Genomic DNA, 57,671 nt, shown 5'->3' on the forward strand with positions numbered 1-57,671 from the left:
CGCCAAGGCCGGACTGACCATCGACGACATCGACCTCGTCGAGATCAACGAGGCCTTCGCCGCGGTCGTGCTGCGCTTCGTCAAGGACATGGGCCTGAGCCTGGACAAGGTCAATGTCAACGGCGGCGCCATCGCCCTGGGCCACCCCCTCGGCGCCACCGGCGCAATGATCCTCGGCACCCTCATCGACGAGCTGGAGCGGCAGGACAAGCGCTACGGCCTGGCCACCCTCTGCGTCGGCGGCGGCATGGGCATCGCCACCGTCATCGAGCGCCTCTGACCCTCGTCCCACCCCACTACGGAGTACGCACCCATGAGTGAATCCGCTGCTGTGTCGACCATCCGCTGGGAACAGGACGAGACCGGCATCGTCACCCTGGTCCTGGACGACCCGGACCAGTCCGCCAACACCATGAACAACGCCTTCAAGGCCTCCCTCACCGCGGTCGCCGACCGCCTGGAGGCCGAGAAGGACAGCATCCGCGGCATCATCTTCACCTCCGCCAAGAAGACCTTCTTCGCCGGCGGTGACCTGCGCGACCTGATCGCCGTCACCCCCGCCCAGGCCCAGCAGGCCTTCGAGGCGGGCAACGGCATCAAGCGCGACCTGCGCCGGATCGAGACCCTCGGCAAGCCCGTCGTCGCCGCCATCAACGGCGCGGCGCTGGGCGGCGGTTACGAGATTGCGCTGGCCTGCCACCACCGCGTCGCCCTCGACACCCCCGGCACCAAGATCGGCCTGCCCGAGGTCACCCTCGGCCTGCTCCCCGCGGGCGGCGGCGTCACCCGCACGGTCCGCCTCCTCGGCATCACCGACGCGCTGCTGAAGGTGCTGCTCCAGGGCACCCAGTACAACGCCACCCGGGCCAAGGACAACGGGCTGATCCACGAGGTCGCGGCCACCTCCGAGGAACTGCTCGCCAAGGCCCGCGCCTTCGTCGACGAGCACCCCGAGTCCCAGCAGCCCTGGGACGTCAAGGGTTACAAGATCCCCGGCGGTACCCCCGCCCACCCGAAGTTCGCGGCCAACCTCCCGGCGTTCCCCGCGAACCTCAAGAAGCAGGTCAACGGCGCCCCCTACCCCGCGCCGCGCAATATCCTCGCGGCCGCCGTCGAGGGTTCCCAGGTCGACTTCGAGACCGCCCAGACCATCGAGGCGCGCTACTTCGTCGAGCTGGTCACCGGCCAGATCTCCAAGAACATGATCCAGGCCTTCTTCTTCGACCTCCAGGCCGTCAACTCCGGCGCCAACCGGCCCAAGGACATCGCGCCCCGCAAGGTCGAGAAGGTCGCCGTCCTCGGCGCCGGCATGATGGGCGCGGGCATCGCGTACTCCTGCGCCAGGGCCGGAATGCAGGTCGTCCTCAAGGACGTCACCCTCGATGCGGCCGAGAAGGGCAAGGCGTACTCCGAGGGCCTGCTGGCCAAGGCGCTGTCGCGGGGCCGTACGACCGAGGCCCAGCGCGACGAGCTGCTGGCGCGCATCACACCCACCGCCGACCCGCAGGACCTCGCGGGGTGTGACGCCGTCATCGAGGCCGTCTTCGAGGACGTCGCCCTCAAGCACAAGGTGTTCAAGGAGATCCAGCACATCGTCGCCCCCGACGCGCTGCTGTGCTCCAACACCTCCACCCTGCCCATCACGCTGCTGTCCGAGGGCGTCGAGCGCGACCGTGACTTCATCGGGCTGCACTTCTTCTCGCCCGTCGACAAGATGCCGCTGGTGGAGATCATCAAGGGTGAGCGGACCGGCGACGAGGCGCTGGCCCGCGCCTTTGACCTCGTCCGCCAGATCAAGAAGACCCCGATCGTCGTCAATGACTCGCGCGGCTTCTTCACCTCGCGCGTCATCGGCCACTTCATCAACGAAGGCGTCGCGATGATCGGCGAGGGCCTCGACCCGGTCTCCGTCGAACAGGCCGCCGCCCAAGCCGGCTACCCGGCCAAGGTGCTGTCCCTGATGGACGAGCTGACGCTCACCCTGCCGCGCAAGATCCGTAACGAGACCAGGCGGGCGGTCGAGGAGGCCGGCGGCACCTGGCGGCCGCACCCGGCGGACGCCGTCATCGACCGCATGGTGGACGAGTTCGAGCGGCCCGGCCGCAGCGGCGGCGCGGGCTTCTACGAGTACGGCGAGGACGGTAAGCGGGCCGGCCTGTGGCCGGGGCTGCGCGACCACTTCGCCAAGGAGGGCGCCGCCATTCCGTTCGTCGACATGCAGGAGCGGATGCTGTTCTCCGAAGCGCTGGACACCGTCCGCTGCTTCGAGGAAGGCGTGCTGACCTCGGTCGCCGACGCCAACATCGGCTCCATCTTCGGCATCGGGTTCCCCGGCTGGACCGGCGGCGTGATCCAGTACATCAACGGATACCAGGGCGGGCCAGGGCGGGAGGAACACATCGGTCTGCCCGGCTTCGTGGCGCGCGCCCGCGAGCTGGCGGCGGCCTACGGCGAGCGCTTCGCGCCGTCCCCGCTGCTGGTCGAGAAGGCCGAGAAGGGCGAGAAGTTCAGCGACTGACCGACGTGGGGGCGGGCCCCGGCGGCCCGCCCTCACCCCTCGCCCTGGCCGCGCACCCCGTTCTCACCCTTCTCCCCGTCCTTCTCGCCCCTCTCGCCCCTCTCATCCCTCTCATCCCTCTCGTTCTTGCCGAACCACTCCCGCAGTTCCTGCTTCATCGACCGCTGGAAGGCGGTGACCAGTGCCTGCACCACCATCGGCTGCATATGGGCGGACAGCGACTTCATCCGCGCCATGTCCGCCGCGTCCGGCCCGCCGTCCCGGTACGGCTCCCATACCTCGTCCTTGAAGAGCCGGCTCAGCTCGCGCGCCGCCGAGCGGGTGTGCTCGATGACGACGGTGCGCGCCGCCAGGATCGTCTCCAGCGCGATCGGTACGTCGAGCAGCCGCGTGCCCAGATGCAGCAGGCCCGGATCGACCTGGAAGACCCGCGGGTCATCGGTCCGTACGAGCACACTCATCGCGGCCAGCCGGTCCAGGTCCTCCTCGGTCAGCGCCCGGCCGACCCGCCGCTCCAGCTGTTCCCGGGTCGCGTCCTCCGCCTTGTCCGGCACCCAGCTCGCCACCAGCGCCCGGTGGATGGCCAGATCCTGGGCGCTCAGATCGGGCGGCAGCTGCGCCAGATAGCGCTCGATCGCGGACAACGTCAGGCCCTGATGCTGGAGTTCCTCGATCAGCGCGAGCCGCGAGAGATGGTCCGGTCCGTAGCGGCCGACCCGGCGCGGGCCGATGTCGGGCGGCGGCAGCAGCCCGCGGGTGCTGTAGAAGCGGATCGTGCGGACCGTGACGCCGGCGCGGGCGGCCAGTTCGTCGACCGTGAGGTCGGTGGCGGACTCCATCATGTTCAACAGTATTGCTGTCTCACCACTCTTGTGAAACCTTCTGAACCCGTCCATCCCCCTTTGCGGGGGCGCAAGCACGGCAGCCAGACCCCGTTCGGACCGCAGAGCAGGCTCCCACTCCCCAGGAGGCCGCCTTGACCACGATCCTGCGCATGCCCGGCGAACCGGGCGAACTCACCCTCCCCGCCCTGCTGTTGCGCAACGCCGAGGACCACGGGGAGCTGCCCGCGCTCTCCTGGCGTACTGACGACGGGCCCGGCGGCTGGCACACGCTGAGCTGGGCCGAGGTCCGCCGCCGGGTCGCGGAGCTGGCCGCCGGGTACCGCGCGCTCGGCGTACGGCGTGGGGAGATCGTCCTCATCATGATGAGCAACCGCCCCGAACACTGGCTCACCGACCTCGCCCTGGTGCACCTCGGCGCAGTCCCGGTAACGGTGTACGGCACCGCCGCACCCGGACAGACAGCGCATATCGTCCGGCACAGCGGGGCGCGCTTCGCCGTCCTGGAGGGCGTGCGCGAGCTCGGGCGCTGGGAGCCGCTGCTCGACGATGAGGCCGCCCGGCTCGAACAGCTGGTGATCGTCGAGCCGGACAGCATCGGCGTCGGCGGCCCTGGCATCGAGGTCGGTGTCGGCGTCGGCGTCGGCGAGAAGAGCCCGTACGAGACCTATGCCGCGCTGGCCGCCAGAGGTGCCGAGCTGCACGACCCCGAGGAGTTCGAGGCGGTGTGGCGGGAGGCGGACGCGGCCGACACCCTCACCGTCGTCTACACCTCCGGCACCACCGGCGACCCCAAGGGCGTCGTGGTCAGTCACCGCAATGTGCTGCTCAACGCGACGGCCCTGGATGGCGCCGTCGAGCTGCCCGATCATGTCGAGCACCTCTGCTATCTCCCCTTCGCGCATATCGCCGAGCGGATGCTGGGCATCTATCTGCCGGTCTTCCGTGCCTCGCACGTCTACCTCTGCGCGGATCCGGCGGCGGTCGCCGCGACGGCGCGCGCACTGCATCCGGCGCAGTTCTTCGGCGTACCGAGGGTCTGGGAGAAGCTGGCGGCGGTCGTACGGGCGGCGCTCGCGCTGCTCCCGGAGGAGCGGCGGGCGGCCATCGAGGCGGCGGGGGAGACGGCGCGCGCATATGTGGCCTGCCAAGAGCGCGGCGAGCGGCCCTCCGAGGCGCTGGCGGACGCGTATGCGCAGGTCAAGGCCGAGGTTCTGGATCCGCTGCTGGCGCTGGCCGGCTTCGACCGGCTGGTGTGGACCGCGAGCGCATCCGCCCCGATGCCGCCGGACGTGGTCCGTTTCTGGGCCGGTCTGGGCGTGGTGATCATGGACGCCTGGGGGCTGACCGAGACCGTGGGCGTGTCCACGACGAACAGTCCTGGCGCCTTTCGGCTGGGCTCGGTCGGCCGCCCGATTGGCGGCCTCGAGGTGCGCACGGCAGCGGACGGAGAGATCGAGGTCCGCGGGCGCACCGTATGCGACGGCTATCTGCGGGCGGACGGATCCGTGGAGTCGGCGACCGACGCCGACGGCTGGTTCGCCACCGGGGACATCGGCCGGCTGGACGAGGACGGCTTCCTTTGGCTGACCGATCGCAAGAAGGAAATGATCGTGACGTCCACGGGCAAGAACGTCTCGCCCGCGCTGGTCGAGAACACCCTCAAGGAGCATCCGCTCATCGGGCAGGCGCTGGCGTACGGCGACGGCCGCTCGTATCTGGTCGCGCTGCTGGTGCTGGATACGGAGCTGGCGCCCGCCTGGGCGGCGCAGCGGGGCATCGAGGGGACGCTGCACGAACTGGCGGGGCATCCGGCCGTCCGGGAAGAGGTCGAGCGGGCCGTTGCGGCCGCCAATGCGCGGCTGAATCGCACCGAGCAGATCAAGAGGTTTCGGCTACTGAGCGAGGAGTGGAGTCCGGAAAGTGGCGAATTGACCCCCTCGCTGAAGCTCCGCCGGCGGGTAATCGAGGAAAAATACCGTCACTTCCTACAAGGTTTTTACGCCATGTGACCTCGCCCACAGACGGGGGAGCGGTCTTCGTGGAAGGTGTGCCGTCGGCCGACTTCGCGCGATCCGCGGAGCCCGGTCCCGGCGCAATGCCTGCCTGAAAGCGAGATTCACGAGCAGTGAGCACTGAAACCGTCACCGAGACAGCCCACAGGTCATCTGACGGGGGGAGCGGCGCGCAGCAGGATGCGGGCGACGCGGGCTACAGCAAGGCCCTCAAGGGCCGCCACATCAACATGATCGCCATCGGCGGAGCGATCGGCACCGGCCTGTTCCTCGGCGCCGGTGGCCGTCTCCACTCCGCCGGTCCCGGGCTGGCCGTCGCCTACGCGGTCTGCGGCCTCTTCGCCTTCTTCGTCGTCCGGGCCCTCGGCGAGCTGGTCCTGCACCGGCCGTCCTCCGGCTCCTTCGTCTCCTACGCCCGCGAATTCCTGGGCGAGAAGGGCGCCTACGTCGCCGGCTGGATGTATGTCGTGAACTGGTCCACGACCGGTATCGCCGACATCACGGCCATCGCGCTCTACACGCACTACTGGAGCCTGTTCACCAGCGTCCCGCAATGGGTGATGGCCCTGATCGCGCTGGCCGTCGTCCTGTCGGTGAACCTGATCTCGGTGAAGATCTTCGGTGAGCTGGAGTTCTGGTTCGCGATCATCAAGGTCGCCGCGCTGGTCGCCTTCATGTTCATCGGCATCTTCCTGCTGGCCTCCCAGCACCCGGTCGACGGACACACACCGGGGCTCCAACTGATCACGGACCACGGCGGTCTCTTCCCGACCGGCCTGCTCCCCGTCGTGATCGTGCTCCAGGGTGTGGTCTTCGCCTACTCCGCCGTCGAGCTGGTCGGCGTCACCGCGGGCGAGACCAGCGAGCCGGCGAAGGTCGTACCGAAGGCCGTCAACTCCATCATGTGGCGGGTCGGCATCTTCTACGTCGGTTCGGTCGTGCTGCTCGCGATGCTGCTGCCGTGGAACAAGTTCACCGGCGACGAGAGCCCCTTCGTGACCGTGCTGTCCAACGTCGGTGTGCCGTACGCGGGCGATGTCATGAACCTCGTCGTGATGACCGCGGCCATGTCCAGCCTGAACTCCGGCCTCTACTCGACCGGCCGGATTCTGCGCTCGATGTCGATGGCCGGTTCGGCGCCGAAGTTTGTTGGCCTGATGAACCGCAACCAGGTGCCCTACGGCGGCATCATGCTCACCTCCGCGGTGTGTGTGCTCGGCGTCGGGCTCAACTACTTCCTGCCGGGCCAGGCGTTCGAGATTGTGATCAATATTGCGGCGCTGGGTGTCATCAGTACCTGGGTCACGATCATGCTCTGCCACATGGTGTTCGTGCGCCGCTCCCGTGAGGGGCTCGTCGAGCGACCGAAGTTCCGGCTCCCCGGCACGCCGATCACCGATATCGTCACCATCGTCTTCCTGCTCGGCGTCATCGTGCTGATGTGGTTCGACGACGGTGTCGGCCGGCAGACCGTGTTGCTGATCCCGGTCATCGCCGCCGCGCTGGTCGTCGGCTGGTACGCGGTACGCGGCAAGGTGGCGCGGATCGCCAAGGAGCGCGAACTGCAGAAGTAGCCGCACACCAGCGGACGCCTGCGGAGTTCCGGGGCGGTCGCGGAGGCCGAGAGGCGTCCGCGACCGCCCTTGCGCTTGGTGGCCCCGGCCTCGCCGGCCGATTGTCAGTGGTCGCCCTTACCGTGGGTGCATGACTGAGAACACGGGGATCTCGTACGTGAAGGGGGACGCCACCGCGCCGCAGGGCAAGGGCGTCAAGATCATCACGCACGTCTGCAACGACCTCGGCGGCTGGGGCAAGGGGTTCGTCCTGGCCCTCTCCCGCCGCTGGCCGGAGCCGGAGGCCGCCTACCGGAAGTGGCACCGCGAGCGCGCGCGGAACGACTTCGGGCTCGGCGCGGCCCAGTTCATCCAGGTCGGAGAGCGCCTGTGGGTGGCCAATCTCGTCGGCCAGCGGGGGATCCGGACCGGCAGCAAGGGCGTCCCGGTGCGGTACGAGGCCATCGACGCGGGCCTCGTCCGGGTGGCGGCCAAGGCCCGGGAGCTGGGGGCGTCGGTCCATATGCCGCGGATCGGCTGCGGGCTGGCGGGCGGCAAGTGGTCCCGGGTGGAGCCGCTGATATCCGAGCGCCTCACCCGGCAGGGCATACCGGTGACGGTCTACGAGCACTGAGCACCCGCCGGACGCGGTGCCCCTGGCTCGGCCGCCGGGCACCGGACGGTGATCGGACGACCGTCACCGAAAGTGGCCAGGGGTGTATCTGGGTACACCCCAGCCCGGTATCCAGACGCAATGGCTGCGGGCCCGCCGGGCGGCATCGTCGATGCCATGCGAAAGAAACCCGTCGACATCAGGGCGATGGCCCTGTTCCTCGCCGTTGCCTTTCTGGCGGCCGGAGCGCTGGGCGCGCTCCAGCCCGCGACCCGGATACCCGGTGAGGTCATCCAGCTGACACAGTTCGGACCCGCACTCGGGGTGGGAGCTGCCGCGCTGCTGTGGCCGGGGCGGGTACGGGAACTGCTCGCCGGCCCCGTGCCGGGCCGCAGCGGACAGGGGATGCTCCTGCTCGTCACGGCGCCTCTGATCATCGCGCTGAGCGCAGGGGCGTACGCGGCGCTCACCGGGGACGCGCGCCCTACGCGGCCGGGTGCCCCGTTCGTGGTGATCGCCGTGGCGCAGCTGATCGGCGCGTGCGGCGAGGAGATCGGGTGGCGCTGTTTCCTGCAGCCGCTGGTGCGCACCCGCTTCGGCCCTCTCGCGGCATCGGTCGCGGTGGGCGCGGCGTGGGGCGTCTGGCACGTCCAGGTTTTCGCGCAACACCCGGTGTACGCGGGGGCGTTCGTGATGGCGGCGGTGTCCATGTCGGTCGTGATGGGGTGCGCCCTTGACGGGGTGCGGGCTTCCAGACTGCCGCTCGCAGCGGGCTTTCACGCTCTGATCAACCTCGGCATGCTGCTGTTCATGGATGAGGAGTCCGGCGCGGTGCTCCCCATGGTGCTGTTCGGCGCCTCGTGTCTGGCAGCGGCAGGAGTGTGGACGTGGACGAGCGTCGGCAGGCCGCGGACGGCGGGTTCGGCACCGGCTAGGATCCCCCCGATCATGGACGATGTTCGATAAGCCACGTGCGGTCGCCTCCCGCGCCTGTGTTGCCCTCGGCCGGTGCCAGTTGGCGAGCCTGCATGCCCTCGCGGTGTCAGCGGTGGGCTCGTTGGTGGTTCTCGCCCTGCTGCTGGTGCCCGTGGGCGTGGGCTTCCGGCTGCTGCCGTCCGCCGCGCGGGCTCTGCGCGTACTGTCCGATCGTTCCCGTTCACGCGCCGACCGCTGGACGGGCGTCCGTATCGGTCCACCGGAGCCCCTGCGCGTGGACGGTGCCCTCAACGCCCGCAAGAGGTCGGGCGCGATCATCGCCGATGAGGGGTTCTGGCGCGACCTGGCGTGGGCCTGGCTGGAGCCGGTGGCCGGCGGGCTCCTCGTCGCCGTTCCCCTCGCCCTGGTCGAGTACGGGGCGTTCGGCGCGCTGGTGCAGCCGTTCATCTGGCGGCTCATCGACGACGGCAACTGGTATGCGTTCGTCCCCGTGCACAGCACCGCGACCATGTGCGCCGCGCTGGTGCTGGGCCTCGCTTTCATGGCCGTCGGGCTGCTGGCCGCCCCCGCCACGCTCCGGCTGCACACCCGGGTGAGCCGGCCGCTGCTTTCCGCGCCGCGCAGCAGCCGGCTCGCCCGGCGGGTCGAGCGGCTCACCGACACCCGTACCAGGGCCCTGGACGCGCAGGCCGCCGAACTGCGGCGCATCGAGCGGAATCTGCACGACGGGGCGCAGGCCCGGCTGGTCGCCCTGGGGATGACACTGGACCGTGCCACCTGCCTGATGGAGACGGACCCGGCGGCCGCGCGCGAGCTCCTGCTGGATGTCCGTCGAACATCCGAGGGGGCCTTGCAGGACCTGCGCGACCTGGTGCACGGCATCCACCCGCCGGTCCTCGCCGACCGGGGCCTGGGCGACGCCGTCCGGTCGCTGGCGCTCGACAGCTTCCTCGACGTCCACGTCGAGACCCGGCTGCCGGGCCGGCTCCCGGCGCCGGTCGAATCCGCCGCCTACTTCGCGGTGAGCGAGGCGCTGGCGAACGCGGCGAAGCACTCCGGGGCCCGCGAGGTCGGCGTCGCCCTGGCCTACGAGAACGGCCTGTTGCGCGCAACCGTCACCGACGACGGTCACGGCGGCGCCGACCCCTCACGGGGCACCGGACTGGCCGGCGTGCGACAGCGGTTGGATACCTTCGACGGCACCCTCGACCTGCACAGTCCGCAGGGCGGGCCGACCACCGTGACGATGGAGATTCCATGCGCGTTGTCCTCGCCGAAGACCTCTTCCTCCTGAGAGACGGGCTGATACGCACACTCCAGGAACACGGCTGCGAGGTCGTCGCGGTGGACAACGGTCCGTCGCTGCTGCGCGCGCTCCTCGAGGAGGGGGACACGGCACCGGATGTCGCCGTGGTCGATGTGCGGCTGCCGCCGACCTTCACCGACGAGGGCCTGCAGGCCGCACTCGAGGCCCGTCGCCGGCGGCCCGGACTGCCCGTCCTCATCCTCTCCCAGTACGTCGACCAGCTGTACGCGAACGAGCTGCTGGCCGGGGGCGAGGGCGCCGTCGGGTATCTGCTCAAGGACCGGGTCACCCACACCGAGCAGTTCATCGACGCGGTCCGCCGCGTGGCGGCCGGAGGCACAGTGATGGACCCTCAGGTCATCTCCAAACTGCTGTTGCGCAGCGACGCCCGTGGCACGATCGGCGCCCTGACACAGCGCGAGCGGGACGTCCTCGAGCTGATGGCGGAGGGCAGGTCCAACGCCGCCATCGCCGGCGGCCTGCACATCAGCGAGAGTGCTGTCGCCAAGCACACCGCGAGCATTTTCACCAAGCTGCGGATCAACCCATCGGCGGACGACAACCGCAGGGTGCTGGCCGTTCTGGCCTATCTCAAGCGCTGAGACGCTTCGGCGTGGAGCCGGCGGGACAGGTTCACCGGACAGCGCGCCGAGCCGCAGAAGAAACTCGACGCGCTGCCGGACAGCGAACGGCTGCCGCCCGGCCCGGTGCGGGCCGCAAGGTCAACTGCTGTACTGACCGGAGACGTTGATTGAAAGCACGGCGCTCCGATCAGCAGTTACGAGGTGGGGGCCGAGTGGCGTTCAAGCAGGTCTCTGGCGAGCTGACTGATGCGTTCGCGGGCCCTCTCTGGGGCGAGCACCTCGATATGGTCACCGAATTGGAGGAGCTGGCGCACTGACTCGATGTTGGGATAGCGCACGACGACGGTGCAACAACCATCTTCTGGGTCGGAAACTTCGTGGATGCGGTTGCCGAGTATGCGCCGCGCCAGGTCGATGCCAGTTTCTGGCAGGCGGATGGTCACGCTCACGCGGCCTTGCGCCTCGGTGCGTGCCTTCAACGCGGCCCACCTGGTGTGAAGGGTCTCACCAGGTCGAAGAACAGCCGGCGCGTTGAGCTGTTCGTAGGCCGAGAGTCGTTCCAGAGCGAACAGCCGACCGTCCCCCTGGTCGTCGGCGATGAGATACCAGCGGCCTGACTTCGCCACGATCCCGTACGGGTCGACCACTCGCGTCGAGGCCCGACTCTCGGCGCTGCGCCGGTACCGGATGCGCAGCCGACGGCGGTGCCGCAGTGCCGTAGCCAGATCCGCTACGTCGATCGCCGCCTCTGAGCCAGCGAACCACGAGGTGCTTTCCACCAGCACCAGGTCCGCCAATCGCAGCAAGTTCGGTGGCTCAGGTGATCCAGCCTGGCGGGCAGCGATCTTGCGCGCGGCCGATTCCCACACCCCAGACAGGCCCATGCCCTCAAGCTGCGCGCTGTCCAAGCCAGCCACGGAGAGCGCCTCCAGCTCTGGTGGGTCCAGGTGGGATGCGTTGAGCCGCGCACCGGGGAGCAAGATGATCCCGCCGTTCCGCCCCCGTTCTGCATAAACAGGCACACCCGCAGTTGAGAGTGCCTCCACATCCCGCAGCACAGTCCGCCGAGACACCTCCAGCCGCTTGGCGAGCTCGCTGGTGGTGATGCGCTGACGGGTCTGCAGGAGCAGCAGTAGGTGCAAGAGCCGCGAAGCCTTCATGCTCGCCAATGTTCGCAGAAAAGGTGACAGGTTCTGTCGCGATCAGACGATCCGCTGGAGCAGTACCAAGAAATCAACTAGTTGAGGAGCGCTCCATGGCCGCACCGAACCTGTTCCTGATCGGCGTTCGCGACGCCCAGGCCGCTTCCGCCTTCTACAGCGACCTGTTCGAGCTCGAACCGACCTTCACCAGTCCCCACTACGTGGCCTTCGAGGTTGCCCCCGGCGTCCTGTTCGCGCTGTGGACGGGATACAGCGAGCACGCTGTCCCGAGCACTCCTCGCACGAGCGAAGTCGGACTGATGATGCCGGGACCATCGTCCGCAGTTGACGAGGTCTTCACGAGTTGGGTCTCGAAGGGGGTCCATGTCGTCGAGGAGCCGCACGACGCTGTCTTCGGCCGCACGTTCGTGATCACTGACCCCGATGGAAACCTCATCCGGGTCTCCCCGGTCGACTGAGCTGTACGTCCCCTCTCCACACCTCAAGTTGTCGAAGGGTCGGCCACACACGATGGCCGGCCCTTCAGCCTGTCCAGGAGCGCAGAAATGTCCCATCCGAACGCCGTCCTCACCCCGCGCCACCGTCTGAAAGTCGCTCGACTCGTCGTCGACGACGGCTGGCCAATCAGCGAAGTCGCGGCCCGGTTCCAGGTCTCCTGGCCGACCGTAAAGCGCTGGGTCGACCGCTACCTTGCAGGCGAGTCCATGCAGGACCGAACCTCACGGCCGCGAAGGTCTCCAAACAGGGCTCCCAAGGCCGTGACGAAGCGGTGCGTCAGCCTACGCCAACGTCTACGAGAAGGACCGGTCCAGCTCGCCGCGAGACTCGGCATCGCCCCGTCGACAGTGCACCGGATCCTGCGATCGGCCCGACTGAACCGCCTCGCCTACGTTGATCGCGCGACCGGTGAACCCATCCGACGCTACGAGCACGACCACCCGGGATCGCTGGTTCACGTGGACGTGAAAAAGCTCGGCAACATCCCCGATGGCGGCGGCTGGCGCTACGTCGGTCGTCGTCAAGGCGAGAAGCACCGTGTCGCGACACCGGGCAAGTCCCGCAATGCCTACGGCAGCCCGAAGCTCGGTTATGCGTTCGTGCACACGGTCATCGACGACCACTCCCGCGTCGCCTTCACCGAGGTCCACGATGACGAAACTGCCGTGACCGCAGTCGGCGTACTGCATCGCGCGGCGGAGTGGTTCGCCGAGCGCGGCGTCGTCATCGCGAGGGTGCTCTCGGACAATGGAGGCGCCTATCGCTCCTATCTGTGGCGCGACACGTGCGACGCCCTCTCGATCACGCCGAAGTACACCCGCCCTTACCGTCCGCAGACCAACGGGAAGGTCGAACGCTTCCACCGCACCATGGCAGACGGCTGGGCCTACGCCCGCTGCTACGCCTCCGAGGCCGAACGCCGAAGTGAGTTGGAAAGCTGGTTGCACTACTACAACCACCACAGACCCCATACGGCATGCGGGAGCCTGCCGCCGTTCTCACGATTGATCAACGTGCCCGGTCAGTACAACTAGCCGCCGATGACCGGGTAATGGTCCGAGAGATTGGTGTAGGTGTAGTCCTTGCCCCAGCTGGAGACCGTCCAGGGCGCCGACTCCTCCTTGACCACCTCGTTGTGCCATCCGGCGGGCCGGGCGTGGCCGTTGCGGTAGAGGACATAGTCCAGGTCCTCGCGGGGGTCGTCCGGGTAGCGGTCCTTCGCGATGGAGTTCTCCTGAGTGTCGAAGGAGTACGGGTGGCCGGTGCGGCCGTCGGCCGGGGCGAGGTCGGCGTTGGCGAGCAGGGCGTTGTACTCGTCGCCGTGGGAGTCGATGTTGAGGTCGCCGGCGACCATGACCTCCTCGTCCGCCGGGATCTTCTTGGCGTCCAGGAAGGCGTCGATCTCCTTGAGCTGCTTGGCGCGGTCGGCGGCCGCCTCGCCCGCCTTGCAGCCCGAGTCGGTGGACTGGGTATGGGTGCCGACCACATGCACCTTGGTGCCGTTCACGTCCAGCACCGCATAGACGAAGCCCTTGTTGGAGTAGGAGTCCGAACCACAGGCGTCCTGGAAGATGTACTGCTCCTTGCGCACGACCGGCCACTTGCTCAGCAGCGTCACCCCGCCGTCCTCGGGCGTGGCGGCGGAATAGGCGCCGCCGGTGGCGTCCCAGCCGTCCTTGCTGCGGCCGACCACCGGGGTCTGGTGCGGGTACTGCGCCGCGGCGTGGGACTTCAGGGCGTCGGAGGAGGAGTTGTCGAAGGCTTCCTGGAGGACGACGACGTCGTTGCCCTGGAAGAAGTCCGCGTCCGGAATCGCCTGCGCGCGGTGGTCCTGACCCCAGTTGGGATAGAGGTTCTTGCTCATGAGGAAGGCGTTGTAGGTGAGCACCTTCAGATGGGGGGTGTCGGCGGCCGAGGCCGTGGGGGCCGCGGCGGTGACGGTGACGGCGGCCAGGGCTACGGCTGTTGCGGCGGCCCGGGCGGTGCGCAGCGCTGCGTGCGACACGGGAACTCCCTGTGGGGTGGGGGCGTGATCCGGCGACGCTCATCCAATCAGGTGGGGTTACTTCTAGGTAACCACCTGGGGGGAAGGAGATGGAGGCGAGGAGACGTGCCCGCTACGGGCCATGAAGGCCCCCGCTACAGCCCGTAGCTCCTGCCGATGATGTCGCGCTGGATCTCGCTGGTGCCGCCGTAGACGGTGGAGACCACGGCGGTGCGGAGGTGGCGTTCCATGTCGTACTCCGTCGCATAGCCGTAGCCGCCCATCATCTGCATGCCCTCCAGGGCGGCGTGTTTGGCGGTCTCGGTGGCCTTGAGCTTGGCCATGGAAGCCTCGCGCGGGAAGAGCCGCTCCGGTTCGGCGTCGCAGCGGGCCGCCACGTCGCGAACGAGCAGGCCGGCGCACTCGATCTCGGTGGCCAGGTCGGCGAGACGGTGGCGCAGTGCCTGGAACGAGCCGACCGGGCGGCCGAATTGCTCGCGCTCGCGGACGTAGGCGAGGGTGTCGTCGAGAATCCGGCGGGACAGGCCGAGCATGTGGGCGGCGAGAAAGAGGCGTTCGGCGTTCAGGCCTGCCATCAGCTGGGTCCAGGCGTGGTCGGCGCGTCCGACCACCGCGTCGGCGGGCAGCCGGGCGTCCGTGAGGAAGACATCGTTGACCTCGCGGCCGCCCATGGTGTCGATGCCGCGGATCTCCACGCCGGGAGTGGCGGCCGGCAGATGGAACATCGTCAGCCCCTCGTGCTTGCCGCCTGCGGTGCTCGTCCTGGCCACCAGGAGGATGTGCTCGGCGAGATGGGCGTTGGAGATCCAGGTCTTGTGGCCGTTGATCAGCCAGCCGCCGTCCTGGGTGCGTTCGGCGCGGCAGCGCAGTGCGGCGACGTCCGACCCCGCGCCCGGTTCGGACATGGCGATGGACAGCACCTGCCCGGCGACGGCGCCGCCGATCGCGGCCTTCTTCTGGGCCGGGCTGCCGAATTTCTCGTACGTCTTCGCGGTGATCACCGAGGTGATGAAGCCGCCGGCCGGGACGATTCCATGGGCGCATTCCTCCAGGAAGAGGCAGGCATCGGTCATGCCGCCACCGGAGCCGCCGTACTCTTCGGGAAGGCATACACCGAGCCAGCCCAGGGCCGCCAGCCGTGCGTAGAGGGACGGGCTGTGCGGGCCGCCGGCCTCGGCGGTCAGGGCATCGCGCTGGGCGCGGGTGCCGCACTCGCGGTGGGCGAAGGCGCGCAGCGCGGTGACGAAGTCCCGCTGTTCCGGGGTGAGCGGCGTGGTCATGGAATGCCTCCTGGACAGGGCGTAGTGACAAAGTTATTCAGTTAGTGTCTTTGTTACGAGGACCGTGAGGACGGGGTGGGACGATGGGCGTGCGGAGCACGGGTGCGGTGCCAAGTGCCGGAGCGGACGCCGTGGATGACGGGTCGCTGCTCGCGCGGGCGATGGCGAGTGCGCCCGCCGCGGATGCGCTGACCGAGAAGATTCTCGATGCGGCCCGGGAACAGTTCATGACGTTCGGGCTGCGGCGGTCCACCGTCGACGATGTGGCGAAGCGGGCGAAGGTTTCGCGGGTCACGGTGTACCGGCGGGTGGGGAACAAGGACGAGCTGGTGCAGCAGGTGCTGCTGCGGGAGTACCGGCTGTTCGTGGCCGAGGTGGATGCGGCGGTCGCGGAGCTGCCCACGATGGAGGAGCGGATGGTGGAGGGGTTTGCCGCCATCCTCCGGCTGATCCGGGGGCATCCGCTGATCGGGGGGCTGATGCGGCTGGAGCCGGAGACGATGCTTCCGTATCTGACGCTGGAGAGCGGGCCGTCCTTTCTTGCCATGCGGGGGTATCTGGCCGGGCATCTGCGGCGGGCGCGGCGGGCGGAGGGGCGGGGGGAGAGCGATCCGACGGCGGTGGCCGAGCTGATGGTGCGGATCACGGTGTCCTTTCTGCTCAATCCGGTGAGCTGCTTTGCGCTGGATGACGATGAGCAGGCGCGGCAGTTTGCGCGCAGGTACTTGATGCCGTTGCTGGATCGCTGAGGGAGCGGGTGGGGCTGCGGGCCAGCACCGCTTGGGCCCTGCTAGATACGGGCGTGCAGCCGCCGGCCCAGCTCGATCGCCCGCTCCGCGCGACGTCGCGGCCCCGCGAAAGACGTCAGATCGACCGGCGGCCGGAAGCGCCGCACGGTGACCGACCGGGGTGCGGCGAACGACCGGAGCCCCTCGGCGCCGTGGATGCGGCCGTAGCCCGAGTCGCCCGAGCCGCCGAAGGGGAGGGCGGGGACCGCCGCGAAGCCGAGGACCGAATTGACCGACACCGCACCGCAGTCGAGGCGTTCGGCGACGGCCAGGCCGGTTCGGCGGCCGGCCGTGAAGACAGCCGCGCCCAGGGCGTAGGCGCCGGCGTTGGCGCGGGCCACCGCCTCGTCGAGGTCGCGGACGGCGTTGACGGTGACGAGCGGGCCGAAGGTCTCCTCGCGCATGACGGGGGAGTCCTCCGGGACGTCCACCAGGACGACGGGGTGCACATACGGGGGACGGAGGGACTCGGGGCCGCCGTACAGGGCGTGCGCGCCCGATGCCAGGGCCTCCTTCATATGCCGTTCCACGGTGGTGAGTTGGGCCGGGAGGGTGAGCGGGCCGTAGGCCGCGTCCGCAGTCGGGCCGGGGCGCAGCGCCCGTACCCGGTGCACAATGCGTGTGCACAGGTCGGCGTGGACCGACGCGACGGCGTAGACGCGTTCCACGCCGGCGCAGGTCTGGCCGGCGTTGGCCATTGCACCCCAGACGATTGCGTCGGCCGCCTCGTCCAGATCCGCCGAAGCGTCCACCAGGACGGCATCCTTACCACCGCATTCGGCGAGCAGTGGGGTGAGCCGATCGGCGCAGACGGCGGCCACCTTGCGGGCGGTGCCCGGCGAGCCGGTGAAGGCGACCTTGTCGACACCGGAGCGGGCCAGCGCCTCGCCGGTGGGGCCGTGCCCGGTCACGGTCTGCAGCAGACCGGCGTGGTCGGGGACCGCGTCGGCAAGGCTCTGCGCCAGCAACTCGCCCACACCAGGCGTGAGTTCGGAAGGCTTGAAGACCACCGCGTTGCCCGCCGCCAGCGCGTAGCCGATGGAGCCCATGGGGGTGTAGAGGGGGTAGTTCCACGGGCCGATCACGCCGATGACGCCCAGCGGGCGGTAGGCGAGCAGCGCGCGCTGGTGGACGGAGAGGAGACCGGCCGGGACGCGCCGGCGGCCCAGTACGCGGCGGGCGTTGCGGGCCGCCCAGTCCAGGTGGACGAGGGTCAGCAGGACCTCGGCCCGCGCGTCATGCACCGGCTTGCCGGTCTCGGCGGAGATCAGCGAGGCGAACGCGTCCGTCCGCCGGGCCAGCGACCGCTTCCAGGCCAGCAGCCGCGCCCGGCGGCCCGCCCAGCCGCACGCCGCCCAGTGGCCGGCCGCCGTACCGGCACGGTCGACGGCGGCGCGCACCTCCTCGGGGCCGTGTACCGGATGCTCGCCGACGGGTTCGCCGGTGACGGGGGAGCGGGAGGTGAACCGGGTCGTCAAGACGCGTCCTCGCGGGGGAGCGGCCGGAGCGGCCGGAGCGGACGGTGCTGGGCCCAGGCGGGCCCGAGGTCGTCGAGGGTGTAGCCGAAGGGGTACGAGCGGGGCGCGGCGAGGCCGGGACGGGACGCGGGGCGGGCAGGGGTGAGCCGTACGAAAGTGGCGCGGGCCCGCAGGGCACGCGTTGTCAATGTCCGTATCCAGGGCGGTTGTTGGGGGAATCCCAGGGCGCGCAGCAGCGGCTCGTCGAGCAGGGCGAGGGAGAAGCGGGCGATGGCGGGGCGGAGTGCGGCCGGGTACCAAGCGGACATGATGCGGAAGGTGGCGTTGGCCACCCGGTGATTGGCCGGGTCGTAGGCGAACTGCTCGGCCTCGTAGTCATCGAGCAGCTTCTCGTACCCGGTCATGGTGCGCGGCGCGTCCTCGATGCCCATCATCGCGGCCATTTTGTGGCCGACCAACGCGAGGGCCTGGCATTCGTTGGAGCACAGCGGCCGCCAGCCGAAGCGGTCGATCCAGCGCCGGGGGCCGACGACGGTGGTGGCCAGGACGAAGCGGTAATCCTCGTTGGCGATCTTGTACTTGCCGTGGATGCGGTTGAGGTGCCGGGCGGCGGCGCGGCCCCGCTCGGAGTCGAAGCCCTCGGCGGCCATCTCGTAGCCGAAGAGCACGGTGTCGTCGTAGCGCTTCTGTCCGGCGCGTTCGAACTCCTGGGTGCGGTCAAGGAGTTGGGAGATACGGGGGACGCCGTAGTCGCGCAGGAAGGCGAGGGAGACGCCCTGTGCGTAGTCCCACGGGAACTCGTACTGGGTGATCCAGCGGAAGATCTGCTCGTAGTCGCGCTCGGGGTCCATCCGGCGGATCTCGCGCAGCCGGCTGTAGCGGCCCATGGGCGGGTACCTCCTGGGACGGGGGACGTGGGATGTGTGGCCGTGAGGGGGGCTAGCCCTTGGGGCGGCTGCCGAGGACCGTGTAGCGCACCTCGGCGGCGTCGACGAGGACCTGGCCCGCGGTGACCGGTTCCATGGTCAGTTCGGGAAGCCGGACGGCGATGGGCAGATTGGCCGGCACGATGTCCGCGCCGACGCAGATCTGCGGGGTGTTGACCTTCAGTCCGGGGATCTCGATCGAGCCCTTGAGGTAGGTGGCGTAGACGTCGACGTTCCGGATGTCGAGCTGGACATCCAGGATGTGGGTGGTTCCGCTCCGCTTCGCTCCGCCTCTGCTCGTTGTGGAACCTTCGGAAGCAGAGCCCGGCCCCTTCACCTCGAAGTGGTAGTTGTCGGCGACAATCCGCGCGGCATGCACCCACAGGACCTTGATCCGGCCGCCGCCCACGGTGGGCAGATACGTCGCGCCGTGGATGATCGCGTCGGTGGCTGCCAGGCGGGTGGCCTTGACGGTGGGGTAGTACGGGCTGACGGGGTAGGTCGCGCGGCCGGGGCCCGGCTGGTCGCCGAGGACCAGCGGGGGCTTGAGGGCGGTGAGGTCGTCGGGGGCGCCGACCTCACCCGGCTTCGCGGTCCTGGTGGGGCGGCCGTCCCGGGAGGGGGGCGGTCGGAGCGGGTCGGGGTTGTCGGCGCCGCCGGTGTCCACGCCGGTCAGGCAGGGGAGGGAGACCCGGGCGGCGGCGTCCCGGGGATCGTCGGTGGGACGGGCGGCCGCCGAGGGGGCGGCCGTGACCAGCCCGGCCGCCAGCGCGACCGGCAGCGTCAGGGCGAGGGCGGACGTGCGCGGCAGCCGCGGGCGCCCCGCGTCGGGGCGGGCCGGGGCAGGAGCCGTTGTCGGTTGCTGTTTGCGTTGTGGTTGCGGTGGTCGTTCGGTGTGTTGGACGGTCCGGCCCTCACGCGCTTTTGGGTGGGCGGTCACCGCCTCCGGGCCGGCCGCGGCGGGCCGATGCGGCAGCCAGCCGAAGGCCATCGACGAGCCGAGCAGCCCCAGCCCGCAGCCGATCCCGAAGCCGCCGAGATTGGTGGTGGCCAGCGAGACGAGCGAGGCGATGGCGGTGACGACCGAGACGAACATCCGCTGCGCGGGCGCAAAGACGAAGAACAGACCGCCGGCGATGAGAACCAGGCCGACGCCGATCGCGGACATCGCGCCGATGCCGACCTTGAGCATCAGCGGCAGCGGCGCAAGCGGCAGGACGATCATCTCGAGGCCGCCGGCCACTGCCCACACCCCCGCCCAGAACGGGCGTCGTCGGCGCCAGGACCGCAGCGGCCGGCGCAGCCCGGGGGCGGGCAGTATCCGGTCGAGCCAGCTGCCGAACTCCTTGGCGAGCTCGGCGAGAAAGCCCAGGACAAAGGTGATCACAGCTCCGCCCTCCCGGCTAGAAGCACTCTTTGCCGGTGTGGCTGAGCTCGATCTCGACCTTCTCGAGGGTGAGTGAGCCGCCGTTCGAGGCCCAGGCCGTGCTCCGCACATCGCGGGCGAGCGCGGTGTCCGCCTGGACGCCGAACAGCCCCTGCGGACCGCTGACGCCCGGCGCCGCGCTGAGAGTTGACGCGTCCCGGCCCGCCTGCACCCCGGTCACCCTGCCGCCACTGCTGGTCAGAGCGTCGGCGTTGACGACGAGATCCTCGCCCTTGACGGGGCGTTCGCCGCCCGACCGGACGAGCAGCGACACCTCGCCGACCAACGGCAGCTTCTGCTTCATCGACAGGCAGACCCCCTTTGCCGTACCGGATCTGATGCCCGCCAGGAGTACGGCGTGCCCCTTGCCGTCCTTGCTGCCGAGGGACGAGGGGAAGCTGGAGATGCCCCGGCCGGTGATCTCGTCGGCCGAGACCTTGAAGTTCTTGCCGGAGACGGCGAACGACGCGGCCATCGCGCCCTGGGCCAGGGCGATGACGACCGCTCCCACACAGGCGACGCCCGGCACCAGCATCACGGCGGTCCGCTTCCAGTGGGTGCGTCCCTCGGGGCTCAACTCACGTGCTCTCGCTGCGATTTCGGGGCCCATGTCAAGGTCCTCCCGACGGGGGGTGAGTCAATGTTACAAAGACTATTGACTTGTTTCATGGGCCGCGTCAACACTGCTGACACGGATTCAGTTCCGCCGTGTCCGGACGCGTACCCCAGGAGGCCGGATGAGCACCGCGACATCAGCCCACACCCCTTCCGAACCGGCACCCGGACCCGCCTCGCAGGTGCGGTCGCCACGCCGCGGCGGCATGGCCTGGCGCTATTTCGGCGACACCCGCGCCTTTCTGACGTCGCCTCAGCTGCTCCTGCTCCAGGTCGCCCACCCCGTGGTCGGCGCCGGCGTCGAGGACCACTCGGACTTCCGCGCCGAACCCTGGCAGCGGCTGATCCGTACCGTCGGCTCCCTCGGCACCGTCATCTACGGAGGCCAGTCCGCCGCCACGGCGGAGGCCCGGCGGCTGCTCGACGTCCACCGCGAGATGAAGGGCGTCGACGCGCAGGGCCGCCGCTACCACGCACTGCACCCCGAGGCGTACCACTGGGTGCACGCCACCCTCGTCCGCGGCCCCGTCGATGCCCTGAAGCTCTTCGGCAAAGGCATGACGGAGGAGCACGTCGCCGAGTACTACCGCGAGATGAGGGACGTGGGGCGGGTCTGGGGGCTGAAGAATCACCATCTGCCGCCCGACTGGGAATCGTTCTGCGCCTACTACGACGCCATGGTCGAAGAGCGCCTCGAGATGAACCGGTCCGTCCGGGACGTCCTGGACGAGCTGGCCCGTCCGCAGAAGCCGCCGGTGTGGTGGGTGCCCGCCCTGCTGTGGCGGCCGTTCGCCGCCGTTGCCGCGCGCTACGCGCTGCTGGTCACCATCGGCGTCCTGCCGCCCGTGCTGCGCGAGCGCCTCGGTCTGACCTGGACGGCGAAGCAGGAGCGGCGGCTGCGGCGGTTCGCCCGGCTGGTGCGCTGCCTGATGGCACTGGTGCCGCCGCCGCTGCGGATCGCCCCGGCCATGTTCCTGGCGTACTGGCACACCCACCGGCCGGGCACGGATCCCCGTACCCGCCGCCCCCTGGGGGAGTCGTATGATGAGTAATGGGATGAAATCGTCAGGATCGGCGCGAAAAGACCCGGTGCCCCCGGCGCCAGGAGGCGTCCTCTGGTCGCTGGTCGGGGACATCCGCATGCTGCTGACCCTCCCCGCCGCGCTGACGATGCAGGTCGCACACCCAGCGGTGGGCGCGGGCGTGGACGACCACTCCGTCTTCCGTACGGACCCCTGGGGCCGCGGCGAGCGCTCGCTGGTCTCGCTCCAGATGTGGGTGTACGGGGGCGAGGAGGCCGCCGCGGAGGGGCGCCGGCTGCGGCAGCTGCACAAGACCATCCAGGGCACCGACGCACACGGCCGGAAGTACCACGCGCTCAGCCCCGCCTACTACGCCTGGGTGCACGCCACCGGCTACCCCGTCTTCCAGCACGCACAGCGCTATCTCGGCCGCCCCTTCACCGAGGCACAGGAGCGGCAGCTGTACGCGGAGTGGCTCCAGGTCGGCCGGATCCTGGGCATCCACGACCGCGATATGCCGCAGACGATCGAGGAGTTCTGGCCGTACTACCGCAAGGTCCTCGACAACGAACTCGAAGAGACCGAAGTGGTACGGGAGTTGCTCGCGCCCACACGGCCGGTGCCGGTGCCCGACCGCGGCCCGCGCCCCCTGCCGGCGCTGCTCCGGCTGACCTGGCCGTGGGTCTGTCCGCGCTTCGCCCGGCTGCGGCGCTTCGTCACCGTCGGGCTGATGCCGCCGGACGCCCGGCGCGCCATCGGTCTGGAGTGGACCGAGGAGCAGGAGCGTGCGCTGCGCCGCTTCGGGCGGGTGGTACGCGTCGTCGTCCCCCTGCTGCCGGAGCGGCTGCGCTATCTGCCTGTCGCGCGCCGGGCCCGCCGGGCGGCACGCGGCCGGGTGGCACGCGGCTGACACGGCGAAGGGAGCCGGGGGGACGACACCCCCGGCTCCCCTCACCCGGCCCTCACGCAGTCCTCATGCAACGGACCGCACTCAGTGCCCGTGCGCCTTGTGCACCCCATTCGTGGCCGCGATCGACTTCCACGACTTCGGCTGCGCCACCGGCGCCTTCCGTGCATCGATCGTGACGCCCTTGGCCGCGCCCGCGGACGGCTTCGCGGGCTGGAACAGCCAGGTGTCGAAGAAGGCGCCGAGCTGCTTCCCGGACTTCTTCTCCGCGAACTTCACGAAGTCGGCCACCGAACCGTTGCCGTACCTGTTCTCGGTCGGCCAGGCCTTGAGGATCTTGAAGAAGACCTTGTCGCCGACCTTGTTGCGCAGCGCCTGGAGGGCCAGTGCGCCCCGGTCGTAGACCGCGATGTCGAACTGGTTCTCCGCTCCGGGGTCGCCGGGCTTGACCTTCCAGAACGGGTCATCGGCCGGGTGCTGCTTGTAGACATAGTCCGCGAGCTCCTGCGCGGTGCCCTCACCCTCCTTCTCCGACCACAGCCACTGGCTGTAGCGGGCAAAGCCCTCGTGGACCCAGATGTCCTTCCAGTCCTTGAGGGACACGCTGTCGCCATACCACTGGTGTGCCAGCTCGTGGACGACCACGGACACGTTGGCGCCCTTGTCGAACGCCTGCGCGCCGTAGAACGGACGGGTCTGGGTCTCCAGCGCGTACCCGGCCGGCACGTTCGGCACATACCCGCCCAGCGCGTTGAAGGGGTACCGGCCGAAGATGCCCTCCTCCCACTCCACGACCTCGGCGGTGCGCGCGATGCTGGCCTTTGCCGCGTCCGTGTTGCTGCCCAGGTCCTTGCTGACGGCGTTGATGACCGGCAGGCCGTTCGCGGTGGTGTCCTTGGTGATGTCGAACTTGCCGACCGCGAGCGTGGTCAGATACGTCGACTGCGGCTTGTCCGAGCGCCAGTTGTAGCGCGTCCAGCCGAGCTTGGAGGTCTCCGACAGCAGCACGCCGTTGCTCAGCGCCTGGGTGCCGTCCGGGACCGCCACCGAGATGTCGTACGTCGCCTTGTCGGTGGGGTGGTCGTTGCTCGGGTACCACCACACGGCGGCGTCCGGCTCCTGCGCCACCACGCCGCCGTCGGGCGTACGGGCCCAGCCGGAGTAGCCGTCGATCTTCACCTCCGACGGCTTGCCCGCATAGCGGACCACGACGCTGATCTGCTTGCCCTTCTCCAGCGGTGCGGCCGGGGTGACCTCCAGCTCATGCTTGCCGGACGTGGCGTAGGACGCCTTCTTGCCGTTGACCTGGATCTCGCTGACCTTGAGGCCGAAGTCCAGGTTGAACCGGGCGAGATCCTCGGTGGTGGTGGCGAGCAGCGTCGCCGTCCCCTCCAGCAGGTCCGTCTTCGGCTGGTACTTGAGCCGCAGGTCGTAGTGGGAGACGTCGTATCCGCCGTTCCCGCTCTCCGGGTAGTAGGTGTCGCCCACGCCCGGCGCCCCCGGGTGAAAGGCGGCCGCGGAAGCCGGGATCGCCAGCAGCATGCTGAGTACGGCCGCACCCGGGACGATAAGTCTGTGACGCACGAGTCCTCCAACTCGTAGGGGAGATGGATCTCTTCGGACCCTATGTACTCATCGCCGTCACCGTCATGTCCATGGTCACATTCGACACATGATCGACATCTCCTCGTCACGGACCCCCGAACGCCCCCTTCTGTACGGGAGTTGACCCGCGCTACCGTCCGCCCGTGACGATACGTGCGCGGACACCCCGCATCCTTTGGAAAGCGCTCGTGACGGCGGCCACCGTCGCCCTGTTGTCCCTGCTCATCGGACCCAACGGCGCGGCGGCAACCCCCGCCTCCGCCGCCTCCGGCGAGAGCAGACCCGTGTACTCCTACGACCACGCGATACGCGAGTCGGTCTGGGTGGACACACGGCTGGACGGCGATGCGGACGGGAAGACCGACCGGGTCGCCGTCGACATTGTGCGGCCCCGCGAACCCGCCCAGCAGGGCCGCCGGATCCCGGTGATCATGGACGCCAGTCCCTACTACTCCTGCTGCGGACGCGGTAACGAGAGCCAGAAGAAGACCTATGACGACCAGGGCCGGCCGGTCCAGTTCCCCCTTTTCTACGACAACTACTTCGTGCCGCGCGGCTATGCGACAGTCCTGGTCGACCTGGCGGGCACCAACCGCTCCGACGGCTGCATCGATATCGGCGGACGCTCCGACATCGGGTCGGCGAAGGCCGTGGTCGACTGGCTGGGCGGCCGGGGGCGCGCCTATTCCGCCCGTACGGGAGGCAGACCCGTCACCGCCGACTGGTCCAACGGCAGCACCGGCATGATCGGCAAGAGCTGGGACGCCACCATCGCCAACGGCGTCGCGGCCACCGGGGTCAAGGGCCTGAAGACCATCGTCCCGATAGCCGGCATCTCCTCCTGGTACGACTACTACTTCGCCAAGGGCGCCCCGCTCTACGACTCCGGCCCCGACGCGCTGGCGACGGCGGTCGAGAGCCCCGAGGCACAGAAACGCTGTGCCGCCGTACAGCAGAAGCTGGTCGAGGGCGCGCCACGGACCGGTGACTGGACCGGGCTGTGGACTGAGCGGGACTACGTACGCCACGCGGGCAAGGTCCGGGCCAGCGTCTTCATGGTGCACGGCATGCAGGACCTCAACGTCCGTACCCGGCACGCCGGTCGCTGGTGGGACGCGCTCGCCCGGCACGGCGTCGAGCGCAAGGTGTGGCTGTCACAGACCGGGCATGTGGACCCCTTCGACTTCCGCCGCGGAGCCTGGGTCACGACCCTTCACCGGTGGTTCGACCACTATCTGATGGGCTACGACAACGGCATCGAGCGCGAGCCGATGGCGGACATCGAGCGCGCCCCGGACACGTGGTCCACCGATGCGCAGTGGCCCGGGGCCGGTACGGCGGCCACCACCCTGCGGCCCCGCAACGGCAGCACACCGGGCGTCGGCGTCCTGGGCACCGAGCCCGCACCGCAGGGCGCGACCGCGTCCTTCACCGATGACCCGAAGCTGAGCGAGGCCGACTGGGCGGCGCATATCGACCAAGCGACGCCGGACAAGGCCGGGTTCACCACGGCACCGCTGAAGGCACCCCTGCGGCTGTCCGGCTCCGGCAAGGTCACCGTCACCGCCACCCCGAGCACCTCCACCGCCCATCTCTCCGCCGTCCTGGTGGACCTCGGCCCGGACACCATCCGCAATTACGGGGCCGAGGGCGAGGGCATCACCACCCTCACCAAGCGCACCTGCTGGGGCGCCGGCACCAAGGGCGATTCCGGCTGCTTCAAGGAGACCGCCGCCGACACCCAGAAGGTCGCGCACACCGTCTTCAGCCGCGGCTGGGCCGACCTCGGCACTTACGCGGACGAGCACAAGGGCCGCCCGCTCACCCCGGGCAAGCCGTACACGATCACGCTGGACCTGGCCGCGAGCGATCACGTCGTCCCCGCCGGCCACCGCCTGGCGCTGATCGTCGCCGGAACCGACGCGGGTCTGATCGACCCGCCGTCGTCCCGGCCGAAGCTGACCCTGGACCTGGCCCGTACCGCCGCCGAACTGCCGGTGACCGGTGGCGCCGCGGCGTTCGCCCGGGCCACGGCGGGCACCGCGCGCCAGACCGGCACGGCGGACGCGCCGCTGGACGGGATCGCCCCGCCGCGCTCGATCAGCCGCATGCCGTCCGCGGGCTGACCCGCTGAAGGGGCCGCCCCCACCCCGGGCGGCCCCTTCCCCGTATCTCCTCGACCCAAGGGAGGCACCCCTCGTGAGACCCCGCTCCCGCAGCCTCGCCCGCGGTGCGCTGGCCGTCGGTCTGATGGCCACGCTCGCCGCGACCCTGCCCGCCGCCTCCGCCGGCGCGGCCGGACCGCACCTGCCCCGTACCGGCTTCGAGACCAGCCACGGCGCCCGATGGACCACCCAGCCCGAGGAACAGGCCTTCCTCGCCGCCGTCGACCGCGCCTCGGACCGGGTACGCATCGACCGCATCGGCGTCACCGAACAGGGCCGTCCCCTCCAGCTCGTACGGATCGGTGCCCCGGCCCCCGAGCGCCCCCAGGACGTCCGCCGCGGCGCTTCCGTCCTCCTGATCTGTTCCCAGCACGGCGACGAACCCTCGGGACGCGAGGCGTGCCTCACCACCGTCCGCGACCTCGCCTACGCCCAGGACGAGCCGACCCGGCGCTTCCTCGCGCACACCAGCGTGCTGGTCGTCCCGACCGCCAACCCCGACGGCCGGGCGGCGGACACCCGCGGCAACTCCGACGGCACCGACATCAACCGCGACCACCTCGCCCTGCAGACCCCCGAGGCCCGCGCAATGGCCGCCGTGATCCGCGACTACCGCCCCGACACCCTCTACGACCTCCACGAATACGGTCCCACCGCCCCGTACTACAGCAAGGACGTGCTGTCCCTGTGGCCGCGCAACCTCAACACGGCGGATGTGGTGCACCGCGAAGCCACCGCCCTCTCCCGGGACTTCGTCGAACCCGCCGTCCAGAAGGCGGGCTTCAGCACCGGCGTCTACGGCATCTGGACCGACCCGGTGACCGGTGACCCCGTCAAGCAGGTGGCGGGCGACGGGCAGGAGCGGATTCTGCGCAACACGGCGGGAGTGAAGGGCTCGGTCGGACTGCTCGTCGAGACCCGGGTCGATGCGCTGACGGACGCCGAAAAGGCCGATCCCGCGCTCAACAACCGACGCCGTGTCGTCTCCCAACGCGCCGCACTGAAGGGGGCGTTCGCCTTCCTCGACCGTCGCCGCACACGTATCGAAGCGGCCACCACCGCTGCCCGGACCGCCGGATATGCCGACCGGGGACCGGTCTATCTCGGGGGCGCGGACAACGACCCTGCGGCGGATGACGAGGTGCTGGCCGACCCGCCGTGTGCATACCGCCTGGGTGCGGAGCAGTTCGGGCAGGTCAGGGAGGAGCTGAAGCTGCACGGCGTCCATTGGCTGCGGGACGCCGCCGGGGGCGCGGTCGTCCCGCTCCGCCAGCCGCTGCGGAAACTCGTCCCGCTGCTGTTGGACCGACAGGCCCTTTATCACCTTACGGTCGCTACGCCGGTGCGGTACTGCGCCGGTGTGGTAGGGGGTAACAGGTAAGAAAAATATGGCCGATTGAAAGGTCAACAGTGACGGACAGAGGCAACGAAAAGAAAGACGGAGGCGTTCCGCCAACGGTCGCGGAGCCGCCCGACGGCCCGCACCGGACGGCGCCCCCACAGACCGACCGCGTGGTCTTCGGTGTCACCGCCCTGCTCACCCTGGCGTTCATCGCCTGGGGAGCGTGGTCCACCGAATCGCTCAAGAACGTCTCGACGACGATGCTGCACTGGGTCATCGACAACGGAGGCTGGGCCTTTGTGCTCGCCGCCTCCGGGTTCGTGATCTTCGCGATCTGGCTGGCCGTCAGCAAGTACGGCCGGATCACGCTCGGCAAGGAGGGCGAGGAGCCCGAGTTCCGTACGGTGTCGTGGGTCGCGATGATGTTCAGCGCGGGTATGGGCATCGGCCTGATGTTCTACGGCGTCAGCGAGCCGCTGGGCCACTTCATGAAGCCGCCGCCGGGCACCGACCCCAAGGACGCCGCGCAGGCGATGGACACGGCGATGGCCACCACGCTGTTCCACTGGACACTGCACCCCTGGGCGATCTACGCGGTCGTGGGGCTGGCCATCGCGTACAGCTGCTTCCGGCGGGGGAGACGGCAGACGATCAGCGCGGTGTTCACGCCCCTCATCGGCAAGCGGCGGGCGAACGGCTGGGGCGGCCAGGTCATCGACATCCTGGCCATCTTCGCCACCCTCTTCGGCTCCGCGGCCTCACTCGGCCTCGGCGCCCTGCAGATCGGCAGCGGCATCAAGGTGCTGGGCTGGATGGACAGCGTCAGCACCACACTTCTGGTCGGCATCATCACCGTCCTGACCATCGCCTTCATCCTGTCCGCGGTCTCCGGCATCGCCAAGGGCGTCCAGATCCTGTCCAACATCAACATGGTGCTGGCGCTGATCCTGGCCGTCTTCGTCTTCGTCGTCGGACCGACCATCCTCATCCTCAACCTGCTGCCCACCTCCCTCGGTTCCTTCCTCGGCGAGCTCCCGCAGCTGGCGGGCCGTACGGAGGCGAGCAGCGGCAGCGATGTGGGCGGCTGGCTGCGCAGCTGGACCGTCTTCTACTGGGCGTGGTGGATCTCCTGGACGCCCTTCGTGGGCATGTTCATCGCCCGGATCAGCCGCGGCCGGACGATCCGTCAGTTCATCGGTGGCGTGATCCTCGTCCCCAGCGTGGTCAGCCTGGTCTGGTTCGCGGTCTTCGGCGGCACGGCCATGAAGCTGCAGCAGGACAAGCAGCTGAGCGGCTCGTCCACCCCGGAGGGCCAGCTCTTCGATGTGCTGCACCAGTACCCGGTCGCGACGCTCACCAGCCTCCTGGTGATGATCCTTGTCGGCATCTTCTTCGTCTCCGGCGCCGATGCCGCCTCCATCGTCATGGGCACCCTCTCCCAGCGGGGAACCTTCGAACCGTCCCGGTTCGTTGTGGTGTTCTGGGGGGTGGTGACCGGCGCGGTCGCCGCGGTCATGCTGCTCATCGGCGGCGGCTCGGGCGATGCCCTGACCGGACTGCAGAATCTGACGATCCTGGTCGCGGTGCCGTTCATGGTCGTGATGATCGCCATGTGCTGGGCGCTGATGCGGGACCTGCGCACCGATCCGCTGATCGTGCGCGGGCAGAAGGGCGAGGAAGCCGTCGAGATGGCCGTGATCGCGGGCCATGAGCAGTACGACGGCGACTTCGAGTTCCGGATCGGGCCGGGCAACGGCAGCGGCGAGAACGAAGCGGAGGACTCCGGGGCCACGGAGGAGGCCGCCGGTTCCAAGGCCGCCGGGTCCGGACGCGCCGGGTCCGAGGGCACCGTAACCGAGTAAGTGCGCGGAGGGCCGGGTCACCGGCCCTCCGCGGTCGCTCCATGCGGCCCGGCCGCCTCCCGGACCAGCCCGGCCACCTCGTCCGCGCACCCCCACGCCACGGTCACGCCCGCGCCGCCGTGCCCGTAGTTGTGCACGCACAGCGCTCCGCCGGGCAGCCGCTCCGCCGCCAGCCGCACCGCCGAACGGGCCGGGCGCAGCCCCACCTTGTGCGCCAGCACGCGGGCCTGCGCCAGCTCCGGGAACCGTCGGGCGCACCGCGCCACGATCGCCGCCGCCACCGCCGGGTCCGGCTCCCGCCCCCAGGCGTGCTCGCGGGCCGTACCGCCGAGGACGACGCCGTACGGCTGCGGCAGGACATAGGACGTCTCGTCGGCTCCGGGCTCTGCGGAGACGTACCACTCCTCGATGCCCGGGTTCTCCACGATCACCAACTGGCCCTGGACCGGGTGGACTTCGGGATCCGGGACCAGCTCCCTGGCCCCCAGTCCCGAGCAGTTCACGATGACGGGGGCCTCGCGTCCGGCGGCCTCCAGAGAGGCGAGGGCACGCCGTTCCGCCGTTCCGCCGGCGTCCGCCAGCCGCCGCTCCAGATACCGCAGATGGGCCGGCATGTCGACCAGCGGAGTACGGGCTCGCCATCCCGCCCGGCACCCCTCGGGGAGCTCGTCCGGGCGCGCCCGCCGCAATCCGGGTACGGCGTCGTACCAGGCGGCCAGGCCGTCGTCCCGGTCCGGGTCGGGGTCGGTCATCGTGCCCGCCACCCTCCGCGCGCCGGTCTCGGCCGGGCGCTGTGCCAGAGCTTCGAGCACCTGGAAGGACCGCAGGGACCACCGCACCGCCCGTTCGTAGGGCCGGATGCGATACGGCCAGCACAGCCCGCCGGCCACCGCCGACGTCGTCCCGGCCGACGCCTCCCGGCTCACCAGCCGAACCCGGTGCCCGGCCTCTGCCAGCGTGACGGCCGAGGTCAGCCCGATCACGCCGCCGCCGATGACCAGCACTTCACCTGCGTGGATCGTCATGGGGTGACGCTAACCGCGGCGGGCCGCGCCGGGGAGGGTGCCGTGGCGAGCGTTGCGCGGGGCGGACCCGGCTGCGTCGCCATCCTCGTGTGATCTTGGCGTAACCCTCCGGCCGTCATCCGGACAAACCCGGACCTTAGGCTGGCAGCAGCACCGTCGGCCCATGAGGAACTCCATGCCCCGCGCCCTGCGCGCCCTGCCTGCCTGGCTCGCCCACCCCTTCCGCTGGCAGCGGCTGCCCGTGCCGTGGGCCGCCGTCGCCCGCGGCGCGCTGTGCGCCGGACCGCTGCTCGGCGCGGGCATCGCCACCGGCCACACGGCGGCCGGTGTACTGGCCGGGCTCGGGTCGATGCTGGCCGGCGTCAACGACCGCCCCGGCACCCGCCGCACCGGCATCGTCCACATCGGCCTGCCCGCCCTCGCCTCGGCGCTCGGCATGCTGCTGGGCGCCACGCTCCAGGCGGCCGGCGCGGACTGGTGGATCGTTCCGGCGCTGTTCGCGGTCGGCTTTGTCTCCGGCGCGGGCAGCGTCGCCGGACCCGTACGCTCCACCGCCGGCATGCAGATGCTGGCCACCACCCTCCTCGGCGCCGGCATGCCGCTGCCCGGCGCGCCCTGGCAGAAGGCCCTCTACGTCCTCGCCGGCTGCCTGTGGCTGCTCCTGCTGCGTCTCGTACTGCGTCCGCCGCGCCCCGTGGGCGGTGCGCTCAGCGGCGAGCGCGCGGCCGTCGCCACCGTCTTCGACGCGCTCGCGGACGCCCTGGGCGCGGCGGGCGGACCCGGCGCCGAGCCCGCCCGCCGCCGTCTGACCGCAGCCCTGGACCGCGCCGACGAGGCCCTGCGCCTGCGCCGCCTGACCAGCAGACTGCTGCGCCGTCCCGCCCGTACGGACGAGCTTCTGCTCGCCGAGCGCTTCGCCGCGGCGACGGCCCTGTGCGAGGCCAGCGTGGCGCTCCTGTGGGAGGCCCGCCCGCTGCCGTCCCGTGTCGCGCAGAGCCCCCGGAAGTTCGCCGACGCCCTGCGGACCGGGCGGCCACCGGGACGGCTGTCCGCGCCGGAGTCCAGTTCGGCGGCGCGGGGCGCCTTCGACCGTGCCCTGCTGGATGCGGCGGTCGTGTTCGCCCGCACCGAGCCGGCACCGCGGGCGGCAGCGGCGATACCGGCAGGACCCGAGTGGGCGTTCCTGGCCCGCCGGGCCCTCGGCATCATCAGACGGCGGACCCGCCCCGGCCGCGGCCTCCTCGGCCCCGCCGGACGGGACTACGGTCTGCGGGTCGCCCTCTGCATTGCCGCCAGCACCGCCGTGGCCCTGCTGCTGCGCGCCGACCACTGGTACTGGCTCCCGGTGACCGCCACCTTCCTGGTCAAACCGGACCTGGGCCCGCTCTTCTCCCGTACGGTCAACCGCTTCGCCGGCACCGTCGCGGGCGTCCTGGTGTTCGCCGGGGCGGGGCTGCTGCTGACGGGCACGGGGCCGTGGTGGCCCGCCCTGGTGGCCGGTGCGGGCGGTGCGCTCCTGCCGTTCGCCACCCGCCACTTCGCGCTGCAGACCGTCGCGATCACCCTCATGGTGCTGTCCTTCGTCCACGTCGGCGGAGATCCTCAGGCCGCCCCCGAGCGGATCGTCGACACCTCCATCGCCTGCGGCATCGTCCTCGTCGTCGGCCATCTGCCCCGGCTCGCCGACCCCCGCCGCCGGGTCGGCCAGCGCGTCACCGCGGCGCTGCGCGCCACCGAGCGCTTCCTGCGGCACGTCCTGGAATCCGCACCCGGACAGGACCCCACCGAGCGGCTGGCGCTGCGCCGCGCCGCCTACCGGGCGCTGGCCGAGGCCCGCACGACGGCCGAGACCGCCGCCGCCGAACTCCGCACCGCCCGCGACCGCACCCCCGACTGGCTGACCGCCGTCACCGCCGCCGAGCGCATCGTGGATGCCGCCACCGCCTGCGCCGTACGCCTCGACCACGGCGCGCGCCGTCCCGGCCCCGAAGAGGCCGAGCGGCTGTGCCAGGCGCTGGCCGCGATGGCCGACGCCTTCGAGGACCCGCGCCGCGGGGACACCGGCACACCCGCTCCCGAGCTACGGGCCGACCCGGACTGCGCCACCCTCACGGACGTCGCCACCGAACTGGAGCGTCTGCGGGGGTACGCGGGGACGGCGTAGCGCCGTGAGGCGCGGAGCAGCCGGCGGCGCGCAGGGCCACTCCTCTCGCGCAGGGCCACTCCTCTCGCGCAGGGCCACTCCTCTCGCGCAGGGCCACTCCTACGGCGCCCGATTCCGCTGTCCCGGACGCCACGCCGCTCTGCTCGCCGGCCGCGTTCAGCCGACCGGAAACGCCGTGGCTCTGCCTGTCTGTGTTCCTGCCTGCCGCCGCTCGCTCGGTCACCGGCGCCGTGACGGTGCCGAGGCCCGCTCCGGCAGGTCGCATAGGGTGATCGTTGGTCAAGAAACGACAGCGCGTCACGGGGATGGGTCATGCGGACCGAGGTGGATACAGGGCACGCGGGCGGGACGGCTGAGGACGGCGAGGTGACCGAGCGTGGCGTGGTCGCCGAGCACACGGCGCTCACCGAGCACGCCGCGGTCACCGACGACGAACTCGCCGCCCTCGAAGGGACGCTCGCCCGGTTGCGGGCGCTGCCCCTCGACGACCCCCGGCGCGTGCGGGCGGAGCGGGCCGCCGGGACGCTCGTACGCGACAGCCGGATGATCCGGCGGAAGGAACGCAAGCGGGAGCAGGCCGCGGCCGACGCGGCCGTGCTGGCCGCGACCGCCACCGGGTCGCCGGAGCGGCACGAGGACACCGTCCTGGACCAACAGGCCGGTAAAAGCGGGGAGTTGAGCCGTCCGCGCCGCTGCTATGTCTGCAAAACGCTCTACCGGCGGACCGACTCCTTCTACCACCTGCTCTGTCCCCCCTGCGCCACCGACAACGCGGCGCGCCGCGCGCTCCGTACGGATCTGACCGGGCGCCGAGTGCTGCTCACCGGCGGCCGCGTCAAGATCGGGTTCCAACTGGCGCTGATGATGCTGCGCGATGGCGCCGAACTGCTGGTCACCAGCCGCTTTCCGCGGGACACCCGGCGCCGGTTCGCGGCCGCGCCGGGCAGCGCGGACTGGCTCGGCCGGCTCACCGTCATCGGCATCGACCTGCGCGACCCCCGCCAGGTGCTCGGACTGTGCCAGGCGCTGCGGGAGGAGGGCCGCCCGCTGGACATCCTCGTCAACAATGCGGCACAGACCATCCGCCGGCCGCCCGCCTCGTATGCGCTGCTCGCGGCGGGGGAACGGGGCGAACTCCCGGACGGCGTACGCCTCGCGCCCGGCTTCCGTACCGACCTTGCCCTGGTGGAGCGGCCGCACGCCGGTGCGCTGGGGCTCGTGCCGCCGACTGCGCCCGCGCCCGCCCTCGAGAACGAGACCGCAGCTGTACCCGTACCCGTACCCGCCGCGACGCCCGGCCCGGCGGCGGAGCTCGCCGCCGACGAGGCCGGACTGCTGCCCGACGCCTCGCCCGCCAATTCCTGGACGGCCCGCCTCGGGGACCTCGACCCCGCCGAGCTGCTGGAGACCCAGCTCGTCAACGCCCTTGCACCCACCCTCCTCTGCGATCGGCTGCTGCCCCTGCTGCTCGCCTCGCCGCACCCCCGCCGCTATGTGGTCAATGTGAGCGCCGTCGAGGGGCGCTTCGCGGTCCGCAAAAAGAGCACCAAGCACCCGCACACCAATATGGCCAAGGCCGCCCTGAACATGCTCACCCGCACCAGCGGCCCCGAACTGGCCGCCCAGGGCGTCCATATGTGCAGCGTCGACACCGGCTGGATCACCGACGAGAACCCGCTGCCGACGAAGGAACGCAGCGCCGCGGCCGGCTTCCGTACGCCCCTGGACATCGTCGACGGCGCGGCCCGCGTCTACGACCCGATAGTGCGTGGCGAGGCGGGCGACCCGGTCTCCGGCGTCTTCCTCAAGGACTACCAAGAGGCCGACTGGTGACACAGGAGGCCAATGGGTGACCCGGGAAGCCGACCGGGGTCGGCGGCGCGGGCGCCCGTCGGCCGCCCCGCCTCACTGCCGGGGTATGCGCGCGAACGTCTCGATCCAGAACCGCTGCGCCTTGCTCGACGCACCGACCAGATACGTGGAACGCAGCTTCGGCGGCAGCAGAGGCACCAGCCGGACCACCGCATCCTGATGCGTCCGTAGCTGCGACAACTCGGCGTTGGCCAGAATCTGGTGGACCTGGTCGCTGTCGTTGGAGCCCTCGCTCGACGAGGCCGCCGCCGTGCGCAGCCGCTCCTCCCAGGCGTCGATGTCGTCGGCCAGCTCCCGCAGCCCGGTGACCGGGCGTTCGCTGAGCCGGTCGATGAGGGCGGTCAACGGCACCGGCGCATACTCGCCGTCGCCCAGGTACACCATGCCCATCTCCAGCGGCAGCCCCCGCTGATGGAGTTTGATCAGCCGCTCGAGGGTGCGCTTGGTGATCCAGGCCCGGCCGTCCTCGTCGATGTCGTGCTTCCACCACTCCAGGACCGTCTCGGCGACCGCGCCGTACTTCGCGATCAGCCACTCATTGGCCGGGATGTCGCCGGGCTCGACCGTCAGCGAGGCGGTGAAACGGGTCGCCTGGGCGATGTTGTTCCGGGCGACCAGCAGCTTGCGGCCGAGGTGGTACGGCGGGTTCTGTACGGCGATCTGGGCCCGCAGATTCTCGATCCGCCGCCCCGCCAGGGACCACTCCTGGGTGATCTCCATCAGCTTCGCGAACGCCGCCTTGTCCTTGGGCCGGTTGTACTCGTCCCAGACGATCACCTTCGGCTCCGGCCCCAGGAACGGCCCGGCCAGGAGGTTGTCCAGCGAACCGTCGGCGGTCGGAATCGGTGCGCAGAGATCCTCGACATTGGTCACCGGCATGGAGAAGTACAGCGGCTCACGGCCCCCCAGCCCCTCCCGCACCGTCTCGCGCACCAGCTCCGTCTTGCCGCACCCGGGCGGCCCCTGGAGCAGCACCGACCAGCGGTTGCGCAGCGCCGCACGGACGACCGAGCGGACCGGATCGGGAATCGTGGCGGGATTGGCCGCGCCGATCGCCGCGGCGATCCCGTCCAGGACCTCGGCCGTACGGTCCTTGCCGGGTTTGCCGTCGCTGCGCTGCTCACGCAGCCGCAGCCGCTCGCCGTTGACCAGCGGCAGCCCCCAGCGCAGCGGGAAGCCCTCGCGGGCGTTGGCCAGGATGTGGTCGATGGTGCGGGGCGAGAGCAGCTCGCGCAGCCCCGGACCGAGGGCCGCCCAGGTGGTGAACACCTCGCGCAGATTCCACTCCGGGTACTTCGCGGCCAGCTCGTACCGCCAGGCCGTGTCCTGGGCGGTGATACGGATCGTCACCATCCGGTCCAGTACGGCCAGATCGCTGCGCCGGGCCGCGGTCTCCGCCAGCGACTCGTTGTCCGTGAGGAAGACACCGATACAGCCGAGCGCCCGCAGGTCGTACTCGCCCAGCGTCCAGTTGCAGGCGATCTGCATCAGCTGCGACTGGATCGTCGCCCCGGCCTGCAGCGAGTCGTCGATCAGCAGCACAAACGGCTTTCCGGGACGCAGCTGGCTCATCACCAGCTGCCGCAGCACCAGCTCACCCGTCCTGGCGTCGCGCACCGGAGCGTTGGCGAGCAGATCGTCGGGCGTGAGATTGGCGGCCGGCACAAAGACCAGCTCGGCATCCGGGTACGCCTTGGGCAGATGGGAGAAGAAGGTGGCGGTCTTGCCGATGCCGTGCTCGCCGAAGACCTGCCCGGTCTGGCCCATGTCGATCATCGCGTCGATGAACGACTCCAGCCGGGACACCCCCTTCCAGCCCTCAGGCGCCTCCGGGTAGGTGGCGCTGGCCCGCCAGACCGGCTTCTTGCCCTGCCCGGCCGGGGACGCCGTCGGCGGCGTCGTCGTCGGCCTGGTCGGCATAGTGGTGCTCATCGGTCTCCTGTCGTCACCCGGTGGCAGGCCATCTGCGGGGTGTGGTGGTCGGGCCAGTCGTCGCCGCCCTCGGTGATCAGCCAGATCCATTTGTCCGGCTCGGCGGGGGTGATGTGCGGTGCGTAGCCGTCGGTGAGCATCACGACGGCGTCCGGTATCCCGTCGAAGGGCATGCCCTCGATCGTCGTACGGCCCTCGACGTAATCGGCCACCACCTGAAAGCTTGTGCCTCCGCCGCCGTACACCGGCTCCCCGGGCCGGAAAGGCATCACCACGCCGTCGAACGACAGCCAGTGCGCCGCCACTCCGTCGATCTCGCCGACCAGCTTCGTCAGCCAGGACACCACGCCGTCGGGCATCGACCCCGAGGTGTCGTACGCGATCGCCAGCACCTTGTCGCGCTCGGGTCCGCGCCGGGACAGCACCGGGTCATGGCCCAGCGCGGCCAGCAGGGCGCCGCGCTTCTTCGGGTAGACCAGCCGCTCGCCCTCCCGCAGCTTCGAAGCAAGCACGTCGACGAGCCAGCGCTGCCACCAGTCGACCTTCCCGGTCCGCGCCGTCCCGCCGCGCAGCGCCCCGGCACCCAGCCGCCCCCACACCTTGCTCGCATGCTCCGACGTGCCGTCCGTACGGTCCATCAGATCGAGCAACTCCCGCTCCGCACCCGGGTGTCCGCGGCGCGCGGCCAGCAGGGTGTTGAGCAGCGCGGAGGAGACGGTCTCGTCGACGGTCTCCTGGTCCGCCCCCCTCGCGGAGTCGTCCAGATGCACACACGTCACCGTCGGTACGGGCGGCCGCTTCATCCGCTTCAGCTCGCGGAAGACGTTCATGTCCGTTTCGACGAAGTCGCCGTAGGCGAGAGGGTCGAGACCCTGGTCCGTCAGATCGGCGACGTAGTCCCGGTGGACCTCGCGAGGGTCCACGCCCACGGGACTGCCGTCGAGCAGCGGGAGCTCCGTACGGCCCAGCCGCACCAGCGCGACATGGTTGATGGAGACCTCGGCGGCCATCGTGAAGACCGGGTCGTCGCGCAGCTCCGGATCGGCGAACAGATGCCGGTGCACCAGATGGCGCGCCTCGTGGAAGAGGACGAACTTCACGCCCTCCAAGTCGAGTCGGACGAAGAAGTCCGGGTTGTAGAGCAGCGGACAGGTGCCGTCCCCGGAGGACACCACGGCGGCGGTCGGCACGGCCGTCGTCGGGATCTGGTGAGGGCACTTCGCATAGATCCACGACGCGACCACGGAATTCGTCAGCCCGAAATCCAGCAGCGCGGCCTCCTTCAGCCGCCGCGCCTCCTCCACCACCGCCGGCTCCGCCGGCCGCCAGCGCTCCAGCGCCCGCCGGTCGGTCAGATCGACCAGCGGCCGGTGCCCCACCGTTTTCGTGTCGTACGTCATGCGCCACCACCCCCGTTCTCAGCTGCTTCTATTCGTATCAGCAGGCACTGACAACGGATCTTCGCCGGGGCTACCGTGAGCGGATGACGTACCGACTCAACGCCGTCATAGGGGACTTCGACCGCTTGCGGAGCTGGGCCGGCACAGTGCCGAGGGCGGTGGTCGCCCCCCTCTCGCAGCGCATGGGGCTGATGCCGCTCACCAAGGCGCTCCTGCACGAGCTGCCGCAGACCCTGGGCGAGTTGTCGCGGTGCGGGCCGATCGCGCATGTGGAAGCGGACTTCTGGGGTGGCGACGGCGAGCAGACCGCTTCGCTGTGGCGGGACGGCGAGCGCGTGTGGGGGCCGGAGCACACCTCGGCCTTCACCGGACCCCGGCAGAACTGGCCGATCAACGCGGCGCTCGCCCGGCTGGGAGCGGCTCCGGCCGGCCCCGATGCGCCGGACCACCAGGACCTGTTCCTGGAAGTGGGCCTCGGCCGGGGCCGTGACGAGGAGGACTGGCGAGGGGCCGCCCTGGAGGCGCACGACGCGGCGAACTACGACGAGTGGTACGCGAACGTGACGGCCGAGCGCGAGCGGACAGCGAGTGCGGCCGCCGAGCGCGCGAAGTACGAGCGGCTGCCCCACGTCCCGGTGGCCTTGAACGGCAGGGACATCATGGCGCTGCTCGGCATGCCGCGGGGCCGGATGGTCGGAGCGGCCATGCGGCATCTGCAGGAGCTGCATCTCCAACGCGGCCCGCTGTCACAGGAGGCCGCCGAGGCCGGGCTGCGGGCGTGGGCCGAAGACCTGCCCGGCCGACCGGACCGGGCGGACGAGGGCCCCGCCCCCGCCCGCCCGTAGGACCAGCGGCTACCGCCGCCCGCCGCCGTCCTTGCCCAGCAGGCCGGCCCGCCGCAGCGCATCCGCCATCGCGTCATTGGCCGGCGCGGCATCGCGGGCGCCCCGGCGGTCCCCGCCGCGCCCCGCTCCGCCGCCCTGGCGCGGCCGCGGCGCCCCGCCCCGGCCGCCCTCGCGCGGTCCGCCGCTGCGGCGCTCACCGCCACCACGCCGCTCGCCGCCGCCCGCCGGAACGCCCTTGCCGGGCTCGTCGTCCAGCCGCAGCGTCAGCGAGATCCGCTTCCGCGGAATGTCGACCTCCAGCACCTTGACCCGCACGATGTCGCCCGGCTTCACCACATCCCGCGGGTCCTTGACGAAGTTCTTCGACATCGCCGACACATGCACCAGACCGTCCTGGTGCACACCCACGTCCACGAACGCCCCGAAGGCGGCGACATTGGTCACCACGCCCTCCAGGAGCATCCCCGGCTGCAGATCACCGATCTTCTCCACGCCCTCCTTGAAGGTCGCCGTCTTGAAGACCGGACGCGGGTCGCGGCCCGGCTTCTCCAGCTCCTGGAGGATGTCGTTGACGGTCGGCAGACCGAAGGCGTCATCGACGAAGTCCGCGGCCTTCAGCGTGCGCAGCACCGCCGAGTTGCCGATCAGCGAGCCGACCTCGCCGCCCGCCGACGCGACCATCCGGCGCACCACCGGATACGCCTCCGGGTGCACGCTGGACCCGTCCAGCGGGTCGTCGCCGCCCCGGATCCGCAGGAAGCCCGCGCACTGCTCGTACGCCTTCGGGCCGAGCCGCGCCACGTCCTTGAGGGCCTTACGGGAGCGGAACGGGCCGTTGCTGTCCCGGTGCGTGACGATGTTCTCGGCGAGGCCGGAACCGATGCCCGACACCCGCGAAAGCAGCGGCGCGGACGCGGTGTTGACGTCCACCCCGACGCCGTTCACACAGTCCTCGACCACCGCGTCCAGCGAGCGCGACAGCTTCACCTCGGACAGATCGTGCTGGTACTGGCCGACGCCGATCGACTTGGGATCGATCTTGACCAGTTCGGCCAGCGGGTCCTGGAGGCGCCGGGCGATGGACACCGCGCCGCGCAGCGACACATCCATGTCGGGCAGTTCCTGGGAGGCGAACGCGGAAGCGGAGTACACCGAGGCGCCCGCCTCGGACACCATCACCTTCGTCAGCTTCAGCTCCGGCTGCGCGGCGATCAGATCGGCCGCCAGCTTGTCGGTCTCGCGCGAGGCGGTGCCGTTGCCGATCGCGATCAGTTCGACCTTGTGCTCGCGCGCCAGCTTCGCCAGCGTGGCCAGCGAGGCATCCCACTTCTGCTGCGGGACATGCGGGTAGATGGTCTCGGTGGCGGCCACCTTGCCGGTCGCATCCACGACGGCGACCTTCACCCCCGTACGGAAACCGGGGTCCAGGCCCATCGTGGCGCGCGTCCCGGCGGGCGCCGCCAGCAGCAGATCGCGCAGGTTGGACGCGAAGACCCGCACCGCCTCGTCCTCGGCGGCCTGCCGCAGCCGCAGCCGCAGATCGATCCCGAGGTGCACCTGGACGCGGGTACGCCACGCCCAACGGACCGTGTCCTGCAGCCACTTGTCGGCCGGTCGGCCACGATCGGCGATGCCGAAGCGGTGCGCGATGGACCGCTCGTAGGAGCTCGGACCCTCGGTCGCCGACGACGGGGCCTCCGGCTCCAGCGCGAGCTCGAGGATCTCCTCCTTCTCACCGCGGAACATCGCCAGCACCCGGTGCGACGGCAGCTCCGTGAACGGCTCGGCGAAGTCGAAGTAGTCCGCGAACTTCGCGCCCGCCTCCTCCTTGCCCTCGCGCACCTTCGCCGCGACCTGCCCGCGCGACCACATCCGCTCGCGCAGCTCGCCGATCAGATCCGCGTCCTCGCCGAACCGCTCGGTCAGGATGGCCCGCGCGCCCTCCAGGGCGGCGGCCGCATCGGTCACACCCTTGTCCGCGTCCACGAACGCCGCGGCCGCCGCGGCCGGCTCCACCGACGGGTCGCCCAGCAGCCCGTCGGCCAGCGGCTCCAGCCCCGCCTCCCGCGCGATCTGTGCCTTGGTGCGCCGTTTGGGCTTGTACGGGAGGTAGATGTCCTCCAGGCGCGCCTTGGACTCGGCGCCCCGGATCTGCGCCTCCAGGGCGGCGTCCAATTTGCCCTGGGTCCGTACGGATTCCAGGATCGAGGTCCGGCGTTCCTCCAGCTCCCGCAGATACCGCAGCCGCTCCTCGAGCGTGCGCAGCTGCGCATCGTCGAGCATCTCGGTGGCTTCCTTGCGGTAGCGCGCGATGAACGGGACGGTCGAACCACCGTCGAGCAGTTCGACCGCGGCCTTGACCTGCCGCTCCTTGACGCCGAGCTCCTCGGCGATCCTCGCTTCGAGGGACCCGAGAGACCCAGTGGACACAGTGGATGCCGTCACGTTGATCCTGCCCCGCCTTCCAGCGCTTGCCTGAGCCTGCATTGTGCCGGGTGGCGGGCCGGACTGTCGCACCGCCCGGCCGAGCGCGCCGGGGTGTGAGAAGGCGCACGCACACCCCGGCGGCCTGGCACCGGGCGTTGCCCTACTTGCCGAACATCTCCGCAGGGAAGGCCCCGGCGTTCATCGCCGCGCCGGCGAAACCGGTCGCCAGCTCGGTGAGCCGGGCCACGCCCTCGGCGCCCAGATGCTCGTACGGGGCCCGGTCCAGCCGGTCGGTCCGGCGTTCCAGGTCCTTGCGCAGCTGCGTGCCCGCCTCGGTCAACTCACCCTCGGCGTCCAGGAGCCCGCGGGTCCGCAGCCGCTCCTGCGCGGCCTGCCAGTCGTCCTCCGACCAGCCGCGGGTCGCCATCACGCCCCGGTAGCTCATCCCGCGGCCGCTGGCGGTGTGGGTGACCAGCGCCTCCAGGCCGTCCAGTTCGGCGTCCAGCAGCGCCATCAGATGGCCGTCGCCGCGGTGTTCGCGCAGCAGCGTCGCGGCGTGCCAGTAGGCCAGGTGGGGGGCGTCCGGTACGGGCAGGTCGGCGTGCGCGGCGTACAGCGGGCGGGCCTGGCGGGCGCAGCCCTCGGTGGCGCGCAGCGCCAGCCGGGCCGCCTCCGCCATCTCGGGGGATGCGAGGGCCTCGGCCCCGAGCAGCCGGTGCAGTGTGGCGTCGACCGCGGCCAGCCGGGCCTCCAGTACGGCCTCCGGCGTGGTGACCGACCAGACGTGCGGCACGTGCTGCGCGATGAGCTCGTGGTTGAAGTTGTAGAAGGTGGCCGTGATGGTGCCGGGGCCCACCGCGCCCATGGCGGCGCCCCGTGCGGCGAAGTAGGCGGCCCGGCGGTTCTCGAGGCCGGTCTTCGCGAGTTCGGCGGAGAACTCCGGCGCGAAGTAGTGCGTCGAGTGGAAGGGGTTGACGACGTGGTGACACTGGCGTCCGGCGTTGTCGGGCAGTGCGCTCGTAGAGGTCATGGCGGCAGGTTACCGACCGCTCGGTATGGGAGGTTCTTGCGGGTCCGTCTCCCCGCCCCCGGCCCGCAGCGGGTGGCAGAAATGGTGGGAAACTCGTCATTGCCGCCATCGCCGCCCCGCTCCAGGATGGAGGCATGGAACAGCGCGATGTGCTGGTTGTCCTCTTCGACGGCCTGCAGAGTCTTGACGTCAGCGGGCCGGTCGAGGTCCTCAGCGGCGCCAATGTCCGTACCCCGGGCGCCTACCGGATCCGTACGGCAAGCCTGGACGGCGGCCCGGTCCGCACCTCCAGCGGGCTGACGCTCACCCCGGACCTCGCGCTCGCCGACGCCGGGCCGCCGCACACCCTCCTGGTGCCGGGCGGAGCCGGCACCAGGAACCCCGACCCCGCGCTGATCGACTGGCTGCGGACGCAGGCGCCCCGCGCCCGGCGGAAGGTCTCGGTGTGCAGCGGAGCGCTGCTGTTCGCCGAGGCCGGCCTCCTGGACGGGCGCCGCGCGACCACCCACTGGGCGCTGTGCGACACCCTGGCGCGACGGTTCCCCGCCGTCCGCGTCGAACCGGAGCCGATCTACGTACGGGACAGCGACTTCGTCACCTCCGCGGGCGTCACGGCCGGTATCGACCTGGCGCTGGGCCTGGTGGAGGAGGACCTCGGCCGCGACCTCGCGCTGGCCATCGCCCGCCACCTGGTCGTCTTCCTGCGCCGACCCGGCAACCAGACCCAGTTCAGCGCCCAGCTCGCCGTCCAGACGGCGGAGCGGCGCCCGCTGCGCGACGTCCAGCAGTGGATCACCGAGAACCCGGCGTCGGATCTGTCCGTCGACGCCCTCGCGGCCCGCGCCGGACTCTCGCCGCGGCACTTCGCCCGCGCGTTCCGCGACGAGGTCGGGATGACGCCGGGACGCTATGTGGACCGTACGCGCCTGGAGGCCGCCCGCCGACGCCTCGAGGACACCGCCGACGGCATCGAGGAGGTCTCCCGCCACTGCGGCTACGGCACCCCCGAGGCGATGCGCCGCGCCTTCATACGGGTACTGGGCGCCGCCCCGGCCGAATACCGCCGCCGCTTCCGGCCGGCCCCTGCACCGGTGAGCTGACCGGGCTGTCCCTATCGGGCCGGTACCCCTACGGCGCGGTCGAACAGATCCCGTAGGGGAGGCGAGCGCCCCCTTCGGGGCCACAACGCGGTGCGGACCGGGCGGTATTCCCGTGGCGCGCAGCGTGATTTCCCCAACCGGGGCCCCGTCAGAGCCCGCGCCAGGGCCCACCCGGTCCCCGACCGGGAGTCACCCGGTCCCCCACCGCAGCTCGCCCGATCCCCCACCGCGGCCCACCCGACCCCCACCGCGGCCCACCCGACCCCCACCGCGGCCCACCCGGCCCCCACCCGACCGACCCCATTCACCACCACCATCAACAGGAGTCCTCACATGCAGATCGCCATCCTCCTCTACGACCGCTTCACCGCCCTGGACGCCATCGGCCCCTACGAGACCCTCAGCCGCCTCCCGGGAGCGGAGGTGGTGTACGTCGGCGAGCGCGCCGGCACCTACCGCAACGAGGTCGGCTCGCTGGGGCTGGTCGCCGACGCCGCGCTGAGCGAGGTCACCGCGCCGGACATCCTCGTCGTACCCGGTGGCCCGGGTCAGATCGCGCACATGGACAACGGCGCGCTGCACGAGTGGATCCGCGCCGTCGATGCCCACACCACCTGGACGACCTCGGTGTGCACCGGCTCGCACTGGACCAGCTGCCACAGCTCGGCGCCGAGCCGACCGGCCGGCGGGTGGTCTTCGACGGCAAGTACGTCACGGCGGCCGGCGTCTCGGCCGGCATCGACATGGGACTGACCCTGGCGGGCCGGATCGCCGGGGACACCATGGCCCAGACGATCCAGCTCGGCATCGAGTACGACCCGCAGCCGCCCTACGACGCGGGCGCCCCGGACAAGGCATCGGCCGAGGTCACCGCGCTGCTGCGGGAGCACAGCCGGTTCATCCTGATGGGGGAGAAGACGGGCGCGTAGGACCTGGGCGTCAGCCAGCGGGCCAGGTGAAGCGCGGCGCCCGGCGCTCCAGGAAGGCGGCGGCACCCTCCACGGTGTCGCCGCTCTCGCGCGCCTGCGCGGCCCAGTGCGCGCCCCGTTCCTCGGCCTCGGCAGGCAGGACGTCCCACGTCCCGTCGGCCAGTTCCTTGGCCGCGGTCTGCGTCAGCAGCGACCGCCCGGCCAGCACCGCGGTGAAGTCCGCAACCCGCTTGTCCAGCTCGCCCTCGGGCAGCACCTCGTCCACCAGCCCGGTACGCAGCGCCCGCGCACAGTCGATCAACTCCCCTGAAAAGAGCAGGTACTTGGCGGCGGCGGGCCCGACCAGCCGCACCAGCCGCCGGGTGGCGGACGCCGGATAGACGACCCCCAGCTTCGCCGGTGTCACCCCGAACAGCGTGCCCTCCTCCGCGAACCGCAGATCGCACGCGGCCGCCAGCTGACAGCCGCCCCCCACGCAATACCCGCGTATCGCCGCCAGCGTCGGCCCGGGGAACGCCGCCAGCGCCTCCTCCGCCGCCACCGCCAGCCCCTGGGACTCCCCCGACGGCTCCCGCAGCGACCCGATGTCCGCCCCGGCGCAGAACGTCCCGCCCTCGCCCGTCAGCACCAGCTGCCGTACGGCACGGTCACCCGCCAGCCGCTCCAGCAGCGGCGGCAGATCCCGCCACATCTGCACGGTCATCGCATTGCGCTTGCCGGTGTTGCTGATGGTGACGGTCGCCGTGCCGTCGCTGACATGCGTCTTCAGAGCCGGTTCCATGCCCCGGATATTAGAGCGACCGCCGAGGGTACGCCCGGATACGATCGGCGGTCTGATGTCAGCAACTCTTGTCGCCAAAGACCTCGCCGCCGGCCACGGCGAGCGCGTCCTGTTCTCCGGCCTCGATCTGGTCGTCGCCCCCGGCGATGTGATCGGCCTCGTCGGCGCCAACGGCGCGGGCAAGTCCACGCTGCTGCGCCTGCTGGCCGGCCTGGACACCCCGGAGGAGGGCAAGCTCGCCCTCAGCCCGCCCACCGCCACCGTCGGCCATCTCCCGCAGGAGCCCGACCGCCGCCCCGGAGAATCCGTACGGCACTTCCTCGCCCGCCGCACCGGCGTCGCCGAGGCCCAGCGCACCCTGGACGCCACCACCCAGGCCCTGGTCGAGGAGCGGCCCGGCGCGGACGACGCGTACGCCGTCGCCCTCGAGCGCTGGCTCGCGCTGGGCGCCGCCGACCTCGACGACCGCGCCGAGGAGACCGCCGCCCAGCTCGGCCTCACGGTCAGCCTCGACCAGCCGATGACCTCCCTCTCCGGTGGCCAGGCCGCCCGCGCCTCGCTCGCCTCGCTGCTGCTCTCCCGCTACGACATCTTCCTGCTGGACGAGCCCACCAACGACCTCGATCTGGACGGTCTGCGGAGGCTGGAGTCCTTTGTCACCGGGCTGCGCGCGGGCACGGTCCTGGTCAGCCACGACCGCGAGTTCCTGACCCGTACGGTCAGCCGCGTCGTCGAGCTCGACCTCGCCCAGCAGCAGGTCAACACCTACGGCGGCGGCTACGCCTCCTACCTGGAGGAGCGCGAGCGGGCCCGGCGGCACGCCCGCGAGGAGTACGAGGAGTACGCCGATACCAGGGCCTCCCTGGAGACCCGCGCGCACACCCAGCGCAACTGGATGGAGAAGGGCGTCAAGAACGCCCGCCGCAAGGCCCCGGACAACGACAAGATCGGCCGCAAGGCGCGCGTGGAGGCCACCGAGAAGCAGGCCGCCAAGGCCAAGCAGACCCAGCGGCTGATCGAGCGGCTCGATGTCGTCGAGGAGCCGCGCAAGGAGTGGGAGCTGCGGATGGAGATCGCCGCGGCGCCCCGGGCCGGCGCCGTGGTGGCCACCCTCCGTGGCGCCGAGGTCCGCCGCGGCGACTTCCGCTTCGGCCCGGTGGACCTGCAGATCGACTGGGCGGACCGGGTCGCCATCACCGGCCCCAACGGCTCCGGCAAGTCCACCCTCCTCGCCGCACTCCTCGGCCGTCTCGCGCTGGACGAGGGGCACGCCGCGCTGGGCCCCGGCGTGGTGGTCGGCGAGATCGACCAGGCGCGCGGCGCCCTGTTCGGTGCACAGGGCCTGGGCGACGAACCGCTCATGGACGCCTTCCGCGCCTGCGTACCGGACCTCTCGCCCGCCGATGTCCGGACCCTGCTGGCGAAGTTCGGCCTGAAGGCGGCGCATGTGCTGCGCCCCGCCCGTACCCTCTCGCCGGGCGAGCGGACCCGCGCCGCGCTGGCCCTCCTGCAAGGCCGCGGGGTCAACCTCCTCGTCCTCGACGAGCCCACCAACCACCTCGACCTCCCGGCCATCGAACAGCTGGAGTCGGCGCTCGCCTCGTACCCGGGCACGCTGCTGCTGGTCACGCACGACCGGCGGATGCTGGACGCGGTCCACACCACGCGTCGCATCGCGGTGGACGCCGGCCGGATCACCAGCCACGCGGTGTGAGCGGGACGGGCACGTTTCGCGCCTCCGCCCGGCCCTCGAACAATCGATTTGGTCCTGCGTCGGTCACCCCGTACTGTGGTGTTCACCGACGCGGGGTGGAGCAGCTCGGTAGCTCGCTGGGCTCATAACCCAGAGGTCGCAGGTTCAAATCCTGTCCCCGCTACTCATAAAGACAGCAGGCCCGGTGCTCAGGCACCGGGCCTGCTGACGTAGGGTGACCCGCCCGTGCCCCTGATACGGGAACGTGGCCGGATCCGGCTCCCGTACCGAGCCGTAACCCCCGACGGTCATGGCGTGGACCGTTCGGTGGCCTTCCGCGGCAGTCCGTAAAGACGGAATAAAGGGAACAGGAGCGGTCGTCAGATCGATCGGGGCGCACCAAAACAGCCAAAAGGCGTCGATAGGCGCTGACTTGTGTTCAGGGGGTCGGTCCGGACCAACACATTCTCAACACTCTTCCTGTGAGGATGCCTTCCGGACCCCCCGCAGAACCCCCCGAGGAGCTGACCTCCCCGCTCGTCTACGAAGGCGCCTGGCGGTTCACCGCCCCGGCGCTGGAGTCGTCGGTGCCGCAGGCGCGCCACGCGGTACGGGATCTGCTCGACGAACAGCGAGTGCCGGTCGCCGCCGACATCGTGGACGCTCTGCTGCTGATCGTCTCCGAACTTGTCACCAACGCCGTTCAGCACGCCGCCCTGCTCTCGCCCGAGATCGCCGTACAGCTCACCATCGGGGCGAACTGGCTGCGCGTCGCGGTCGAGGACAACCACCCCTACCGCCCCAAGGCACTGGAGGCGGACGAGGGTGATGTCGGCGGCCGCGGGCTGTGGCTGGTCAAGGTGCTGACCGCGGAGGCGGGCGGCAAATGCGATGTCGAGCACATCGTGAACGGCGGCAAGGCCATCTGGGCCGAGCTGCCGCTCATCCCGCTCGCTACCAGCCCGCCGCCTGCCCGGTGAGCTCGCGGACGGCCGGGCGCGCCGCGTCCAGCACGGTCATGAACCACGCGGAGAACGGCACCTGGGCATGCTGCTCGGCCAGTTCCTGCGGCGTCACGAACGCGATCTCGCCGATCTCGTCGGGATCGGGCGCGGGCTCGGCCCGCACCAGCCCGACGAACAGGTGGTTGTACTCCTGCTCCACCAGGCCGGAGGCCGGATCGGGGTGGTTGTAGCGCACCGTGCCGGCCTCGGCCAGCAGCGTGGGCGCCAGCCCCAGCTCCTCGGCGGTCCGCCGGGCCGCGGCCGCGAACGGTGTCTCGCCGGGGTACGGGTGCCCGCAGCAGGTGTTGGACCACACACCGGGGGAGTGGTACTTCGACAGTGCCCGGCGCTGGAGCAGCAGTCGGCCCTTCTCGTCGAAAAGGAAGACCGAAAACGCCCGGTGCAGCTGCCCAGGAGGCTGATGGGCGGCGAGTTTCTCCGCGGTGCCGATCGTCTTGCCGTCCTCGTCGACCAGCTCCAGCAAGATCGGTTCGGCGGCGCCGTCCGCGATGCTCGCCGCCGGGATCCCGGCAGTCTGTCCATTGGCAGGTGTGATCGGCATGCCCATCCTTGTCGTCGGTCTTCGACGCCAAGTCTGCCCCACCCGCATGCACATCAGGCGCAGAGCGGGCCCAGGTGGTGCACGGTGCCGCGGTGATTTGTCGGGGGCCGAAACTGTGTCCGAATGCAAAACCGGGGGCGCGCGACACTCACGGGCCATCGGGGCGGTCGGCCGTGAGCGGGGCCACACCGGGCGCATGGTCCTCGCCACACCTGCCCCCGGCACAACTCGCACCACCCGTGACCAGCCCGCTCATAACGGCACCGGATCGAGCACCTGGTCAGGACGGCAGTTGTTCATGGAGCATCCGATCCACCATGATGATCGCGGCAGGCGCAGCCGTCGGTCACTCGATCGTGCGGTGAATGCGCGGTGAACGGCCGCATCCGGCGATCCGATAGCCTCTGCCGACGTGCCACCCGGCCCCCAGGGGTGCCAGGTGTGCCACGCCCGCTGCCCGGGTAGTTCGTATCGAATGCGGACCGACCGGCGCTGCCTTGTCAGCATCCAAGGAGTGAGTTCGTCTGTCGACCGCCATCCTCACCGGTCCGCCGGTCGCCGGGTCGCCGCTCGAAGCCGACCTGCGCACGCTGGGCTTCGACGTCCGTACGGCGAACGATGCCGCGGCCGCCGCCGAGCTGATCGCCGCCGCGCCCGCCCAGGAGCGGGTCGCCGTCGTCGACCCCCGCTTCGTCGGACATCCGCACGCCCTGCGGCTGGCGCTGACCGACCCGCGGTTCCCGGCCGCCGCCGTGCCGGGAGCGCTCACCGCGCAGCCCGAGGCGCGCGCCGCGCTGGTCCGCGCGACCGGCAAGATCCCGGTCGGCGCCGGCACCGCCCACCTCACCGACGTCCTGACCGACACCCTCACCGAGTCCCTGGACCGTGAGGACATCGGCCTGCACCGCGTCGAGCTGGGCAGCCTGGTCGCCACCGTCGCGCTCACTCCGGCGCAGCGCGAGGACGCCAAGGAAGCCGTTGCCGCGGTGGACGACGAGGCCGTACGGCTGCGGACCGCCGTGAAGTCCCGCGACGGGTTCTTCACCACGTACTGCATCAGCCCCTACTCCCGCTACCTCGCCCGCTGGTGCGCGCGGCGCGGCCTCACCCCCAACCAGGTCACCACCGCGTCCCTGCTCACCGCGCTGATCGCGGCGGGCTGCGCGGCCACCGGAAGCCGCGGCGGCTTCATCGCCGCCGGGCTCCTGCTCCTCTTCTCCTTCGTCCTGGACTGCACCGACGGGCAGCTCGCCCGCTACTCGCTCCAGTACTCGACGATGGGTGCCTGGCTGGACGCCACCTTCGACCGGGCCAAGGAATACGCGTACTACGCGGGCCTCGCCCTGGGCGCGGCCCGCGGCGGGGACGACGTCTGGGCGCTGGCGCTCGGCGCGATGGTGCTGCAGACCTGCCGCCATGTCGTCGACTTCTCCTTCAACGAGGCGAACCACGACGCGGCCGCGAACACCAGCCCCACCGCCGCGCTCTCCGACAAGCTCGACAGCGTCGGCTGGACGGTCTGGGTGCGCCGGATGATCGTGCTGCCCATCGGCGAGCGATGGGCCATGATCGCCGTACTGACGGCGCTGACCACCCCGCGCATCGTCTTCTACGCCCTGCTCATCGGCTGCGCCCTGGCCGCCTCCTACACCACGGCGGGCCGGGTGCTGCGCTCGCTGACCCGGCGGGCCCGGCGCACCGACCGCGCCGCGCAGGCACTGGCCGACCTCGCCGACTCCGGACCGCTGGCCGAGCTGATCGCCGGCGGCGCCCGTGGCCGCGGGCGGACCGGTTCCTACCTCGCGCCGGCTATGGCGTTTCTCTCGGCCGCGGTGCTGCTGATCTGGGTGATCTTCGAGGACGACCCCTCCTCCTGGCTCACCGTCGGCGTCGCCGTCTGCTCCGCGCTGCTGGCCGGCGCGGCCGTGTCCCGCCCACTCAAGGGCGCCCTCGACTGGCTGGTGCCGCCCTTCTTCCGGGCCGGCGAATACACCACGATCCTGGTCCTGGCGGCCCGGTCGGACGTCCCCGGAGCGCTGCCCGCGGCGTTCGGGCTGGTTGCGGCCGTCGCCTACCATCACTACGACACCGTCTACCGCATCCGCGGTGGCACCGGGGCCCCGCCGCGGTGGCTGGTCCGGGCAACCGGCGGCCACGAAGGACGCGTCCTCGCAGTGACCGTCCTGGCCGCAGGGCTGTCCCCCTCAGGTTTCACAATCGCGCTCACGGCACTTGCCGTGGTCCTGGCGCTGCTGGTGCTCGTCGAGAGCATCCGCTTCTGGGTCTCTTCCGGAGCACCCGCCGTACACGATGAAGGAGAACCCGCATGATCGGCCTCGTGCTGGCCGCCGGCGCCGGACGGCGTCTGCGCCCCTACACCGACACCCTGCCCAAGGCTCTGGTGCCGGTCGATGGTGACACCACCATCCTCGACCTGACCCTCGGCAACTTCGCCGAGATCGGTCTGACCGAGGTCGCGATCATCGTCGGCTACAAGAAGGAAGCCGTCTACGAGCGCAAGGCGGCCCTGGAGGCGAAGTACGGCCTCAAGCTGACCCTCATCGACAACGACAAGGCCGAGGAGTGGAACAACGCCTACTCCCTGTGGTGCGGCCGTGACGCCATCAAGCACGATGTGATCCTCGCCAACGGTGACACCGTGCACCCGGTCTCCGTCGAGCGGACCCTGCTTGCCGCCCGCGGCAACGGCCAGAAGATCATCCTCGCCCTCGACACGGTCAAGCAGCTGGCCGACGAGGAGATGAAGGTCATCGTGGACCCCGAGAAGGGCGTCCAGCGCATCACCAAGCTGATGGACCCGGCCGAGGCCACCGGCGAGTACATCGGTGTCACCCTCATCGAGGGCTCGGCCGCCGAGGAGCTCGCCGACGCGCTGAAGACCACCTTCGAGCGGGACCCCGACCTCTACTACGAGGACGGCTACCAGGAGCTCGTCAACCGCGGCTTCAAGGTGGACGTGGCCCCGATCGGCGACGTCAAGTGGGTCGAGATCGACAACCACGAGGACCTCGCGAAGGGCCGTGAGATCGCATGCCAGTACTGACCCGCCTCATTCCGTCCCCGGTCGTCGTCGACATCAACGCCGGCGCCCTGGACGACCTGGCGGGCCTGCTGGCCGATCAGCGCATCTCCGCGTCCGGCAAGCTCGCCATCGCGATCAGCGGCGGCTCGGGTGCACGGCTGCGCGAGCGGCTGTCGCCCGCGCTGCCGGGCGCCGAGTGGTACGAGGTCGGCGGCGGCACCCTGGACGAGGCGATCAAGCTCGCCGACGCCATGAAGAAGGGGCACTACGACGCGGTCGTGGGCCTCGGCGGCGGCAAGATCATCGACTGCGCCAAGTTCGCCGCGGCGCGGATCGGCCTGCCGCTGGTCGCCGTCGCGACGAACCTGTCGCACGACGGCCTGTGCTCGCCGGTCGCCACCCTGGACAACGACGCGGGCCGTGGCTCGTACGGTGTGCCGAACCCGATCGCCGTGGTGATCGACCTCGACATCATCCGTGAGGCCCCGGTCCGGTTCGTCCGCTCCGGCATCGGCGATGCGATCTCCAACATCTCCGCGGTCGCGGACTGGGAGCTCTCCCACCGCGAGACCGGAGAGGCGATCGACGGGCTGGCCGCCGCCATGGCGCGCCAGGCCGGCGAGGCCGTGCTGCGGCACCCCGGAGGCGTCGGCGACGACGCCTTCCTCCAGGTGCTCGCCGAGGGCCTCGTCCTGACCGGCATCTCGATGTCGGTGGCCGGCGACAGCCGCCCGGCGTCCGGCGCTTGCCACGAGATCAACCACGCGCTCGACATCCTCTACCCCAAGCGCGCCGCGAGCCATGGCGAGCAGTGCGGCCTCGCCGCCGCCTTCGCCACGCATCTGCGCGGGGACAAGGAGATGTGCCGGCTGATGGTCGAGGTGCTGCGCCGGCACGGCCTGCCGGTCACGCCCGGCGAGATCGGCTTCACCGACGAGGAATTCGTCGCGGCCGTCGAGTACGCGCCGAAGACCCGCCCAGGGCGCTACACCATCCTGGAGCACCTGGACCTGTCCACCGACCAGATCAGGGACGCTTACGCCGACTATGCAGAAGCCATCGGTAGCTGAGCTCCGCCCGGTCGTTCACCCCCCGGGGGTGAAGGACCGGCGGAGCGGCGAGCACTGGGCCGGCCGGCTCTACATGCGCGAGATCTCCTTGCGCATCGACCGGCACCTGGTGAACACCCGGGTCACGCCCAACCAGCTGACCTACCTGATGACCGTCTTCGGCGTCCTCGCCGCCCCGGCACTGCTGGTGCCGGGGATCGCGGGCGCCGTGCTCGGCGTGCTGATGGTGCAGCTCTACCTGCTGCTCGACTGTGTCGACGGCGAGGTCGCCCGCTGGAAGAAGCAGTTCTCGCTCGGCGGGGTGTACCTGGACCGGGTCGGCGCCTACCTGTGCGACGCCGCGGTCCTGGTCGGCTTCGGCTTGCGCGCCGCCGATCTGTGGGGCTCCGGGCGGATCGACTGGCTGTGGGCCTTCCTCGGCACCCTCGCCGCCCTCGGCGCCATCCTGATCAAGGCCGAGACCGACCTCGTCGGTGTCGCACGTCACCAGGGCGGTCTGCCGCCGGTCAAGGAAGCGGCGTCCGAGCCGCGCTCGTCCGGCATGGCGCTGGCCCGCAAGGCCGCCGCGGCGCTGAAGTTCCACCGGCTCGTCCTCGGAGTCGAGGCGTCCCTGCTGATCCTGGGCCTGGCGGTCCTGGACACGATCAGGGACGACCTGTTCTTCTCCCGCCTGGGCGTCGCCGTGCTCGCCGGCATCGCGCTCGTCCAGACCCTGCTCCACCTCGTGTCCATCCTCGCCTCCAGCAGGCTCAAGTGACGGGGGCGTCCCAGATGCGCGTCGGTGCGGTTGTTCTCACGATGGGCAACCGCCCCGACGAGCTGCGCGCGCTGCTGGACTCGGTCGCCAAGCAGGACGGCGAGCGGGTCGAGGTCGTCGTCGTCGGCAACGGTTCGCCGCTGCCCGAGCTCCCCGAGGGCGTCCGGACCGTCGAGCTGCCGGAGAACCTCGGCATCCCGGCGGGCCGTAACGTCGGCATAGAGGCGTTCGGGCCCGGCGGCAGCGAGGTCGACATCCTGCTCTTCCTCGATGACGACGGGCTGCTGGCCAGGGAGGACACCGCCGAGCTGTGCCGGCAGGCGTTCGCCGAGGACCCCGAGCTCGGCATCATCAGCTTCCGGATCGCCGACCCGGACACCGGCGAGACCCAGCGCCGGCACGTGCCGCGGCTGCGTGCCTCCGACCCGATGCGCTCCTCGCGCGTCACCACCTTCCTCGGCGGCGCCAATGCCGTCCGTACGAAGGTCTTCCAGGAGATCGGCGGGCTGCCCGACGACTTCTTCTACGCGCACGAGGAGACGGACCTGGCCTGGCGGGCACTCAACGCAGGGTGGCTGATCGACTACCGCGCGGACATGCTGCTGCTGCACCCGACCATGGCCCCCAGCAGGCACGCGGTCTACCACCGGATGGTGGCCCGTAACCGTGTGTGGCTGGCCCGCCGCAACCTGCCTGCCGTGCTGGTTCCGGTCTATCTCGGTGTCTGGTTCCTGCTCACCCTGGCCCGCCGTCCCTCCTGGCCCGCGCTGCGGGTCTGGCTGGCCGGCTTCAAGGAGGGCTGGACGACACCGTGCGGTGACAGGCGCCCCATGAAGTGGGCTACCGTTTGGCGACTGACCCGACTGGGCCGCCCTCCCGTCATCTGAGAAGCTCGTATCCAAGAGCATCAGGCGCGATGCGGGGCGTGACCCCGGCAGCGCACATTGAGGACGAAAGTGTCAACTGTGAGCGAGACAACGCACGACAGTGCGGTCGCCATGAGTGCCCCGCCAGCTTCCGACGAAGGGCTCACTGCGGCCCAGCGGGCCCAGAAGTACGGGCTCTCGCAGAGTGGGGCCCGCCCCAGCCTGCCGCAGTACGTCCAGGAGCTGTGGGACCGGCGGCATTTCATCTCCGCCTTCGCCAGCGCCAAGCTGACCGCTCAGTACAGCCAGGCGAAGCTGGGCCAGGTCTGGCAGGTGGCGACGCCGCTGCTGAACGCCCTCGTCTACTTCTTGATCTTCGGCATGATCCTGAAGGCCGACCGGGGTATGACCAAGGAGATCTACATCCCGTTCCTGGTCACGGGCGTCTTCGTCTTCACCTTCACGCAGAGCTCGGTGATGGCGGGTGTCCGCGCCATCTCGGGCAATCTCGGCCTGGTGCGCGCGCTGCACTTCCCGCGGGCCTCGCTGCCGATCTCGTTCTCGCTGCAGCAGCTCCAGCAGCTGCTGTTCTCGATGATTGTGCTGTTCGTCGTCGCGATCGGCTTCGGGAGCTATCCGCGCCTGTCCTGGCTGCTGATCATCCCGGCGCTCGCCCTGCAGTTCCTGTTCAACACGGGCCTCGCAATGATCATGGCCAGGCTGGGCAGCAAGACCCCCGACCTCGCACAGCTGATGCCGTTCGTCATGCGGACGTGGATGTACGCATCCGGCGTGATGTTCTCGATCCGGGCGATGCTTGCGGAGAGCCCCCCATGGGTCGCCGACGTCCTGCAGCTGAATCCCGCCGCCGTCTACATGGATCTGATGCGCTTCGCGCTCATCGGCGGCTACGACCGCGACAACCTCCCGCACCACGTCTGGGCGATCGCGCTCGGCTGGGCGGTGCTCGTCGCCGTCGGCGGCTTCGTCTACTTCTGGAAGGCTGAGGAGCGTTACGGCCGTGGCTGACGACACCAACCCCCAAGAGGGGCACATCCCCACCGTCATCGCCGACGAGCTGCACATCGTCTACCGCGTCAACGGCGCGAAGACGGGCAAGGGCAGCGCCACCGCCGCCCTGAGCCGCATCGTCAAGCGCGGCCAGGAGCGCGGCGTACGCAAGGTGCACGCGGTCAAGGGCGTCTCCTTCACCGCGTACCGGGGCGAGGCGATCGGTCTGATCGGCTCCAACGGCTCCGGCAAGTCCACGCTGCTGCGCGCCATCGCGGGCCTGCTCCCCGCCGAGAAGGGCAAGGTCTACACCAATGGCCAGCCCTCCCTGCTCGGCGTCAACGCGGCCCTGATGAACGACCTGACCGGTGAGCGCAACGTCATCCTCGGCGGGCTCGCCATGGGCATGAGCCGCGAGCAGATCAAGGAGCGCTACCAGGAGATCGTCGACTTCTCCGGCATCAACGAGAAGGGCGACTTCATCTCGCTGCCGATGCGCACCTACTCCTCCGGTATGGCGGCCCGGCTGCGGTTCTCCATCGCGGCGGCCAAGGACCACGACGTCCTGATGATCGACGAGGCGCTGGCCACCGGTGACCGCAAGTTCCAGAAGCGGTCCGAGGCCCGCATCCGCGAGCTGCGCAAGGAGGCCGGCACGGTCTTCCTGGTCAGCCACAACAACAAGTCGATCCGGGACACCTGTGACCGGGTGCTGTGGCTGGAGCGCGGTGAGCTCCTGATGGACGGTCCGACGGACGAAGTGATCAAGGCATACGAGAAGGAGACGGGCAAATAGCCCCGCCCCCTTGACCCAGCCCGTTCCCGAAGGCCTCCGCGAGTCCGGCTCGCGGGGGTCTTCGAGCGCTGCGGTGAGCGTTAACGGATGGTCAACTCATCCGGGGGCGGGAACAGTTGGATCGTTGCCGATGGTGTCCGGATCGCTGCCCGAGGCTTCGGTACCCCCTCGTACGCGGGCGAGATGTACGGCGTAAGCTGTACGGGTACTGAACAGCGCAAGTGGTATAAGTCGGGCAATGCTCACCTGAGCGGGCGAAGGAAGGCTCGTTCGGGGCGCGCCGTGACCTGCGGCGTGTCCGAAATGGGATGCTTTGGCTTGGCGGTGTAGAACGGGAGACGTGACGGCAATGGGTACTGGTTCGCTCCGGCTCCGAAATGCGCCGGGCAGCCCGCGGTGAGTGAAGGGGAGGCGTCGACGCGCACCGTCATCCATCGGCGGGCGAGAATCACCGGCGGGCCGGCCGCCGCACAGACGCGCACCGTGCTCGACAAGGCCGCACACGAGAACTTCCCGGTGGCGCCGTTCTTCCTGCCCCGTGCCTGGCGGAGTGACCTGATGGCCGTCTACGGCTTCGCCCGGCTCGTCGACGACATCGGCGACGGCGATCTCGCACCCGGCGGCGGTGATGCCGCACTCCTCGGACTGGACCGCGCGCAGACCGAGGACCGCACCGCAATGCTGGACGCCCTCGAGGCGGACCTGCACCGCGTCTTCAGCGACCGCGCCCCCGGCCCCCGGCACCCCCTGATGCGCCGCCTCGGCCCGACCGTCCGCCGCTGCGCGCTGACCCCCGAGCCTTTCCTCGGTCTGATCGAGGCCAACCGCCAGGACCAGGTGGTCTCCCGCTACGGCACCTACGACGACCTGCTCGCCTACTGCGAGCTGTCCGCCAACCCCGTCGGCCGGCTCGTCCTCGGCATCACCGGCACCGCGAGCCCGCAGCGCATCCGTCACTCCGACCGGATCTGTACCGCCCTGCAGATCGTCGAGCACCTCCAGGACGTGGCCGAGGACCTCGGCCGTGACCGCATCTACCTCCCCGGCGAGGACCTGAAACGCTTCGGTGTCACCGAAGCCGATCTCGCTGCTCGAAGTGGGGGCGCATCGGTGCGCGCACTCATTGCCTACGAGGCGGAACGCGCCCGTGACCTGCTGGATGAAGGCATCCCGCTGCTGGGTAGCGTCCACGGCAGACTCAAGCTGCTGCTGGCCGGCTTCGTTGCCGGCGGACGCGCCGCACTCCAGGCGGTCGCGGCCGCCGACCACGACGTACTCCCTGGACCGCCCAAGCCGACCAAGCTCAGCCTGCTGCGCGAGGTGGGGGCGGCATTGCGAAGAGAGGGGTGAGCCGGACCGTGGAGGCAACCGCACACGCGTCCGCGCCGGTGCTCGCTGCATATCGCTACTGCGAGGCCGTCACCGGGCAGCAGGCACGCAACTTCGCTTATGGCATCCGGCTCCTGCCGACCGACAAGCGGCAGGCCATGTCGGCGCTCTACGCCTTCTCGCGCCGGGTCGACGACATCGGGGACGGCAGCCTGGAGACCGCCGCCAAACAACAGCGACTGGAGGACACCCGGGCGCTGCTGGCCCGTATCAAGGACGGCCGGATCGACGAGGACGACACCGACCCGGTGGCCGTCGCGCTCGCCGACGCCGCCCGGCGCTTCCCCGTCCCGCTCGACGGGCTTGACGAGCTGATCGACGGTGTGCTGGCGGATGTGCGCGGCGAGACCTACGAGACCTGGGACGACCTGAAGGTCTACTGCCGCTGCGTCGCCGGGGCCATCGGCCGGCTCTCGCTCGGGGTGTTCGGCACGGTGCCCGGCGCGCAGGACGCCGAGCACGCCTCCGAGTACGCCGATACGCTCGGCCTCGCCCTCCAACTGACCAATATTCTCCGGGACGTTCG

The 57,671-nt window shown here is 70.6% G+C and carries 47 protein-coding genes, 1 tRNA gene and 2 pseudogenes (1 of these 50 running past the window's edge); 33 read left to right on the top strand and 17 right to left on the bottom strand.

From position 1 onward, the window contains the following. Positions 1-280 (top strand): annotated as a pseudogene (locus tag AB0D04_RS11830) (acetyl-CoA C-acyltransferase); the annotation flags it as partial. Positions 281-313: 33 nt separating this feature from the next. Further along, positions 314-2,518, top strand: coding sequence for a 3-hydroxyacyl-CoA dehydrogenase NAD-binding domain-containing protein (locus AB0D04_RS11835; RefSeq protein ID WP_362702014.1), 2,205 nt, complete (start codon positions 314-316; stop codon positions 2,516-2,518). Positions 2,519-2,550: 32 nt separating this feature from the next. Here AB0D04_RS11835 and AB0D04_RS11840 read toward each other — a convergent pair whose 3' ends face one another. Next, a complete protein-coding gene (locus AB0D04_RS11840; protein ID WP_362702015.1) occupies positions 2,551-3,360 on the bottom strand; it encodes a MerR family transcriptional regulator in 810 nt (269 codons plus the stop codon). A 134-nt stretch (positions 3,361-3,494) separates the two neighbouring features. On the opposite strand from AB0D04_RS11840, the gene AB0D04_RS11845 reads away from it, so the two are divergent. The 6 genes from AB0D04_RS11845 to AB0D04_RS11870 all read left to right on the top strand — a co-directional run bounded on the left by AB0D04_RS11845 (position 3,495) and on the right by AB0D04_RS11870 (position 10,385). Beyond that, positions 3,495-5,372: an AMP-dependent synthetase/ligase gene (locus tag AB0D04_RS11845; protein WP_362702017.1), complete on the top strand. Its 1,878-nt coding sequence runs from the start codon at positions 3,495-3,497 to the stop codon at positions 5,370-5,372. 116 nt (positions 5,373-5,488) lie between these two features. Further along, entirely contained in the window at positions 5,489-6,949 is a 1,461-nt protein-coding gene (locus AB0D04_RS11850; RefSeq protein ID WP_362702019.1) for an amino acid permease, read from the top strand. A 130-nt stretch (positions 6,950-7,079) separates the two neighbouring features. After that, positions 7,080-7,562 carry a macro domain-containing protein gene (locus AB0D04_RS11855; RefSeq protein ID WP_362702021.1) on the top strand — a complete coding sequence of 161 codons (483 nt, stop codon included), beginning with the start codon at positions 7,080-7,082 and terminating at the stop codon, positions 7,560-7,562. A 156-nt stretch (positions 7,563-7,718) separates the two neighbouring features. Beyond that, complete coding sequence (locus AB0D04_RS11860) at positions 7,719-8,507, top strand: CPBP family intramembrane glutamic endopeptidase (RefSeq protein WP_362702022.1); 789 nt, start codon at positions 7,719-7,721, stop codon at positions 8,505-8,507. Further along, positions 8,497-9,771: a sensor domain-containing protein gene (locus tag AB0D04_RS11865; RefSeq protein WP_362702023.1), complete on the top strand. Its 1,275-nt coding sequence runs from the start codon at positions 8,497-8,499 to the stop codon at positions 9,769-9,771. Before AB0D04_RS11860 ends, AB0D04_RS11865 begins: the two co-directional genes overlap by 11 nt. After that, positions 9,735-10,385, top strand: a complete 651-nt coding sequence (locus AB0D04_RS11870; RefSeq protein ID WP_362702024.1) for a response regulator transcription factor — start codon at positions 9,735-9,737, stop codon at positions 10,383-10,385. Before AB0D04_RS11865 ends, AB0D04_RS11870 begins: the two co-directional genes overlap by 37 nt. Before the next feature lie 176 nt (positions 10,386-10,561). On the opposite strand, the gene AB0D04_RS11875 is transcribed toward AB0D04_RS11870, so the two are convergent. After that, entirely contained in the window at positions 10,562-11,527 is a 966-nt protein-coding gene (locus AB0D04_RS11875) for a WYL domain-containing protein (protein ID WP_147244139.1), read from the bottom strand. Between the two features lie 95 nt (positions 11,528-11,622). Between AB0D04_RS11875 and AB0D04_RS11880 the strand changes: the two genes are divergently transcribed. Continuing rightward, complete coding sequence (locus AB0D04_RS11880; protein WP_362702026.1) at positions 11,623-11,988, top strand: VOC family protein; 366 nt, start codon at positions 11,623-11,625, stop codon at positions 11,986-11,988. An 87-nt stretch (positions 11,989-12,075) separates the two neighbouring features. Beyond that, positions 12,076-13,062: an IS481 family transposase gene (locus AB0D04_RS11885; RefSeq protein ID WP_362702027.1), complete on the top strand. Its 987-nt coding sequence runs from the start codon at positions 12,076-12,078 to the stop codon at positions 13,060-13,062. Here AB0D04_RS11885 and sph read toward each other — a convergent pair. Both sph and AB0D04_RS11895 read right to left on the bottom strand, forming a co-directional pair. Beyond that, positions 13,059-14,033: a sphingomyelin phosphodiesterase gene (gene sph / locus AB0D04_RS11890; protein WP_362702029.1), complete on the bottom strand. Its 975-nt coding sequence runs from the start codon at positions 14,031-14,033 to the stop codon at positions 13,059-13,061. The genes AB0D04_RS11885 and sph overlap by 4 nt on opposite strands. A gap of 134 nt (positions 14,034-14,167) precedes the next feature. Beyond that, on the bottom strand, positions 14,168-15,313 hold the full coding sequence (locus tag AB0D04_RS11895; RefSeq protein WP_362702031.1) for an acyl-CoA dehydrogenase family protein: 1,146 nt from the start codon (positions 15,311-15,313) through the stop codon (positions 14,168-14,170). Positions 15,314-15,474: 161 nt separating this feature from the next. On the opposite strand from AB0D04_RS11895, the gene AB0D04_RS11900 reads away from it, so the two are divergent. Then, positions 15,475-16,062 carry a helix-turn-helix domain-containing protein gene (locus AB0D04_RS11900; RefSeq protein WP_362702160.1) on the top strand — a complete coding sequence of 196 codons (588 nt, stop codon included), beginning with the start codon at positions 15,475-15,477 and terminating at the stop codon, positions 16,060-16,062. A gap of 41 nt (positions 16,063-16,103) precedes the next feature. On the opposite strand, the gene AB0D04_RS11905 is transcribed toward AB0D04_RS11900, so the two are convergent. The 4 genes from AB0D04_RS11905 to AB0D04_RS11920 are packed head-to-tail and all read right to left on the bottom strand — an operon-like array spanning position 16,104 to position 20,541. Next, positions 16,104-17,579 carry an aldehyde dehydrogenase family protein gene (locus AB0D04_RS11905; RefSeq protein ID WP_362702032.1) on the bottom strand — a complete coding sequence of 492 codons (1,476 nt, stop codon included), beginning with the start codon at positions 17,577-17,579 and terminating at the stop codon, positions 16,104-16,106. After that, the gene (locus AB0D04_RS11910) at positions 17,576-18,466 is read right to left on the bottom strand and encodes an oxygenase MpaB family protein (protein WP_362702033.1); all 891 of its coding nucleotides are present in this window, start codon (positions 18,464-18,466) and stop codon (positions 17,576-17,578) included. The genes AB0D04_RS11905 and AB0D04_RS11910 overlap by 4 nt, the downstream gene beginning before the upstream one ends. Before the next feature lie 52 nt (positions 18,467-18,518). Further along, on the bottom strand, positions 18,519-19,892 hold the full coding sequence (locus tag AB0D04_RS11915; RefSeq protein ID WP_362702035.1) for a DUF6114 domain-containing protein: 1,374 nt from the start codon (positions 19,890-19,892) through the stop codon (positions 18,519-18,521). A 16-nt stretch (positions 19,893-19,908) separates the two neighbouring features. After that, positions 19,909-20,541 carry a DUF6230 family protein gene (locus tag AB0D04_RS11920; protein WP_362702037.1) on the bottom strand — a complete coding sequence of 211 codons (633 nt, stop codon included), beginning with the start codon at positions 20,539-20,541 and terminating at the stop codon, positions 19,909-19,911. A 127-nt stretch (positions 20,542-20,668) separates the two neighbouring features. On the opposite strand from AB0D04_RS11920, the gene AB0D04_RS11925 reads away from it, so the two are divergent. Together AB0D04_RS11925 and AB0D04_RS11930 are read left to right on the top strand one after the other, a co-directional pair. Further along, positions 20,669-21,598 (top strand): oxygenase MpaB family protein, encoded by a 930-nt coding sequence (locus AB0D04_RS11925; protein WP_362702039.1) that lies wholly within the window; start codon positions 20,669-20,671, stop codon positions 21,596-21,598. A 4-nt stretch (positions 21,599-21,602) separates the two neighbouring features. Then, entirely contained in the window at positions 21,603-22,478 is an 876-nt protein-coding gene (locus AB0D04_RS11930) for an oxygenase MpaB family protein (protein WP_362702041.1), read from the top strand. A gap of 81 nt (positions 22,479-22,559) precedes the next feature. On the opposite strand, the gene AB0D04_RS11935 is transcribed toward AB0D04_RS11930, so the two are convergent. Continuing rightward, the gene (locus tag AB0D04_RS11935) at positions 22,560-24,059 is read right to left on the bottom strand and encodes a M1 family metallopeptidase (protein WP_362702042.1); all 1,500 of its coding nucleotides are present in this window, start codon (positions 24,057-24,059) and stop codon (positions 22,560-22,562) included. A gap of 164 nt (positions 24,060-24,223) precedes the next feature. Between AB0D04_RS11935 and AB0D04_RS11940 the strand changes: the two genes are divergently transcribed. From AB0D04_RS11940 to AB0D04_RS11950, 3 genes are all read left to right on the top strand, one after another. Further along, entirely contained in the window at positions 24,224-26,206 is a 1,983-nt protein-coding gene (locus tag AB0D04_RS11940) for a Xaa-Pro dipeptidyl-peptidase (RefSeq protein WP_362702043.1), read from the top strand. A 124-nt stretch (positions 26,207-26,330) separates the two neighbouring features. Beyond that, positions 26,331-27,626, top strand: coding sequence for a M14 family metallocarboxypeptidase (locus tag AB0D04_RS11945; RefSeq protein ID WP_362702162.1), 1,296 nt, complete (start codon positions 26,331-26,333; stop codon positions 27,624-27,626). A 131-nt stretch (positions 27,627-27,757) separates the two neighbouring features. Continuing rightward, positions 27,758-29,449: a BCCT family transporter gene (locus AB0D04_RS11950; RefSeq protein ID WP_362702044.1), complete on the top strand. Its 1,692-nt coding sequence runs from the start codon at positions 27,758-27,760 to the stop codon at positions 29,447-29,449. A gap of 17 nt (positions 29,450-29,466) precedes the next feature. Here the strand turns inward: AB0D04_RS11950 and AB0D04_RS11955 are convergent, their stop codons facing one another. Beyond that, positions 29,467-30,474: an FAD-dependent oxidoreductase gene (locus AB0D04_RS11955; RefSeq protein ID WP_362702045.1), complete on the bottom strand. Its 1,008-nt coding sequence runs from the start codon at positions 30,472-30,474 to the stop codon at positions 29,467-29,469. Between the two features lie 163 nt (positions 30,475-30,637). Between AB0D04_RS11955 and AB0D04_RS11960 the strand changes: the two genes are divergently transcribed. Next, a complete protein-coding gene (locus AB0D04_RS11960; protein WP_362702047.1) occupies positions 30,638-32,638 on the top strand; it encodes an FUSC family protein in 2,001 nt (666 codons plus the stop codon). A 312-nt stretch (positions 32,639-32,950) separates the two neighbouring features. Continuing rightward, entirely contained in the window at positions 32,951-34,471 is a 1,521-nt protein-coding gene (locus AB0D04_RS11965) for an SDR family NAD(P)-dependent oxidoreductase (RefSeq protein ID WP_362702049.1), read from the top strand. Between the two features lie 72 nt (positions 34,472-34,543). Here AB0D04_RS11965 and AB0D04_RS11970 read toward each other — a convergent pair whose 3' ends face one another. After that, positions 34,544-36,286 carry an AAA family ATPase gene (locus tag AB0D04_RS11970; protein ID WP_362702164.1) on the bottom strand — a complete coding sequence of 581 codons (1,743 nt, stop codon included), beginning with the start codon at positions 36,284-36,286 and terminating at the stop codon, positions 34,544-34,546. Between the two features lie 152 nt (positions 36,287-36,438). Next, on the bottom strand, positions 36,439-37,842 hold the full coding sequence (locus AB0D04_RS11975) for a hypothetical protein (protein WP_362702051.1): 1,404 nt from the start codon (positions 37,840-37,842) through the stop codon (positions 36,439-36,441). 83 nt (positions 37,843-37,925) lie between these two features. Here AB0D04_RS11975 and AB0D04_RS11980 point away from each other — a divergent pair, with 83 nt between their 5' ends. Continuing rightward, the gene (locus AB0D04_RS11980) at positions 37,926-38,687 is read left to right on the top strand and encodes a hypothetical protein (protein WP_362702052.1); all 762 of its coding nucleotides are present in this window, start codon (positions 37,926-37,928) and stop codon (positions 38,685-38,687) included. A 9-nt stretch (positions 38,688-38,696) separates the two neighbouring features. On the opposite strand, the gene AB0D04_RS11985 is transcribed toward AB0D04_RS11980, so the two are convergent. Both AB0D04_RS11985 and AB0D04_RS11990 read right to left on the bottom strand, forming a co-directional pair. Next, entirely contained in the window at positions 38,697-41,132 is a 2,436-nt protein-coding gene (locus AB0D04_RS11985) for a Tex family protein (RefSeq protein ID WP_362702053.1), read from the bottom strand. Between the two features lie 142 nt (positions 41,133-41,274). Next, positions 41,275-42,144 (bottom strand): hypothetical protein, encoded by an 870-nt coding sequence (locus AB0D04_RS11990; protein ID WP_362702055.1) that lies wholly within the window; start codon positions 42,142-42,144, stop codon positions 41,275-41,277. A gap of 134 nt (positions 42,145-42,278) precedes the next feature. Between AB0D04_RS11990 and AB0D04_RS11995 the strand changes: the two genes are divergently transcribed. Continuing rightward, positions 42,279-43,244 carry a GlxA family transcriptional regulator gene (locus AB0D04_RS11995; protein ID WP_362702057.1) on the top strand — a complete coding sequence of 322 codons (966 nt, stop codon included), beginning with the start codon at positions 42,279-42,281 and terminating at the stop codon, positions 43,242-43,244. A gap of 333 nt (positions 43,245-43,577) precedes the next feature. After that, a pseudogene (locus tag AB0D04_RS12000) lies at positions 43,578-44,173 on the top strand (DJ-1/PfpI family protein). 10 nt (positions 44,174-44,183) lie between these two features. On the opposite strand, the gene AB0D04_RS12005 reads toward AB0D04_RS12000, so the two are convergent. Continuing rightward, positions 44,184-44,954 carry an enoyl-CoA hydratase-related protein gene (locus AB0D04_RS12005; protein ID WP_362702058.1) on the bottom strand — a complete coding sequence of 257 codons (771 nt, stop codon included), beginning with the start codon at positions 44,952-44,954 and terminating at the stop codon, positions 44,184-44,186. A 55-nt stretch (positions 44,955-45,009) separates the two neighbouring features. Between AB0D04_RS12005 and AB0D04_RS12010 the strand changes: the two genes are divergently transcribed. The 3 genes from AB0D04_RS12010 (at position 45,010) to AB0D04_RS12020 (ending at position 47,627) form a co-directional block, all read left to right on the top strand. After that, a complete protein-coding gene (locus AB0D04_RS12010) occupies positions 45,010-46,668 on the top strand; it encodes an ABC-F family ATP-binding cassette domain-containing protein (RefSeq protein WP_362702060.1) in 1,659 nt (552 codons plus the stop codon). An 89-nt stretch (positions 46,669-46,757) separates the two neighbouring features. Next, positions 46,758-46,831: transfer RNA gene (locus AB0D04_RS12015), tRNA-Met, on the top strand. 304 nt (positions 46,832-47,135) lie between these two features. Then, positions 47,136-47,627: an ATP-binding protein gene (locus AB0D04_RS12020; protein ID WP_362702062.1), complete on the top strand. Its 492-nt coding sequence runs from the start codon at positions 47,136-47,138 to the stop codon at positions 47,625-47,627. Here AB0D04_RS12020 and idi read toward each other — a convergent pair. Next, the gene (idi, locus tag AB0D04_RS12025) at positions 47,602-48,213 is read right to left on the bottom strand and encodes an isopentenyl-diphosphate Delta-isomerase (protein ID WP_362702063.1); all 612 of its coding nucleotides are present in this window, start codon (positions 48,211-48,213) and stop codon (positions 47,602-47,604) included. The genes AB0D04_RS12020 and idi overlap by 26 nt on opposite strands. A gap of 500 nt (positions 48,214-48,713) precedes the next feature. Continuing rightward, positions 48,714-48,914: a hypothetical protein gene (locus AB0D04_RS12030; RefSeq protein WP_362702064.1), complete on the bottom strand. Its 201-nt coding sequence runs from the start codon at positions 48,912-48,914 to the stop codon at positions 48,714-48,716. Here AB0D04_RS12030 and AB0D04_RS12035 point away from each other — a divergent pair. The 9 genes from AB0D04_RS12035 to hpnD all read left to right on the top strand — a co-directional run. Then, the gene (locus tag AB0D04_RS12035; RefSeq protein WP_362702166.1) at positions 48,855-50,543 is read left to right on the top strand and encodes a DUF5941 domain-containing protein; all 1,689 of its coding nucleotides are present in this window, start codon (positions 48,855-48,857) and stop codon (positions 50,541-50,543) included. The genes AB0D04_RS12030 and AB0D04_RS12035 overlap by 60 nt on opposite strands. Then, positions 50,540-51,277: a phosphocholine cytidylyltransferase family protein gene (locus tag AB0D04_RS12040; protein ID WP_362702065.1), complete on the top strand. Its 738-nt coding sequence runs from the start codon at positions 50,540-50,542 to the stop codon at positions 51,275-51,277. The genes AB0D04_RS12035 and AB0D04_RS12040 overlap by 4 nt, the downstream gene beginning before the upstream one ends. Further along, entirely contained in the window at positions 51,265-52,326 is a 1,062-nt protein-coding gene (locus tag AB0D04_RS12045) for an iron-containing alcohol dehydrogenase family protein (protein ID WP_362702067.1), read from the top strand. Before AB0D04_RS12040 ends, AB0D04_RS12045 begins: the two co-directional genes overlap by 13 nt. Next, positions 52,304-53,083 carry a CDP-alcohol phosphatidyltransferase family protein gene (locus AB0D04_RS12050; protein WP_362702069.1) on the top strand — a complete coding sequence of 260 codons (780 nt, stop codon included), beginning with the start codon at positions 52,304-52,306 and terminating at the stop codon, positions 53,081-53,083. Before AB0D04_RS12045 ends, AB0D04_RS12050 begins: the two co-directional genes overlap by 23 nt. 14 nt (positions 53,084-53,097) lie before the next feature. Beyond that, positions 53,098-53,970, top strand: coding sequence for a glycosyltransferase (locus tag AB0D04_RS12055; RefSeq protein WP_362702168.1), 873 nt, complete (start codon positions 53,098-53,100; stop codon positions 53,968-53,970). 78 nt (positions 53,971-54,048) lie between these two features. Continuing rightward, positions 54,049-54,978, top strand: coding sequence for an ABC transporter permease (locus AB0D04_RS12060; protein WP_362702071.1), 930 nt, complete (start codon positions 54,049-54,051; stop codon positions 54,976-54,978). Further along, complete coding sequence (locus AB0D04_RS12065) at positions 54,971-55,756, top strand: ABC transporter ATP-binding protein (protein ID WP_362702073.1); 786 nt, start codon at positions 54,971-54,973, stop codon at positions 55,754-55,756. The genes AB0D04_RS12060 and AB0D04_RS12065 overlap by 8 nt, the downstream gene beginning before the upstream one ends. A gap of 483 nt (positions 55,757-56,239) precedes the next feature. Further along, positions 56,240-57,106 carry a squalene synthase HpnC gene (hpnC, locus tag AB0D04_RS12070; protein WP_362702170.1) on the top strand — a complete coding sequence of 289 codons (867 nt, stop codon included), beginning with the start codon at positions 56,240-56,242 and terminating at the stop codon, positions 57,104-57,106. Then, positions 57,103-57,671 carry the 5' portion of a presqualene diphosphate synthase HpnD gene (hpnD, locus tag AB0D04_RS12075; protein ID WP_362702074.1) on the top strand. It continues 385 nt past the right edge of the window, so the window shows 569 of its 954 coding nt (coding positions 1-569); its start codon is at positions 57,103-57,105; its stop codon lies off the right edge, out of view. The genes hpnC and hpnD overlap by 4 nt, the downstream gene beginning before the upstream one ends.

This window comes from Streptomyces sp. NPDC048483 (genome assembly GCF_040651455.1).
Taxonomy (GTDB): Bacteria; Actinomycetota; Actinomycetes; order Streptomycetales; family Streptomycetaceae; genus Streptomyces.

Excerpts from the sequence above, each read along its gene's own strand:
- AB0D04_RS11835 (WP_362702014.1), top strand. The coding sequence starts at position 314 with ATGAGTGAATCCGCTGCTGTGTCGACCATCCGCTGGGAACAGGACGAG.
- AB0D04_RS11840 (WP_362702015.1), bottom strand. The coding sequence starts at position 3,360 with ATGATGGAGTCCGCCACCGACCTCACGGTCGACGAACTGGCCGCCCGC.
- AB0D04_RS11855 (WP_362702021.1), top strand. The coding sequence starts at position 7,080 with ATGACTGAGAACACGGGGATCTCGTACGTGAAGGGGGACGCCACCGCG.
- AB0D04_RS11860 (WP_362702022.1), top strand. The coding sequence starts at position 7,719 with ATGCGAAAGAAACCCGTCGACATCAGGGCGATGGCCCTGTTCCTCGCC.
- AB0D04_RS11865 (WP_362702023.1), top strand. The coding sequence starts at position 8,497 with ATGTTCGATAAGCCACGTGCGGTCGCCTCCCGCGCCTGTGTTGCCCTC.
- AB0D04_RS11870 (WP_362702024.1), top strand. The coding sequence starts at position 9,735 with ATGCGCGTTGTCCTCGCCGAAGACCTCTTCCTCCTGAGAGACGGGCTG.
- AB0D04_RS11875 (WP_147244139.1), bottom strand. The coding sequence starts at position 11,527 with ATGAAGGCTTCGCGGCTCTTGCACCTACTGCTGCTCCTGCAGACCCGT.
- AB0D04_RS11880 (WP_362702026.1), top strand. The coding sequence starts at position 11,623 with ATGGCCGCACCGAACCTGTTCCTGATCGGCGTTCGCGACGCCCAGGCC.
- AB0D04_RS11885 (WP_362702027.1), top strand. The coding sequence starts at position 12,076 with ATGTCCCATCCGAACGCCGTCCTCACCCCGCGCCACCGTCTGAAAGTC.
- AB0D04_RS11895 (WP_362702031.1), bottom strand. The coding sequence starts at position 15,313 with ATGACCACGCCGCTCACCCCGGAACAGCGGGACTTCGTCACCGCGCTG.
- AB0D04_RS11900 (WP_362702160.1), top strand. The coding sequence starts at position 15,475 with ATGGCGAGTGCGCCCGCCGCGGATGCGCTGACCGAGAAGATTCTCGAT.
- AB0D04_RS11910 (WP_362702033.1), bottom strand. The coding sequence starts at position 18,466 with ATGGGCCGCTACAGCCGGCTGCGCGAGATCCGCCGGATGGACCCCGAG.
- AB0D04_RS11920 (WP_362702037.1), bottom strand. The coding sequence starts at position 20,541 with ATGGGCCCCGAAATCGCAGCGAGAGCACGTGAGTTGAGCCCCGAGGGA.
- AB0D04_RS11925 (WP_362702039.1), top strand. The coding sequence starts at position 20,669 with ATGAGCACCGCGACATCAGCCCACACCCCTTCCGAACCGGCACCCGGA.
- AB0D04_RS11930 (WP_362702041.1), top strand. The coding sequence starts at position 21,603 with ATGAAATCGTCAGGATCGGCGCGAAAAGACCCGGTGCCCCCGGCGCCA.
- AB0D04_RS11945 (WP_362702162.1), top strand. The coding sequence starts at position 26,331 with ATGGCCACGCTCGCCGCGACCCTGCCCGCCGCCTCCGCCGGCGCGGCC.
- AB0D04_RS11955 (WP_362702045.1), bottom strand. The coding sequence starts at position 30,474 with ATGACGATCCACGCAGGTGAAGTGCTGGTCATCGGCGGCGGCGTGATC.
- AB0D04_RS11960 (WP_362702047.1), top strand. The coding sequence starts at position 30,638 with ATGAGGAACTCCATGCCCCGCGCCCTGCGCGCCCTGCCTGCCTGGCTC.
- AB0D04_RS11965 (WP_362702049.1), top strand. The coding sequence starts at position 32,951 with ATGCGGACCGAGGTGGATACAGGGCACGCGGGCGGGACGGCTGAGGAC.
- AB0D04_RS11970 (WP_362702164.1), bottom strand. The coding sequence starts at position 36,286 with ATGATCGACATGGGCCAGACCGGGCAGGTCTTCGGCGAGCACGGCATC.
- AB0D04_RS11975 (WP_362702051.1), bottom strand. The coding sequence starts at position 37,842 with ATGACGTACGACACGAAAACGGTGGGGCACCGGCCGCTGGTCGATCTG.
- AB0D04_RS11980 (WP_362702052.1), top strand. The coding sequence starts at position 37,926 with ATGACGTACCGACTCAACGCCGTCATAGGGGACTTCGACCGCTTGCGG.
- AB0D04_RS11990 (WP_362702055.1), bottom strand. The coding sequence starts at position 42,144 with ATGACCTCTACGAGCGCACTGCCCGACAACGCCGGACGCCAGTGTCAC.
- AB0D04_RS11995 (WP_362702057.1), top strand. The coding sequence starts at position 42,279 with ATGGAACAGCGCGATGTGCTGGTTGTCCTCTTCGACGGCCTGCAGAGT.
- AB0D04_RS12005 (WP_362702058.1), bottom strand. The coding sequence starts at position 44,954 with ATGGAACCGGCTCTGAAGACGCATGTCAGCGACGGCACGGCGACCGTC.
- AB0D04_RS12010 (WP_362702060.1), top strand. The coding sequence starts at position 45,010 with ATGTCAGCAACTCTTGTCGCCAAAGACCTCGCCGCCGGCCACGGCGAG.
- AB0D04_RS12020 (WP_362702062.1), top strand. The coding sequence starts at position 47,136 with ATGCCTTCCGGACCCCCCGCAGAACCCCCCGAGGAGCTGACCTCCCCG.
- idi (WP_362702063.1), bottom strand. The coding sequence starts at position 48,213 with ATGCCGATCACACCTGCCAATGGACAGACTGCCGGGATCCCGGCGGCG.
- AB0D04_RS12030 (WP_362702064.1), bottom strand. The coding sequence starts at position 48,914 with ATGTCCGACGAAGCGGGGGTCGACGACGGCGACCCGCTCCTGGGCGGG.
- AB0D04_RS12040 (WP_362702065.1), top strand. The coding sequence starts at position 50,540 with ATGATCGGCCTCGTGCTGGCCGCCGGCGCCGGACGGCGTCTGCGCCCC.
- AB0D04_RS12045 (WP_362702067.1), top strand. The coding sequence starts at position 51,265 with ATGCCAGTACTGACCCGCCTCATTCCGTCCCCGGTCGTCGTCGACATC.
- AB0D04_RS12050 (WP_362702069.1), top strand. The coding sequence starts at position 52,304 with ATGCAGAAGCCATCGGTAGCTGAGCTCCGCCCGGTCGTTCACCCCCCG.
- AB0D04_RS12055 (WP_362702168.1), top strand. The coding sequence starts at position 53,098 with ATGCGCGTCGGTGCGGTTGTTCTCACGATGGGCAACCGCCCCGACGAG.